Here is a 57671-nt window from a genome sequence, read left to right as displayed (position 1 = left end):
CAGCCACATCCGTCGGATGTAGTACCTCGACGTGTTCACCGTTAGCGAACGGTACCTCGAAATCCAACAGTCGTCCAGAGCTGAAAAACCGCTGCATGTCAAAATCATAGTCTTCGCAGCTTGCTGCTAATTCCCTGGTAGGAGTCTTGTAGTGGCAGAAATCGACAACACTATTGATGCACAGTGACCAACTCTCGCGAGGATCGTTCGCCAACGCTGGGTCCTCAATAAGGTCGTATACGTCGTCGGTCCCGAAAAGCAGCGTTGGCCCAAACGCTACCGCGTGGAAGTACCAATTATGACCATCCTCAATGGTTTCTTCGGAATCAAAGGCGAATTTCCCTGGCCAAATCTTGTCCAATTGCGCAAGAGTCTCCTCTGCGCTCGCAGGAGGATAATTCAAAATATTCGTTCGCGGCAGTTCATCTGAGAGTGCAAAGAGATTAGTTTTGAAGCCCATAACGAACACGATACGCAAAAAGGCGCTCCCCGAAGGGAGCGCCTTATCAAAGTTCACGCAGTGTTTAGCTTACGTTGCTACGTGCGCGGAACCTCGACCATCTCGTAGACCTCGATAACGTCGTCCACCTGGATGTCCGGGTAAGACAGCACCATACCGCACTCGTAACCGGCTGCGACCTCGGTAGCATCGTCCTTCTCTCGCTTCAGCGACTCGATAGTCGCCGAATCCGTAATGACGTTGCCGTCACGAACCAGGCGAGCCTTCGCGTTGCGGCGGACCTTGCCGGACTCGACCATACAGCCGGCGATGAGGCCAACTGCGGAGGACTTGAAGATGGCGCGAATCTCTGCACGACCAATCTCCTTCTCCTCGTAGACCGGCTTGAGCATGCCCTTCAGAGCAGCCTCAACATCCTCGATAGCACGGTAAATCACCGTGTAGTAGCGGATGTCAACGCCCTCAGCGTTGGCAACCTCTGTGGCCTTACCCTCGGAGCGAACGTTGAAGCCGATGATGACGGCGTCAGACGCAGCAGCCAGCGTGACGTTGGTCTGAGTAACAGCACCGACACCACGGTCGATGATGTTCAGTGCGACCTCGTCGTCGACCTCGATCTTGAGCAGGGCTTCTTCCAGTGCCTCGACGGTACCGGCGTTGTCGCCCTTCAGGATCAGGTTGAGGGTGTTGGTCTCCTTCAGGATCTCGTCCAGGTTCTCCAGGGAGACGCGCTTGCGACGACGTGCTTGCAGCGCATTACGACGACGTGCGTCGCGGCGGTCTGCAATCTGGCGGGCCGTACGATCCTCGTCAACAACCAGGAGGTTGTCACCAGCACCCGGTACGGAGGTCAGGCCGAGCACCTGAACCGGACGGGAAGGACCGGCCTCATCGACGTCGTTGCCGTACTCATCGACCATGCGGCGAACACGACCATATGCGTCACCGACAACGATGGAATCACCGACGCGCAACGTACCGCGCTGAACGATAACGGTTGCCACCGGACCACGGCCACGGTCAAGGTGAGCCTCAATGGCGACACCCTGAGCGTCCATATCCGGATTGGCGCGCAGATCCAGCGAAGCATCGGCAGTCAACAGCACTGCTTCGAGAAGCTGATCGATGTTGAGACCTTGCTTAGCGGAGATATCGACGAACATAGTGTCGCCGCCCCACTCTTCGTCAGTGAGACCGTATTCAGTCAGCTGACCACGAATTTTCTGCGGATCTGCAGTTTCTTTATCAATCTTGTTGACTGCAACGACAATCGGCACATCAGCGGCCTTGGCGTGGTTAATAGCCTCAACCGTCTGCGGCATGACGCCGTCATCAGCTGCAACAACCAGAATCGCGATATCGGTCGACTTGGCACCACGAGCACGCATGGCGGTAAACGCCTCGTGACCCGGGGTATCCAAGAAGGTAACCTTGCGCTTCTCACCGTCGAGCTCCACCGGCACCTGGTAGGCACCGATGTGCTGGGTAATACCACCGGACTCGTGGCCACCGACGTTGGCCTTACGAATCGTGTCCAACAGGCGCGTCTTACCGTGGTCGACGTGACCCATCACAGTTACCACTGGCGGGCGCTGCTCCAGGTCCTCATCGTCGCCCTCGTCCTCACCGAACTGGAGGTCGAAGGACTCGAGGAGCTCGCGGTCCTCATCCTCAGGCGAGACGACCTGGACCTTGTAATCCATCTCGTCGCCGAGCAGCTGCAGGGTCTCGTCGGAGACCGATGCAGTTGCCGTCACCATTTCGCCGAGGTTGAACAACGCCTGGACCAGCGATGCTGCATCGGCGTTAATCTTCTCAGCGAAGTCAGACAGGGATGCACCACGTGCGAGGCGAATGGTCGTGCCCTTACCGTTGGGCAGCTTAACGCCGCCTACCACGGATGGTGCCTGCATTGCCTCGTACTCGTTGCGCTTCTGACGCTTCGACTTACGTCCGCGACGCGGGGCGCCTCCTGGTCGCCCGAATGCACCTGCAGTTCCACCGCGACGTCCGCCGCGACCACCGCGCGGTCCGCCACCCGGGCCACCCGGGCCGCGACCACGGCCGCCGAAGCCACCGCCACCGCCACCGCGGCTTGCCTTTGCAGGCATCTGCCCCGGGTTCGGGTGCGAAGGCATCATTGCCGGAGTCGGACGATTGCCGCTCGGCTTATTACCGCGGCCCTGTCCACCCTGCGGGCGAGGGCCACCCTGGCGTGCTCCCGGTTTCGGGCCCGGACGGCCGTTTCCACCCTGCGGGCGAGGGCCACCCTGGCGTGCTCCCGGCTTCGGGCCCGGACGGCCGTTTCCACCCTGCGGACGCGGCATGTTGGACGGCCGCGGTGCCGGACGGGAGGATCCGCCGGTCGAGAATGGGTTGTTCGCCACACGCGGTGCGCGTGCGCCTGGCTTCGGCCCTGGCTTCGGGCCAGCAGGCTTCGGCGGGCGTGGCATTTCTTGTCCCGGCTTCGGCGAACGGGACGGTGCAGCTGGCTTGGCACCCGGCTTTGCCGCCGCTGGTGCAGCAGGCTTAGCGCCTGGTTTTGCAGCTGGCTTGGCACCCGACTTAGCAGCAGCCTTGGTAGTTGGGGCCTGGGCAGACGCGTCAGCACCTGCGCCAGCATTCTTCTCTTCGTAGACCTTCTTCATCTTCCTGACGACGGGTGGTTCCACCGTCGAAGAAGCGGTCTTAACAAACTCGCCCTGAGCCTTCAGCTCGGCGAGTAGTTCTTTGCTGGTGACCCCGAGCTGCTTAGCGAGCTCATGGACACGTAGCTTTCCGGACACTGCTCTCCTCACTAGTGGGGGCCGAGCAGCGCCCGATGGCGGATTTGTCCGCGCACCGAGAGCGCCTGCAGGGCTCCCTCTTATCTGTTGCCGTTCATCGCTGATGCTTCATCGTGTGCTCATCAGTGTTCAGGTCTTTCTGTTGTCATTTTTCCTGCCTCCCTGCTTAGCGACACGCACATCGTCAGCGGGGGCGAAACCCTCCGCCGCTTCGTAGTGCGTGGCGATAAACTGTTTAACCGGAAACGCATCTACCTGCGTAGATACCTTCAGTGCGCGGCCAAATGCACGGCGCTTGTCGGCGATCTCCCAAGCCTTTAGTGTTGGGGTGATCCAGGCACCTCGCCCCTGCATCCGACGATGCGGATCAGCAACGACGGCTACTGAGCCATCTGAACGGGTGGTGGCGACAATGCGTAGCAGCTCCGAGCAATTGTGGCGCTGCTTAGTTGCAATACAGGTACGTGTGGGTGCAGGCGTATGAGTTGTCGAATTCGGGTTTAGCACCCGCGAAGTCGTCATACTCCTGACGCACCCACCTTCCTGCTAAGAAATTCAGCGCGAAAATTCGCATAGGAAAATCACGCCTTGTCGTTTGGCCACCTCCCAGCATAACCCGAAAAGGCGGAAAAGTGCCAACCCCCTAGGCACTTTCCCGCCACTTTCGCAACCGCTGGGACGCTGACGTTGTGTCTACTCCGCGTCGGAGTGGATATCGATTCGCCAGCCGGTCAGACGAGCCGCCAGACGGGCATTCTGTCCCTCCTTGCCGATAGCAAGAGAGAGCTGGTAGTCGGGCACCACAACGTGTGCACGGCGCTCGTCCATGTCCAGAATCTTGACACTAACTACCTTGGCGGGCGCCAGCGAGTTACCAACGAACTTCGCCGGATCCTCGTCGTAGTCGATGATGTCAATCTTCTCGCCCTTGAGCTCATTCATAATCGAGTTCACACGCTGACCGCGGGGCCCAATGCAGGCGCCCTTAGCGTTGAGGCCCTTGACCGTGGGGCGTACAGCAACCTTGGTGCGGTGACCGGCCTCGCGCGCAATGGAAATCAATTCCACTGCCCCATCGGCAACTTCCGGAACTTCAAGTTCGAAGAGCTTACGAATGAGCTCCGGATGCGTGCGTGACAGGTGAATCGCAACACCGCGCGGTGTCTTGTTCACACCGACGACGTAGCACTTGATGCGGTCACCGTGCTTGAGTTCCTCACCTGGCAGCTGCTCAGCCGGCATCAGAATACCGTCTCGGCCGTTGGCCTCCGAACCGATGTGGACGACGACAATGCCCTTTTCATTGGCATAGACATCGCGCTGGACCACGCCGGAAATGACCTGATTAGACAGGTCTGCGTATTCGTCGAGAACCTTATCGCTCTCCGCATCCCGCAGACGCGAAAGGATGGTCTGACGAACAGCGAATGCAGCGGTACGCTCGAAGTCCTCCGGAGTGTCGTCCCATTCGGAGATGAGATTGCCCTCGTCGTCTCGCTCCTGGGCAAAGACTATGACGTCACCGGTCTCACGGTCGATTTCGACGCGCGCATACTGTGCCGGTGCGGTGGTGTTACGGTAGCTTTCACGCAATGCTCGGGCGACCAGTCCCAGCATTTCGTCGACAGGAATACCCTTTTCCTTTTCCAAGGTTCGCAGGGCAGCTAGTTCAATCTTCACTTGTTATCCTCCAGCCTGGTCAAGGCATCGTCATAGTCTAGTCCCGCAAAATCCTTCTCGGCTGCGGGCGGATTAGAGAATTCAACTTGTACCACTGCACGGGCCACATTGGTTAATTGGACACGCTGGCCAACAGCCTTCAAACGTCCCTTTGGCCCCTTAGAGGTAACGAGAATGATGGATTCTTCATCCGGCGACAGCGCACCAATGCGGGCTGCAATCGCGGAACCGTCGGCAAGCGAAATCTCCGCAATACGACCACGGTTACGACGCCAGTGCCGAGGCTGGGTCAGCGGTGCGTCAATACCAGGAGTGGAAACTTCCAAGGTGTAGCCCTGAGCGCCGAAGTCCGCTTCACCACGTGCCTCCGCGGCATCCAGAGCCGAAGATACTTCATACGTGGCCTGTTCCAGAACATCGAGGTCAGGACGCTCATCTGCGTCAACTAACACAATGACCTGTGACTTTGCGCCGGCGCGAACGACCTTGACATCTTCCACATCCAGGCCGATTTGTGCGAGCGCCGGGCTCACAAACTGTTCAATTTTCTCGGGTGCGGGTATCGCCATAGTCGTAGAGTCTACAGGTCAAGTACTAGGAATTGCGCACCTGGGCGCTTTCCACATACCGCATTGACACAAAGTGCCGCCCGCCGTGGCACCATAGTGAGGTGATTGTTGAACCTCCCTCCCCCAGTTTTGCTTCCGCATCGCATCGCACTCGTACTCTCTCGCGCCGTGGCTTCCTCGCTGCTGCCCTCGCCGTGGGATCACTTCCTGCGCTTTCCGCGTGCTCGCATCTGGTGGCACCGCGCCCCGATTACGCCATTGAGGTTCTCCATGCGCTGGCGGCGCGCGATGCACAGTCGCTTAGCGACGCCAATCCTGACCTCGCAGCGGTGCGCTCCGCGCAGGTTACCGAACTGGATAAGGAAATCACACGCGCCTGCGGCACCCACAAGGACGGTAAACCTGTCGATGAATGTGGCTCGGACGTAGCAGTCCCAGGATCCCTGGTTACCGGTTCCGACGCGAAGCTACTGCTCACGGACTCGCGAAACAATCCCGTACTGACGAATGCCCTGGATTCACGCACTGCATTGCGGGAGGAGCACACTGCGCGCCTCGCCACGGCTGTCGATGGCGGTATCGTCCTCGCTCTGCGTGTTGCGGGCGCTGAGTGGGAGGAGCTTGTCCCATTGATTCCCAGTGACAGGGATGAAATCTCGGGTGCCGAAGAACAGATGACTAAGGCACTGCAAGCCGAATACATGATGATTTACGGTGTCGGCGTAGCCGCACCACGTGTCGGAGGCGATACCACTACTGCACTTTTGGCCCGTGGCGAGCGCCACCGAATTTTGCGCGATCGTGCCCGACTAATTTTGGAGGATTCCGACGTTGAGGTGCCGGAGAGCGCACCTGGCTATATGCCGGAAGGCGCTCCTTCGCCAGATACGGCACCCGTCGATTACATGATTGCATTGGAGCGCTATTGTGCCCAGGCGTGGGAAGACGTATTGCTCGCTGCTAATAACCCTCGGATGCGTATGTTCGCGCTGCAGGCAGCTGGCGTGGCTGCCGCCGGAGCGGCAGCGCTAGGTGGCAACAACTTGGAGCCGTTGCCCGGGCTCTAAGCCTTGCGAACCAGCTCCGCGACGTGAGCTGCAATGCCGTCAGCGGCGACCTCGTCGGTCTCGTTGGTCAGGCGGTTACGCAGCTCCACCTTGCCGTCCGCGTAGCCACGGCCAAAGATGACCACAAACGGCATACCCAGCAGCTCGGCGTCCTTGAACTTCACACCGGGGCTGACCTTCGGACGGTCGTCGAAAAGCACCTCAATGCCCTGCTGGCTGAGGTCTTCCGCCAGCTGTTCAGCGGCCTCAGCTGCTTCGGCGTTCTTGCCGGCCACAGCGATGTGAACCTTGTACGGTGCCGCGGCAACTGGCCACTTGAGGCCCTTTTCATCCAACTGCTGTTCCGCGAGGACAGCGACCAGGCGGGACACGCCAATGCCGTAGGACCCCATCGTCGGACGAGCACGCTTACCGTTGACATCGAGGATGTCGATTTCAAAGGCGTTGGTGTACTTGCGGCCCAACTGGAAAATGTGACCGATCTCGATTCCGCGCTCGATCTTTAGCGTGCCATGCCCCTCCGGAGCCGGGTCGCCGTCACGCACCTCTGCGACATCGCAAATACCATCAATCTGGAAGTCGCGACCAGCGACCACATCGACGATGTGCTTGCCTTCCTCGTTGGCTCCTGTAATCCAATTTGTGCCCTCCGCCACGCGGGGGTCAGCTAGGACCTTCACACCGCGATCGGCGAGCCCCTGCGGGCCGACGTAGCCCTTGATCAGGAAGTCATTGGCTGCGAAGTCCTTGTCCTCCAGCAAGCGCGCCTCACCCGGTTCAAATGCGACTTCAAGACGCTTTTCATCGACCTCACGGTCACCGGGAACCAGGATTGCGGTGAGCTGTTCCGGCAGGGCGTTGCCCTCCTTATCGACCTTCTTCGGGTCGACGGCGACGAGAACGCACTTCAAAGTATCGGCAGCAGTGACCTCGCGTCCGAGGTCCGCACCATTGGCCCAATCAACAAGTGCTGCGATTGTGGTGCAGTTCGGAGACTCGTAAACCTTCGCCTCCGGTTGTCCCTCAATCGGCTGCGGTTCAACTGCCGGAATCTTCACGGCTTCCACATTGGCGGCGTACTCACCGTCGGTGGAGACTACGAAGGAGTCTTCGCCACTTTCGCTAACAGCCAGGAACTCCTCGGAGGCCGAACCGCCCATAGCGCCGGAGGTGGCGTGGCAGATTTCGTACTTAATGCCCAGCCGGTCAAAAATTCGCTGGTAGGCACCGCGGTGCTGCTGATAAGAATTCTCCAGCCCCTCGTCGTCCATGTCGAAGGAATAAGAGTCCTTCATCACGAACTCGCGGCCACGCAGAATACCAGCGCGCGGGCGAGCCTCGTCGCGGTACTTGGTCTGAATCTGAAACAGCGTCGTCGGGAAATCCTTGTAGGAGCTGAAAAGATCCTTGACAGCCAGCGCGAACATCTCTTCGTGCGTCGGCCCCAGCAGGTAGTCCGCGCCCTTGCGATCCTTCAGACGGAACAGCTCGGGGCCGTATTCGGTCCACCGATTCGTCGCCTCGTACGGTTCACGCGGGAGCAGTGCAGGGAATGCCAGCTCCTGTGCGCCAATGCCTTCCATCTCCTCGCGCACAACCTTCTCTACGTTGCGCAGAACCTTCAAGCCCAGTGGCAGCCAGGAGTACACACCAGGGGCAGTTCGCCGGATGTAGCCGGCACGGACGAGCAGCTTGTGGCTAGGGACCTCGGCGTCAGCTGGATCCTCGCGCAGTGTGCGCAGGAACAGCTGGGACATTCGCGTAATCATGAATGCTGATTTTACCCGTCGATCATTCTTCGCAACATGCGGGGCATTACTATGGTGCCCATGCTCGTAGTCCTACCCCCCTCTGAAACCAAAGCCACTGGTGGCAGCCATCCCGCAGTAGACTTTTCCTCGCTGAGCTTCGGCTCCCTCAACCCCATCCGCGAGCGCATTGCAGCCGATCTCGTGGCGCTAAGTGCGAACAGGGAAGCCGCGATGGAAACACTGAAGCTGGGGCCACGGCTTGCTGACGAAGTCACAGCTAATGCCGCGCTCCTAGAGTCGCCGACCATGCCGGCTCTCGAGCGTTATACCGGGGTGCTCTACGACGCACTCTCCCCCAGCGATTTGCCGGAAACCGGCCGTGCTCGACTCGCCATCGGGTCAGCGCTCTTCGGTGTCATTGGCGGGGACGACCTCATCCCCCACTACCGTCTCTCTGGTACGGTCAAGCTCCCCTTCGCGGATCAGCCTGCCGACGCGGCTCCCACAATGAAGCGCCGTTGGGGTACCGCCATCACCGAGGCTCTCAATGATGTCGACTTCCTCATCGACCTTCGTTCCGGCACCTACGCCAATTTGGGCAAAGTCAAGAGCGCGACAACGATGACCGTGCTCACCGCCGAGGGCAAAATCGTCAGCCACTTCAACAAGCACTACAAGGGCCTATTTGCCCGCGCCATCGCCCTTTCCGACACGACACCGACCTCCCCCACAGAGGCCGTCGACATCGCACGCGCCGCAGGATACGACGTCTCGCTTGACGACGACACCCTCATCTTCCGCGTCCCGGAAAACTAAATGTCGTCGTTGTAGCGCTTTCGGCCTGCCACAATGGCGGCAATCAGAGCGATAATAGCGATGAAAATGCTGTCGTATCGCGATCCTTCTCCGCCGAGGAGAAGGAGTCGGAAGATGATCATGGTTCCGAGGTAGAACACCAGGAAGGTCGCAGCGCCCATCCAGATGGCGCTACGCAGCTGATCGTCGGCAAGCAGTCGGGTAACAAGCCCTGCCTTTTGCTGCTCTGGCTCACGCTTCCTCGACTTGTTGTTGCTCAACTTGTTGTTCTTACTCATCGCCCTCATCCAGACCGGCGACTTCACCGATGACGATTACCGCGGGCGGCTTGATTCCCTCTTCGACCATTTTCTCGCCAAGCTCGCCGAGTGTGCAGCGTAGCGACCTCTGATTCGGCAGCGTGCCGTCCTGGATGACCGCAGCCGGAGTCTTCGGGCTGCGGCCGGCCTTCATCAGAGCCTCGGCAATCTTCGGCCCGTTCTTAACTCCCATAATGATGGCAATAGTGCCGTGCATCCGGCCCAGCGCATCCCAATTGACCAGCGATTTCCTGTGCCCCGGTGGGACGTGACCGGACACAACAGTGAATTCATGGTTGACGCCACGCATAGTAACTGGGATGCCAATCGTCCCCGGTACCGCCAGTGCTGAAGTAATACCCGGCACAACACGAACCGGTACCCCAGCCTTCTGTAGCTCCTGAAGCTCTTCAAAACCGCGGCCGAAGATGTACGGATCGCCACCCTTGAGCCGGACCACAAAGTAGCCCTCTCGGGCACGATGAACTAACAGTTCATTGATGCGCTCCTGAGCCATGGCGCGGCCGTAAGGAAGCTTGCCGGCATCAATAATCTCGACATCCGGCTCCAAGTCACCGAGCAGCGACAGTGGACCGAGGTGGTCTGCAACGACAACGTCGGCAAGCCGGAGCAGGCGACGCCCCTCAACGGTAATCAGACCGGGGTCGCCCGGGCCACCACCCACAAGCGCGACCTGACCAGCGAGGTCCCCAGCCCGCGACGCGCGACGGCCGGTCAGCGCCACAGGAGTAAGCGGGCTGGAAGCCCCGGTTTCATCGTCGACGAGAATACCTCGGCGGTGTCCCTCTAGAGTCACCTCACGCAGCAACGCCTCGTCACAGCAGACCATGAGAGCCTTGCCCCAGCTCATCGCCTCGGTAAAGCCGGTGCGGGTCAAAGTAATACGGCCGTCTGCAGCCCAGGCCTCAATCGCAGTTGTTACTTCCCCACCTTCACACACAGTGACATCAGCGCCAGAGTCCAACAGCCGAGGAATCACGCGCTCTGCAGCCGTGGAACCGCCAATCACCAACACACCGTAGTCTTTGAGAAGCAAACTCATAGCTAACACTTTACCCGGCGCACGAAGCGACAAAGCGACTGACGTTCCCCGGCGCACCCGCCGGATGAACATGCAGGTAACCGGCATGAATCCGCCCAGACTCGGAAACGAAGCCGTCGCGAACTGTTTCGCCTTGATATCCACGCCAACCCCAGGCTGGTTGCCACCCGGCCGCAGCAGCGACACTTGCGGTGTCATCGGTGAGGGCTGTCTTGTGAAACTCGTGACCGCGCACGCGCGTTCCTACCGGGCACAGCGCAGAATCAGTCAGCGCCACAGCCTCCCGGTACCCCAGCTTCAACCGTGCCATGTGCGCTCGCCCCGGGATGATGCCACACATACGGCGCCCACCGAGATCTTCAAGCAGCCAGAGCAGCCCCGCGCATTCGCCGTGAATCAGCGCACCATCATCGGCAGCCTGACGTAGATCGCGGCGAATGTCATCACGAATAGATAGCGCGTCGGCATGCTCTTCTGGGAATCCACCGGGCACGATGTAGCCTTCGGCTTCCGGCAGTTCGTCAACCAATGGGTCGAAATCCACGACCTCGGCTCCAGCGGCCTGCAATAGCTCACGGTGCTCTGCATAGGTAAACGAGAACGCAGGACCCGCCGCGACCGCTACACGCACGCGGCGCTGAGTAGCCAGCGGTACAACGAACTGTGCGGGGTTCCATGGTTCAGCTGGATAGGGCTGCCGGGCAAGCTGGATAATCCGGTCTATGTCGATGTAGGTCTCCACCAAGTTGGCCATCGATTCAATGACCGCTTCTAGCTGCTCACCCTGCTCGACTGCAGTGACCAGCCCCAAATGCCTGCTGGGCACCTCAATATCAGTCACTCGCGGAATAGCGCCGAGCACCTCGACCCCCATGGTCTCCACAGAACGGGTAATGATGTCCGCATGCCGCGGGCTGCCCACCTGATTAATAATCACGCCACTGACACGGACGTCAGTGCGAAGCGTGGAGAAACCGTGGACAACAGCCGCCGCCGACTGCGACATATGCCGGGCATCAATCACCAACACCACCGGAAGTCCCAACAGTGAGGCAATCTCAGCCGTCGAGCCCTCCACCGATAGCGGGTCGTCACCAATGCGGCCGTCGAAAAGCCCCATAACCCCTTCGACCACCGCAATATCGCTGTCGGCAGCTCCATGTGCGTAGAGCGGCCCAATCATCTCAGGCGCGCACATAAAGGAATCCAGATTGCGGCCGGGACGACCAGCGGCTACCCCGTGATAGCCAGGATCAATATAGTCGGGTCCGACTTTGAAAGGTGCCACCGCGTGACGGCGCGACAGTGCACGCATCAGGCCCGTGGAGATTGTCGTCTTTCCCGTGCCTGATGCTGTCGCCGCGATGACAATTCCAGGCGCTACCACTCGATGCCCTTTTGTCCCTTACGTCCGACATCCATCGGGTGCTTAATCTTGGTCATCTCCGTCACCAGATCCGCGACCTCCACGAGCTTCGGATCCGCATCGCGGCCAGTCATCACCACATGCTGGCGGCCGGGACGGTTCCTCAATGTCTCCACCACATCGTCGACATCAATCCAACCCCACTTGATTGGGTAGGTGAACTCGTCGAGCACGTAGAAGTCGTGCACCTCATTTTCCAGGCGGCGTTTAATCTCCTGCCATCCCTCGGCAGCAGCTGCCGCATGGTCCTCCTCAGTGCCCTGCTTACGCGACCAAGACCAACCTTCTCCCATCTTGTGCCATTCGACCGGGCCGCCTTCCCCCGTGTCGTCGTGAAGCTCGCCCAACCGGCGCATGACAGCTTCCTCGCCAACCTTCCACTTTGCCGACTTTACAAACTGGAAGACACCGATATTCATCCCCTGATTCCACGCGCGCATCGCCATACCGAATGCCGCGGTGGACTTGCCCTTACCTGGGCCCGTATGCACCGCAGTAATCGGAATCATGCGACGCTGCCTGGTGGTCAGTCCATCGTTGGGAATTGATTTGGGGTCAAGCTTTCCTTGTGCCATGGTCTCGATGATAGGCATGGACCACGCCCGCCACGGCTTCGGCATTGAGTTCGGAGAGATTTATGCAGGTCGCACCCAATTCCACGCTGAGTTCCTGTGCCAGCCCCAGCCGCACGCGAGAGCGCTCACAGTCGATAACCACCGTCGCCGCCAACGCTTGACGACGGATCTTTGCGGCCACAGCCCTCGCCTGCTGCAGGCCATTTTTACCCGTTGCTCGGCCGTCGGAGAGCAAGACCATGATTGCGCGCCGTGTGGGCTCCCTATGGGCTTCCCGAACTACCACTTCGTGTGCCTTCAGCAATCCTTCGGCCAATGGAGTTCGGCCACCAGTGCGGACATCTGCGAGGCGACGTACTGCGGTGTCGATAGACTTCGTCGGCGGTAAAACTAATTCGGCGTTATTTCCGCGGAAAGTAATGACAGCGACTTTATCGCGGCTTTGGTAGGCATCACGCAGCAGCGATGTGACCGCGCCGGTGACGGCTGCCAGACGGTCGCGTGCTGCCATGGAACCCGAGGTGTCCACGACAAAGACGACCAGATTGGACTCAGTTCCCTGTCGGATAGCGCCGTGAACGTCCTCTGGTTCCAGAGGGATCATCGAGTCGCCCATCCGGGCGCCACGATTGGCCGCCGCCAACACTGTCGCCGGCACGTGGAGACCATGGCCTCCCCGCTCGGCACCAATGGTGCTGCCCCGCGGGCCAATGGCCTTGGAACGCCGGCCGGAATCCCCTTGGCCGACACCGTCAACGCTGATTTTACGAACGGCGAAAGGGGGCGCCTTCAGCGGCGCGACCTCCCTTCGATCCCGCGGAATTCGACTGTTGCGGCTCCTGAGGCTCGGAGTTGGAGTCGAACTGGGAGGGCTTCTCAGGTTTGACTTCGGGCTGGTCTGAGGTCTCCGAATCCGACTCTGGCTGATTCTGGTCATCTCGGAACTGCTCCTCTGCATCCTGCAGAGCATCGTCGAGCTGTTCCTGGTCCAGTCCTGGTTCATCAAAGGGGTCACGGCGACGACGGTGCGGCAGTGCCATTTCCGCAGCTACCTTAATGTCTTCAGCAGTGATCTCAATTGGATTGCCGGGTGCCGGCTGCGCCGACTCGTCCCCGGCTACTCGCCAGGCAGCGTGAGCGCGGGCGGTACGTGCAATGACGATGTCGGCACGCATCCCGTCCACATCAAAAGCAGCGCACACTGTGGCAATTTGACCAAGAATGTTGGGGGTCAATTCGACGTCGTCAAGCAGTGCGCGCGCGCGATCGATGCGGGCGTGCAGTGCCTCGTCGTCGGCGGCGAACCGCGTGACAAAGCTCTCCGGGTCGGCGTCAAAGTCGAGGCGGCGGGCGACGATTTCCGCGCGGACAGCCGGATCCTTGGATGCGGTGACGTCGATGGCGAGACCAAAGCGGTCGAGAAGCTGGGGACGCAATTCGCCCTCTTCCGGGTTCATCGTGCCGACCAACACGAACCTGGAGGTTGCGGAGTGCGAGATGCCATCGCGTTCAACAACCACGCGACCGGTGGCTGCGGCATCGAGAACGGAGTCAACGAGATGATCCGGCAGCAGGTTGATCTCGTCGACATAGAGAATGCCACCGTCAGCCGCGCTGAGTAGTCCCGGGTTGAACTGTGCGTGTCCGGTAGTCAGGACGGTCTCCACATCGATGGAGCCTACGACTCGATCTTCCGTAGCGCCGAGTGGCAGGTTTACCAACGATCCGCTGAGAAATGGCGCCAACGCGCGGACCGTAGTGGTCTTCGCTGTGCCCTTCTCACCGCGGATGACGACACCACCAATCTCCGGGGATAGCGCGGTCAGAATCAACGCAAGCTGTAGTCGCTGCTGCCCGACGATCGCAGTAAAAGGAAAAGTGGGCTCTGTTTGTGCAGTGGTCGCTGACGTGATTTTTTCCATAAGCACAGTTCTACCCCACTGCGAACGGATGGCTCACAGCGGGGTAGAACAATGTTGGCTTAATTGAACTCTTTGAAGCTCTTCAGCGAGTTACTAGCGCTCCAACTTCAGGGCCTTCTGGGAAGCCTCCCAGACCTCCTTGAACAGAGCCGGGTCATCAGCCAGGTGCGTACCGTAGGACGGGACGAGCTCCTTCAGCTTCGGAGCCCACTTGCCCATGTGGCGACCGAAGCAGCGCTCAATCAGGCTGATCATCACGGCCGGAGCGATGGAAGCGCCCGGGGATGCACCCATCAGGCCGGCAATGGTGCCGTCCCACGAGTTGATGACCGCGGTACCGAACTCGAGGGTACCGAAGACCGGAGCCTTCATCGGCTTAATGACCTGGACGCGCTGACCAGCGACGATCAGCTCCCAGTCCTCTGGGCGAGCGTTCGGGACGTACTCACGCAGGGACTCAATACGTGCGTCGAAGTCCTTCAAAACCTCAGTAATCAGGTACTTGGTCAGCCCCATCTCCTGGACACCAACACCCATCATGGACGGCAGGTTGGCCGGACGCAGGGACTTAATCAGGTCCAGGTTGTTACCGTTCTTGAGGAACTTCATGTTCCAACCGGCGTACGGGCCAAAGAGCAGGCCGCGCTTGCCGTCGATAACACGGGTGTCCAGGTGCGGAACGGACATCGGCGGCGTGCCGACGGAAGCCTTACCGTAGACCTTGGCGTCATGCTTAGCAATGACTTCCTCGTTGGTGCAGCGCAGCCACTGACCGGAGACCGGGAAGCCACCGAAACCGCGAATCTCGTTAATACGAGCCTTCTGCAGCAGCGGCAGTGCGTCACCGCCGGCACCGACGAATACGAAGTTGGCAACCAGGGTGCGAACGTCCTTGGTGTGCAGGTTCTTCACGGTGACGATCCACTTGGAACCGTCGCGCTTCAGACCGGTGACCTCGTGTCCGTAGCGAATCTCAGTACCCATATCGGACAGTGCGGCCAGGTACTGCTTGGTCAGTGCACCGAAGTTAACGTCCGTACCATTCGGGTTACGAATAGCGGAGACCGGCTTGGAGAAGTCACGACCCTCGGACATCAGCGGAAGGTACTCAGCGAAACGGTCCGGATCCTCAATGAGCTCCTGACCGTGGAACAGTGGCTCCTTCTCAAGTGCCTCATAGCGACGACGCATGAACGCCATCTGCTCCGGACCCTGAGCGAAGGTGGTGTGATCAACTGGGTTGATGAATTCCTTCGGGTCAGTCAGGGTGCCGTTTTCAATCAGCGAGGTCCACAGCTGGCGGGAAACCTGGAACTGCTCATTAATGAGCTTAGCCTTGGTGACATCGACCTTGCCGTTCTTCTCCGGCGTGTAGTTCAGCTCACACAGAGCAGAGTGGCCGGTGCCAGCGTTGTTCCACGGGGAGGAAGACTCCTTGGCGGGCTGATCGAGACGCTCGAACAGAACCTGTGACCAGGATGGCTCGAGCTCCTTGAGCAGCACACCCAGCGTCGCACTCATTACACCTGCACCAATGAGGACGACGTCTACCTCGTCGCCACTGGAAGCAGGAAGCTTGTTATCAGCCATTTTGCTGTCAACATCCTTACTAACTTGATTAGTGATTCAAACTAGCGCTCGCTCACATGCGCGCACACAACTAAAGACGCAAAAGAGAGCTACCGTCTCAGTCCATAATCTATTGTGGCACACATTCCCACTACCCCCGGTAATCGGCGCTAGGCTTGACCCTGTGACTACCGATATTCCCGATTTCGTTACCCCCACCTTTAACCCCGATAACCTAGGCGAAGACTACAGCCAACATGTCATCGAACTCGGCCAGGACCCCGACGGTGAGGGATCCGTACACGCGGTATTGGTCCGCTACTGCCCCGACTCGTCGGCAAGCGACTTCCAAAAACGTCCGGCGGTTCTATGGATTCACGGGATGTCGGACTATTTCTTCCAGAAGCACGTAGCGGAACGGTACCACGCCGAAGGCTACGCCTTTTACGCTATTGACCTGCGTAAGTGCGGGCGCGCGCACCAACCTGGGCAGACTTGGCATGGCTGCAGCGATCTGACGAATTACTTCGAGGATCTCAACAGGGCACTCGCAGTGTTAGACCACGCCGGTCATACAACTGTCACTGTTAATGCGCACTCCACTGGTGGTCTCATTGCCGTGCTCTGGCTCGATTGGTTACGAAGCACAGGCGGCCATTGCCCGCAAGCACCCAATATTTCCGTCACGGCTGCCGTCTTGAACTCACCGTGGCTGGCTCTGCACGTTTCCCGGGCAAAGGCTCCCGTGTACTCGCTGGTGACTCGTGTTATGTCGCGGATTCGCCCCAACAGTCTTATTCCAGTGCAGTCTGCGGGCGGCTATGGAAAATCCATTAGCGCCGACCACCAGGGGCGTTGGGAGTACAACCGCACTTTCAAGCCGCTGGCTGGCCATGACAAGAACTGGCGTTGGCTCAATGCCATCATCGTCGGCCAGCAACGTGTCAGCCGCGGTATCGATACCGGCGTGCCGACGCTCGTCCTCCACTCGGACAACTACCTTCTCGGCTCCGACTACACACCGGAGCACAGCCGCGTTGACTCTGTCCTCAACACTGAGCAAATTGCCGATGCCACTGCCCACTTGGGACCGCAGGCTCGCAACGTCGCGATTCCGGGTGCTCTCCATGACGTCTACCTTTCCGCACCCGAAGCACTTGACCGCGCTTTTAATGAGACCTTTCAGTTCCTTGCCACAGTCAATCCAGGAGACAGCTCAAAATAGGAGCACAGAATAGGAACTCGGAATAAATCAGCATTCAGTACGGTTGAACCAAACTAGTTTGACCAGAATGCTAGGAGTGCTTGTGACCACTGAGAATTCGCCTGAGACTACCCCACGCCACTACGACGTCATCATTATCGGAACCGGGTCCGGCAATTCCATTCCAGCCCCAGCCTACGACAATGTCCGTATCGCTCTGGTGGAGGAAGGACGCTTCGGCGGTACTTGCCTCAACGTTGGGTGTATTCCCACCAAGATGTTCGTTCTGGCCGCTGATGCCGCCCGCAACATCCGCGAGGCCAGCCGCCTGGGTGTGCACGGCACCTTCGACTCCGTTGATCTCAAGCAAATCCAGGATCGCGTTTTTGCCCAGCGCGTCGACCAGATTGCCGACGGCGGCGAGGCATACCGCCGCGGGGACGAGACTCCCAATATCGATGTCTACGACCGGCACGCAACGTTCGTCGGCCGCCGCACTATTCGCACTGGCATCGGCGAGGAAACCGTCGACATCACAGCCGACAACATCATCATCGCTGCAGGCTCCCGCCCTCACGTTCCGGGCCTCATCGCAGACTCCGGGGTCGATTACTACACCAACGAGAACATCATGCGCGTCGACAAGCTCCCGCGCGAAATGATCGTCGTCGGCGGCGGCTACATCGCTAGCGAGTTCGCGCACGTCTTCGCCTCCTTCGGTACGAAGGTGCACATGCTGGTGCGCTCCGATGTCATGCTGCGTGGCTCAGACGCCGCTATCTCCGAGCGCTTCCACGAGGTTGCCGCCCGCGACATTGACATCCGCATGAACACCTCCATCACTGAACTCTCCCAGGAGGGCGAGATCGTCACGGCCACGCTTGACGACGGCACGGAGCTCGCAGCCGATGCCCTGCTCGTGGCAACCGGACGCATTCCCAACGGTGACCGTATGGACCTTGCAGCCGGTGGTGTGGAGATGCACGACGATGGTCGCATCAAGGTTGACCAGAACGGCCGCACCTCTGCCGAAGGTGTGTGGGCGCTGGGCGATGTCTCTAGCCCGTACCAGCTGAAGCATATTGCCAACCATGAGGCCAAGGTTGTCTTCCACAACGTGCTGAACCCGTCGGACCTGCGCGAATTTGACCACCGCTACATTCCGTCGGCAGTCTTCTCACATCCGCAGATTGGTCAGGTCGGTATGACCGAGGATGAAGCTCGCGCCTGGGCTGCGGAAAATGGCACGGAGATTACCGTGAAGGTACAGAACTACGGCGATGTCGCCTACGGCTGGGCGCTGGAGGATCGCGACGGCTTCGCTAAACTGATTGCGGACCGCTCCACCGGCCGCCTGCTGGGTGCGCATTTCATCGGCGAGCAGGCTGCCACCCTAGTGCAGCAGTGCATCCAGATGATGAGCTTCGAAATGGATGTGCGCGAAGTTGTCAAGGGCCAGCACTGGATCCACCCAGCACTGCCAGAGCTGATCGAAAACGCGATCCTGGGTCTGGAGTTCGATAACTAGCCCAGCTGTTCAATACCTGTGGCCTGGGCCAATGCGGGCCCAGCCAGGTACTTCTCAACTGCATCGGCCAACAGGTCGACCTGCCGCAGCCGTTCTCCGGAAAACGAAGTATTAGGGCTGACCTCAAAGCCGTCCCGACCGACGGCAACTGCAACTTCCATCAGCAACTCACGGCGCGCCTGATCATTTTCCAGGTAGCCGTGGCGGTGCGTGCCCATCACCATGCCACGCCGCGCCCCTTCTTCAGGCTCAGTGATAAAAGGCGCCTCGCTGCTTCGCACAACCTGTCCATTGTGGACTTCGTAAGAGCCATCCGGGTGGCTCACCAGCGTCTTCGTCCCTGCGAATTCAATGTCGGTATCGAACACGCCAAGCCCGTTCACTGTCCCGGCTACCGACTCCACCGAGTCAGTGATAGTGGTGCAGAGCATTTGGAACCCACCGCAGATGCCAATCAGCGGCAGCCCTCGGGCAGCTCGGTTCTCCAGTACGTCGTCAAGCCCACGCTCGCGCAACCACTTGAGATCGGCGACCGTCGACTTCGTCCCGGGCAACACGACCAGGTCGGCGCGAGCAACGACCGACGGATCGACCGTCCACTGCACGTGTACCCCTGGTTCACAGGCAAGCGCTTCGATATCGGTGGCGTTGGACACGCGAGGCAAGCGAATGGCGGCCACGGACAACGTTTCCGTACCCAGCGGTGCGTTCGCCGGCCCTACCGACGCACCAGCGACTGTGCCGAGCGAATCCTCCGCATCGATCCACAGCCCCGGAATAAAAGGCACTACGCCGAGTACGGGCACGCCGGTGTGCTCGCGCACCACGTCCAATCCCGGTGTCAACAGCGAAACATCGCCCCGGAACTTGTTGACGATAAAACCGGTAATCCGCGCGCGGTCTTCGGGGCTCAAAATTGCATGCGTGCCGACGAAATGTGCAAGCACCCCACCGCGGTCAATGTCACCGGCGACCACAACCGGCAGATCAGCGAGCTCTGCCAACCCCATGTTGGCGATGTCTGACTCTCGCAGATTGACCTCGGCAGGACTACCAGCGCCTTCGCACAAGACGACATCGAACTGCCCCCGCAGCTCTTCCAATGTCTCCGCGACTACCCCGCGCAACGCTTTTCGACGCGACCGGTACGTCAGAGCGCTCACATGCCCATCGGCTTTGCCCTTCACCACCACCTGACTAGTGTGGTCCGAGCCCGGCTTGAGAAGCACCGGGTTAAAGGAGACATCCGGCTCCAGCCCACAGGCGAGCGCCTGCAGAGCCTGCGCGCGCCCAATCTCGCCGCCGTCAAGCGTGACAGCGCAGTTGTTGGACATGTTCTGTGCTTTGAAGGGTGCGACCTTCACGCCGCGGCGCGCGAGCAGCCGACACATGCCGGCGACCAGAACCGACTTACCGGCATCTGAGGTGCAGCCGGCAATCAGAGCTGCAGGGGCCTGCACGGGTTAGGCCTCGGGCTTCCAACCAGTCTGGAACTGGCCTGGCACGTTCTGCTCATCCGGCAGAGTGAGGATTTCATAGCCGTCGGAGGTCACCAACACCGTGTGCTCGAACTGGGCGGTGAACTTGAAGTCATCATTCTGCACAGTCCAGCCATTCTCCCAGATGTGGTACGGCAGCTCACCGAGGTTAATCATCGGCTCGACAGTCAAAGTCATGCCCGGCTCGAAAATGGTGTCCTGGCTCGGCTCATCGTAGTGGAGAACGATCAAACCATTGTGGAACGTGGTACCGACACCGTGACCGGTGAAGTCACGAACGGTGTTGTATCCAAAACGCTTAGCGTAAGACTCGATTACGCGGCCGATGACATTAATCTCACGGCCTGGCTTAATGACCTTAATGCCGCGCATGGTGGCGTTGTAAGTGCGCTCCACCAGCTGACGGTGCTGCTCCGAGACATTGCCCGCGAGGAAAGTCGCGTTGGTGTCACCGTGGACGCCGTTCTTGTATCCGGTGACATCGACATTGACGATATCGCCGTCTTCAATAACCTGAGTATCCGGAATACCGTGGCAGACAATCTCATTAAGAGACACACAGCACGACTTCTCAAAACCGCGATACCCCAGCGTGGACGGGTAGGTGTCGTGATCCAACAGGTACTCGTGCACCACCCGGTCAATCTCATCCGTGGTCACGCCCGGAGTTACGGCCTTGCCGGCCTCCACCAACGCGTTGGCAGCAATGCGAGAGACCTCTCGCATATTTTCAATATCTTCCGGAGTCTGTACCAGCGGCTCGCCGACGCCTTCCTGAACCTCGTCCTTCCAGGCGTACTCCGGCCGTTCAATATGTGCCGGAACAGTGCGAATTGGCGTGGACTTTTGCTGAGTAAGTGGAGAACGCTGAGTCATGGAACATACTCTACCCCTACCCCCGGATTAGCCTTTCGGCCTGTGCCGGTTTCGAAGCCAGAAATGCTCTAGCCCTCGTCTCCTGAACCTTCATCCATGTTTGCGAAGAAGGCATCGGTAATCGCCACCGCATGTTCGGATCCACCACCGCCGACGATGAGCGTGGCGAAGGCCAAGTCATCTCGATAGCCAGTGAACCAAGCGTGCGAGCCGCCTCCATACTCGGCCTCACCGGTCTTGGCGTAGACTTCACCTCGACCAGCAATGGCCGAACCAGTACCAGAGGTCACCACCGCCCGCATGAGTGAGCGAACCTCGTTCAAAACCTCAGGGGGAAGTGGCTTCGATGTCTGCGACTGCCACGTTCCCGCGCTTGGCACGAGTGACGGCGTCGGAGTGCGCCCGGCCGCCACCGTCGCGGAAACCAGCGCCATGCCAAACGGGCTGGCCAAGTCATTGCCCTGTCCATAGCCCGCATCGATACGCTCGACTTCATCACTGCCGTCAGAAACGCTGCCGGTAATAGTGTCGAGGCCCGCGATGTGATAGTTGATGCCGATGCCGAAGTTCTTGGACTCCTCCTTGAACTGCCCTGGTTCCAATTTGTGAGAGATGTTGCCGAACGTGGTGTTGCAAGACCGCGCGAACGCATCGCTCAGCGAGGTATCCCCGACGCCACTTCCGTTGTAGTTGGTAACAATTCGCGGCCCGATCTCCATCGAACCTGGGCACGGCACAGTCGATCCCGCATTTAGCCCCTCGTGCTGCACACCTGCAGCGGCAGTGACAATCTTGTACGTCGATCCCGGCGGGAACTGTCCCATCAGCGCAAGGTCGCCGTCCTTATCCGCTTCCGCCGTCTGGGCTACCGCCAGAATCTTGCCCGTAGACGGCTGCACAGCCACCAGCATTGCCTTCGCATCTTGCCGCGTATCGACTGCCTTCTGCGCTGCGTCCTGCACCTTTTTACTAATCGATGCCTGCACCGCCGGGGCTACATCCGGAGACACCTCATAGAGCGTGCCGACGACTGCTCCGCCCTCGTTGGCCGCCACGATATTCCAGCCATCGGCACCGTGATCACCAGTGTCCACTAGCCTTTCCACGCGGCTCATCAAATCTGGCGCAAACCCCGGGTCGGGTCGCACCATCGCCGCTTCATCGTTAACAGAAATTCCGTCAATATCCGCGAGCTCATCCTTGACTCGCTGTGGCGTGGATTCCGGCAGGACAATCAGCGAAAAGTTACCCTTCCCACCAGCTGCCTGCTCCCCCACTGCTCGGGCGTCGAGCTTCGGACCATCTTCCGGCATTTCATTATTGATGACCGTCGCCGCCCGGTTAATCGACGACTGCACATTCTCCGCCCCATCACGGTTGAGAATTACCCGATGCACAGTCCCTGGCTCGAGCAGGGCCGCACCGTCCGAACCAACCACAGACGGTCGCGGAGCTGCGATAGTGCGCAATTCTGGGTGCTGATTACGCCCCAGCTGTGGATGAAGGGATGCTGGCGACCAGCGCAGTGCCCAATCACGCTGCCCCGACTCAGTCTTGGTCAGCGTGAAAGTGGTGTCATATCCCCAGCGTCGCTGATGCGGCAGCTGCCAATTCATGGTGACTTCGGCCGAGGACTGATTCGAGCTGGTATCGATACCCTCGATTTCATAGTCAAGCCCCTCCGGCTGAAGGCCGTCGGTGGCCGCATTCAGATCCCCCTCAGCGGAATCCGGATGATCGGTCAGCGCCGCCGCCTTAGCGACATCCCCTCCCGCCAGCGCCCCCAGGAATTCCTCTAGCACCTCGCGCCCGGTGTCAGGCCGCGGCGTACACGCGGCGGATGACAACACCAGACCCGTGATTGCCACAGCCGAGATACTGCGAAGCAGGGGCTTGCGGCGCGAAGTTTGTTCCATGTGGGCTGACGTTAGCACCGCTTTGCTTTACGACGACGCTGGCGCGCCGCAACCTGCTATCAGCGGTTCAGCACAATTGGATTGACCACGTCAGCAGCCATAACCAGAACGCCGAAGACCAGCAAAACTGCGGTAAAGGCCATAGTAATTGGCATGAGTTTGGTGTAATCGGCAGGCCCAAGCGCAGGCTTACCGAACGCCTTGCGAATCAGGTCGCGGATGCGCTCATAAATAACAACGGCGATGTGGCCACCGTCGAGTGGCGGCAACGGCACGAGGTTGAACACGGCCAGGAAATAATTGAGGTTTACCAGCAACAGGAAGAATGAAGGCCACTGGTTCATCTCCACCAATTCACCACCGGCACGCGACGCGCCGACGACACTCATTGGGCTGGCCGGGTCACGCTGAGCACCAAAGATAGAGGCGACCACGCCGGGAACCTTCTCCGGGATGGAGAGCAGCCCGTTCCAAACCGCCCCGAAAAGGCTGCCTGTGAAGCTGGCCGCACCGCCGATGGCAGTCACTGCGTTGTACTCGTGAAGGATGGTCTCTGGTCGCTGGAAGGCGATACCAATTGCTGGCTGGTCGATGTCCTGGCCGTCGTTAGTCTTGCGCTTGACGACTTCCGGGGTGACCGTGACCGTCTGGGTGCTGCCATTGCGGTCGATGGTCATTTTGATGTCGCCACCTGCAGAGCTACCGATGAGAGACACAGCCTCGGGGTAGGACGTGATCTTGGTGCCATTGATCTTCTCAATCACATCTCCGGCACGTAGCCCTGCGCGCTCTGCAGGACCGGAACCAGTGCAGGGCTCCAGCGTGCCGTCGGCACGCTGTGCCGGCGAGACGCACTGCACCGCCTGAATGCGTGGCGCCATTTCCTTACCCATGTTGGGCAAACCCCACGTCACGGCAATGAAGTAAAGAATGATGAATCCAACGATGAGGTTCATTGCCACCCCACCGAGCATCACGATAATGCGCTGCCACCACGGCTTCTTGTACATGGCGTAGGGTTCTTCGGCAGGAGCGATGGGATCCATTGCCGTCATGCCTGCGATGTCGCAGAATCCGCCAAAGGGAATTGCCTTTACTCCATACTCGGTGTCATGCCCACCTGCCGCAGCGTGATGCCGCTTGAAGGAAAACAGCGTTGGGCCGAAGCCAATGAAGTATCGACGCACTCGCATTCCACACAGGCGAGCTGCGGTGAGATGGCCCCATTCGTGAAGGGCGATTGTCACCGCGATGCCGATTGCGAAGAGTAAAACTCCAAGAAGAAATGTCACGAGTGCTCACCCTACCCCCACTTTGGGCAAACGAGCACACCGGCGAACAGTTTCCGGCCGGGCTAAGTCCCAATTTCAGCAAGTTCTAAGGTATCCTTACACCCGATACTCAAGATTGTCTGAAAATGCGCTCAGTCGCTTTCAGCAAAACCGCAGATAGACTGAAGTGCATATAGAGTGCAATTCGCCGAAAGTGTTAACAGGAGGACTTTCAAGTGAGCAACCACGAGCCAAAGGAAGAAATTTACCGCGGCGTCAGCACCCTCGACGAGCCGTCGGCGAAGTGGGGCTGGCACGGCATTAGCAAGAGCGCTATGCAGAAGGCCGGCTGGATTTCCGTAATCTTCCTGCTGGGCATGACCATTGGTAACCACAAGGGCAACGTCGAGAACTGGTGGCTGGTCGTCATCGCCGCCCTGATTGCTATTGGCCTGCTGTTGCAGTTGTTCGCCCCGCAGGGTTCTCAGGTTCGCACCGTTACCGGTCACAACAAGCCGGAAGGCCACATTGAGCCGGAGTGGGCACGCGACCAGGTAAACGGCACTGGCGTCTACGCTAACCTGACCGACTCTCAGCTGCGCTCCTGGAACCGCCTGCCGGAAGGCCAGAACCAGTAGAGTTAGCCACTTTTGCTGAAAGTCTGGCCTAACAGCTCTATAGCAACAGCTCTATAGCGCTACAGCGCACAAAAAGATCCGCACCGAATTCGGTGCGGATTTTTTGCTATTTGTCGGCTAAACCTCTTCGGCCGCCAGCTGACCACACGCTGCCGCAATCTCGTTGCCACGGGTATCGCGGACCGTGCACGGTACCCCCTGCGCCTGTACGCGGCGGACGAACTCCTCCTGCTGCTTCTTCGGGGAGGCATCCCACTTCGAACCCGGAGTTGGGTTGAGCGGAATGAGGTTGACGTGGACACGTGAGCCCAGAGCATTATGGAGCTTCTTACCCAACAGGTCTGCACGCCAATCCTGGTCGTTAATATCGCGAATCAAAGCGTACTCAATAGATACGCGACGGCCTGTCTTGTCTGCGTAGTAGCGAGCTGCATCAAGTACCTCGGCCACTGTAAAGCGATTGTTGATCGGTACCAGCTCGTCGCGAAGCTCGTCATCTGGAGTGTGCAGAGACACCGCGAGGGTGACTGACAGGTCCTCGTCGGCAAGCCGTCGGATGTTCGGCGCGAAACCGACCGTAGAGACGGTGACATTGCGCATCGAGATGCCGAATCCCTCCGGCGACGGCCGCGTGATGCGATGGACGGCGGCGAGAACGCGATTGTAGTTCGCGAGCGGCTCACCCATGCCCATGAATACGATGTTGGTCAGGCGACCGCCCTCGGCTGCCATAGTGGCAGCGGCCTCACGAACTTGGTCGACAATCTCCGCGGTGGAGAGATTACGCTGCAGACCGCCTTGACCCGTCGCACAGAATGGGCATGCCATACCGCAGCCGGCCTGTGAGGAAATACAGAGGGTCGCACGCCCCGGGTACTTCATCAGCACGGATTCCAGCAGTGTACCGTCACCTGCACGCCACAGAGTCTTACGGGTTTCGCCGTCGTCACAGGTGATGTGCCGCACGGGGGTCAACAGAGGTGGGAACAGACTGTCTTTGACCTTTTGACGGTCTACTTCCGGCAGATCAGTCATCGTCATAGGGTCAGCCTCAAGACGACCGTAATAGTGCCGGGCAATCTGATCGGCTCGGAAGGCCGGCAGGCCCAGTTCCTTGACCGCAGCCTTCCGTTCCTCAACATCGAGGTCCGCAAAATGGGTCGCGGGCATGCCGCGACGTGGAGCTTTAAGAACGATTGGAAGTGAAGATGCCATGATGGCCCCATTTTCGCATGTAATGACGGTTTTGGCCTAATGAGTGACTAGGCAACCGCAACTAAGTGGACCTTTACAAGTGGTACATACCTGCCAAAACGTGTTGAATGATAGGTATGACTAACGCTAATCAGCCGAATAACGACAGTCCGCTTTTCGACGATGCTCCGTCGTACTCTCCAAATGATTCCGTGGCTCCTGCACCAGAGCAGGACAACCTTCCAGAGCCAGTCGTTGACGCGCCCGCAGAGAAGGACTCCGCACCGGAGCCAGCGCCCGCCCCTGGCCGGCGCAAGGTGAAAAAGACTACCGCGGGCTCGATGTGGGTTGGCCTGGTCATCAGTGCAGTTTTGCTGATCGTACTGCTTGTGTTCATTCTGCAAAATCAGCAGGAGACCGCACTAAACCTGTTCGGCTGGACCTGGAACTTCCCGGTCGGTGTCGGAATGCTGTTCGCTGCTATCCTCGGCGCCCTAATTACCGCGCTAATCGGTGGCTGGCGAATGTTTGATCTGCGCCGCCAGATTCGTAAGGGCGACAACTAAAGCCCGACAATTAAACTAGGCTGAAAAGCTGCAGTATCAGCCACGTCATCGCGGCTGATGGCAGCATGCCATCCAGGCGGTCCATCAGACCGCCGTGGCCCGGCAAAATCGAGGACATATCCTTAATCCCCAGATCGCGTTTGAACTGTGACTCCATCAGATCACCAAGCGTGGCAGAGATAACCAGGGCGATCCCCAGCACAATGCCCTGCCACCACGGCCCCTGCAACATAAAGATCGCACAGAGCGCTCCAGTAATAGTGGCGAGTACGAGAGAGCCGCCGAACCCTTCCCAAGATTTTTTAGGGCTTACCTTCGGAGCCATCGGATGCTTTCCGAACATGACACCGGCGGCATAGCCTCCGACGTCGTTTGAAATAACTCCAATCATGAAGGTCACAATGACTAAACGGGGATCGACTCCCCAGGGATTGTCCATGTGCACCAGCTGCACAGCTAGCGCCGCAAAGAACGGAATCCACATCACCACGAAAACTCCGACTGCAACATCTCGCAGCCAGTTCCGTGGTGCTTCAGCCATCCCGTGCAAAAACAGACGGGTGACTAGTAAAAGCATCAGGGTAACAGTCAGCCCCATGACCAGACCGTCAATCCCCCAGTAGGCGGACAGCCACACCATCAGCTGTCCGCCGAGAATCAGAACCGGACGAGGGACCTGCCAATCGGACTCGCGGAGCCGCTCGCAGACCTCCCAGGTTGCAAGACCAACCGCTGCGGCGACCAGAACGGTCCAGGCGAGCGCCCCCAGCAGCAAGCCGATGATGACGACTGCACCAAGTGCTACGCCCACCGCAATTGCAACCGGCAGGTTACGACCTGCTGAGTTGCGTGGCTTAACAAGCCGTAGCTCGTCTAGAACACGTTCCTTATTGGACGCTGGCTTCGACGTTGGCATTGGCGCCTCAAATCCCCTCTCCCGGTTGAATATGAAGGCCTAAACCTCCATCAGTTCCGCTTCCTTGCGTTCAACCAAGGAGTCCACCTGCTCGACGTAGTTCTTGGTGACCTGGTCCAGCTCCTTTTCGCCTGCCTGCACCTCGTCCTCGCCAGCGTCGCCGTCCTTCTGAATCTTCTTCAGAGTTTCCATGCCCTTACGACGGACATTGCGAATCGCAATCTTGGCGTCTTCGCCCTTCGAACGTGAGACCTTAACCATCTCACGACGACGCTCCTCGGTCAGCTGCGGGATAGTTACGCGCAGGACCTGGCCATCATTAGTCGGGTTCACACCCAGGTCGGAGTTGCGAATCGCGTTTTCAATGTCACCCATGACGCTCAGCTCATACGGCTTAATCAGCAGCATGCGCGGCTCCGGAACCGAAATGGTAGCCATCTGGGTAATCGGAGTCGGAACACCGTAGTACTCCGCAATAACGCCATTGAACATCGCCGGGTTCGCACGACCAGTGCGAATGTGCGTCAGCTCCTCGCGGCAGTGCTCTACGGAGCTACCGTACTTTTCTTCACAGTCAAGCAGGACTTCATCAATCATTGTGTTTTTAACCTCGGGTTTCTTCTCGGGTTCTAGATAGTTCTAGAGCGCTCTGTGGAAAGAACGTATTACGAACAAATTTATCAGCTGTGGACAAGAGTACCGATTTGCTCACCGGCTACCGCGCGCGCAATGTTTCCGTCGGTAAGCAGATTAAACACGAGAATCGGCATGTTGTTGTCCATGCACAGGGAGAAGGCGGTGGCATCAGCAACACGCAGATCCCGTTCCAGAACCTCACGGTGGGTGATGTCGTCGAACAGCTCTGCGTCCGGCACCTCACGTGGGTCGGCCGAGTAGACACCGTCAACGGCCTTGGCCATTAGCAGCACCTCGCAGCCGATCTCCAGGGCGCGCTGGGCGGCGGTGGTGTCGGTGGAGAAGTACGGCATACCCATACCTGCGCCGAAGATGACCACGCGGCCCTTTTCCAGGTGGCGCTTAGCACGCAGCGGCAGGTACGGCTCTGAGACCTGTGCCATGTTGATGGCAGTCTGAACACGGCAGTCCACGCCCTCCTGCTCGAGGAAGTCCTGCAGAGCCAAGCAGTTCATGACCGTGCCCAGCATGCCCATGTAGTCAGAGCGTGCGCGGTCCATGCCGCGCTGCTGAAGCTGTGCGCCACGGAAGAAGTTACCGCCGCCGATGACGACACAGACCTCGACACCCTTTCGGGAAACTTCCGCAATCTGTCGGGCAACGTTTTGCACCACGTCCGGATCAACGCCAACCTTGCCGCCACCGAACATCTCACCACCGAGCTTGAGCATCACACGCTTGAAGCCATTGCGCTCGACAGATTCTGCCATGACCATGCACCTTTCTCACACCGTTTAAAAAGTCGCAGACGAGTCTACCCGGTCACGACAACAAGGCACACTTGACGCTCCGCATTGCCGGCGACATGACAGCAAAATGCCCCACTCGGGTTCCCGAGCGGGGCATTTAAACTAGCTCACAGCTAGAGGCTTACACACATATTACAGCGAATTAGTGCTGGCCAACCTCGAAGCGAACGAAACCGGTCAGGGTAACGCCAGCCTCGTCCATGAGCTGCTTAACGGTCTTCTTGTTGTCAGCGACAGACGGCTGCTCCAGCAGGACGACGTCCTTGTAGAAGCCGTTCAGACGACCCTCGACGATCTTGGCGATAGCCTGCTCCGGCTTGCCCTCTTCGCGGGTAATCTTTTCGTAGACAGCGCGCTCTGCCTCGACGCGGTCGGCCGGGACATCCTCGCGGGACAGGTACTGAGCCTTCAGAGCGGCGACCTGCATAGCTGCTGCGTGAGCAGCCTCTGCAGCGCCCTCTCCCTCACCGGTGTAAGCAACCAGAACACCGACAGCTGCCGGCAGATCTGCTGCACGGCGGTGCAGGTAGACAGCGATGTTGTCGCCCTCGAGAGTAGCGGCACGACGCAGCTCCAGCTTCTCACCGATCTTTGCGGAGAGCTCCTGGGTAGCGTCAGCTGCGGTCTGACCGTCGAGGTCAGCTGCTGCGAGCTCTTCCGGGGAGTTTGCCTTGACTGCTGCGGCAGCGTCGGCGACCTTGTTGGCGAAGTCGATGAACTCCTGGTTCTTGGCAACGAAGTCGGTCTCGGAGTTGACCTCGACCATGGTGTTACCAGAAACAGCAATCAGGCCCTCGGCAGCGGTGCGCTCTGCACGCTTGCCGACGTCCTTTGCGCCCTTAATACGCAGGATCTCGACAGCCTTGTCGAAATCGCCGTCGGTCTCGACGAGTGCGTCCTTACAAGCCTTCATGCCGGAGCCGGTCAGCTCACGGAGCTTCTTGACGTCAGCAGCAGTGAAATTCGCCATGCTGGGCGTTCCTCCTTGTGGTGGTTAGAACTTGTGGTGGTTAGAAAGTTCAGCTTTACTCAGCGGATGCCGTCTCAGTCGCAGTGGAGCCTTCGGCGTCCATCTCTGCAGCCTGGTCGGTGTTCTCAGCGGCGGACTCGATCGGAGCGTCGCCTGCTGCCTCGCGAGCAGCGTTGGCCTCGCGCTCAGCGCGAGCCTTTCGGCCCTCTTCAACAGCGGTGGAGATGATACGGGTCAGCACGGAAGCAGCGCGGATTGCGTCGTCGTTGCCCGGGATCGGGAAGTCAACGTCATCCGGGTCGCAGTTGGTGTCCAGGATGGCAACAACCGGAATGCCCAGCTTCTTAGCTTCGGCGACAGCGATGTGCTCCTTGTTGGTATCAACAATCCACAGTGCGGACGGAACCTTGGACATGTCGCGAATGCCGCCCAGGGTGCGCTCCAGCTTGGTGCGCTCACGGGTCAGCATCAGGATTTCCTTCTTGCCGCGACCCTCGTAGCCGTTCTCAGCAGCGTCCATTGCCTGAAGCTCCTTCAGGCGAGCCAGACGCTTGGAAACGGTGGCGAAGTTGGTCAGCATACCGCCGAGCCAGCGGTGGTTGACGTACGGCATGTCAACGCGCTCTGCCTCGTTCTGAACGGCTTCCTGAGCCTGCTTCTTGGTACCGACGAACAAGATGTTGCCACCGTGAGCGACAGTCTCCTTGACGAACTCGAAAGCCTCGTCGATGTAGGTCAGGGTCTGCTGCAGGTCGATGATGTAGATGCCATTGCGCTCGGTGAAGATGAAACGCTTCATCTTCGGGTTCCAACGACGGGTCTGGTGACCGAAGTGGACACCTGCATCGAGCAGTTCTCGCATGGATACAACAGCCATGTCATATTCAGGGAAGATCCTCACGTCCAGCCTGACTAGGGCTGCGGCTGCTTCCCTTCCTTTCTTATCCGATATAGGTGGTTACAGTTCACGCACAGGCTTTCCCTGTGCCCTAGCGCTCCCCCGCTGCCTCACACCCGACAGATATTCTTGCCGAGCACCCGTGAACCAGCCGGAATGGGTCGCGCGCGTAGTCTTTGTGCTAATGACCGCCCATTAAGGCAGACACCGCGAGCGTCATCTTATCTGATACATCGCGCAGGTCGCAATATCTGACACGCCCTGCTATCCACAGGGCAAAAAGTCATCCACAGCTACAACCGTTTGCAATGCACTGCCGCTTGTCGACGAGTGCAGCGTCCGCCACACTATCGCGCATGACGACCAAGCAGAGGCCCAGGCGCTCGCTAATGCGCACATTAGCGCTATTCGTGCTCGCTGTCGCGCTAACAACACCCCCAAGCCCACCTACAGCTACCGGCGAGCCAATATCCGCCATTGCGCATGCCCTCCCCGTCCACGGCGAAGTGCTACGCGACTATGCCCCACCGGAAAAACGCTGGCAGCCTGGGCATCGCGGAGTAGACCTGAACGCCTCCCCGGGCCAGCCAATCCGCGCCTCAGCTCCCGGTGTGGTGCATTTCGCCGGTTCGATTGCCGGAATGACTTCCGTGTCTATCATGCACGCCGATGGCATCCGCACAACCTATCAGCCCATAGATACCGCACTAGAAAAGGGAGACCACGTGGCCGCTGGCCAGGTGATTGGCCATCTTGTGGTCAATGCCAAACATCCCGAACCGGGCCTGCATTGGGGCGCGCTGCGCGGCAAGGACTATCTCAATCCGCTTGATCTGATCCAGCGGAGGCCAATCGTGCTCAAGCCTGTGCGCAATCAAACAACCCTGCGCAATTAAGCGCGCGGATGTGCCCGCTTATGTACCTCACGGAGGCGATCCGCTGAGACGTGGGTATAAATCTGCGTGGTCGCCAGACTGGAATGGCCGAGCATCTCCTGCACCACCCGCAAGTCAGCGCCACCTTCCACCATGGCCGTGGCCGCAGAGTGCCGGAGAGCATGCGGTGAAACATCAGCCCATTTATGAATAACTCGGCGCGCCTGCCGAGGATTCAACCTGCCTCCACGCACACCGAGAAAAAGCGCATGTTCGGCCTGTGCGGAAGCAGGAAAGTTTCCACGCACCTGGAGCCAACCTTTGAGTGCCGCCTCCGCTGGTGCACCGAAGGGCACGATGCGCTGCTTGTCCCCCTTACCCACTACCGAGATGATATGGCGGGAAAAGTTCACATCAGAGACGTCGGCCTTGCACAGCTCCTCTACACGCATCCCAGTGGCATACAGCAATTCCACGATGGCCAAGTCGCGAGCCGCTACTGCACTGTCCTCGGAGGAGACTTTCTCGATTGCCTCTTCAACCTTCTCCGGCGAGAGCACTTCCGGAAGATGCTGATGCTTCTTCGGCGTTGACAGCCGCAGCGACGGATCAGCGTCGAGAATTTGCCGAGCTACAAGCCAACTACAGAACTGGCGAATGGACGTCGTTAAGCGGGCCAGCGATGCCCGCGCAGCACCCTCCGCGTGCTTCGCGCCGAGGTGCGCGCGGATGACAGGGGTGGAGAGTTCACTGATGTGGTCCAGGCCAGCGAGGAGGGGCATAAGATCGGCTCGATAGGCGCGGACGGTTGCGCCGGAGAGTCTGCGGGAATAAGTCAGCTCATCGAGAAAATCCATGAGTATGGCCTCGATATTGGCGGATAACCCGAAATCCAACTCAGCCCTGTCGTCGTTATCGGTTGCGCGCTTCACGGTTCTGACCTTAGTAGATACACATCGCAAGACCTCACCAGACAGCGGAAAAAGGCAGTGACTCCGACTTTCGCCAGAGCCACTGCCCTATTGCCTCACCCATGTCACAAGCCCGTTTCCGTAACAGTTACTTAGGCTTGCCTTGCCTATATTACTGAGCGTACAAAAAATTGCAATACCTAATTCAAGATTTTTTCGAGATTCTCTGCAGAAGGCTTTACTAGTGCGTCACTAACGCTTCTGTTCCTGGCGCAACCACCCGCCCTCCACCCGATTGGTCAGCCCCTGTCCCTGCAGCTCCAGCAACAAATGTGTCGTAAGCGCCACGGCTAATCCCGCCTGCGCCGCAACTTCTCCCACCGGCGTTGGCTCCGCAGAATTCAGAGAGTCGAAGACAGCGAGCTCATTGCGAGAAAGCTTCTGCACCGCCGACTTTTCCCACAACAATTCAAGCTGAGCGTCCTCATTCACTGTGCCAACTGACCGATACAGCGACCGCACATTGTCGGCACTACACACCAGGACAGCCTCGCCACTGCGGATTAGGTCATGACAGCCAGAGGTAGTTTGCAGCGTCACCGGTCCCGGCACCGCTCCCAAGGGCTTGTTTAACCTCACTGCCCAGTGCGCTGTGTTGCGTGCCCCTGAACGCCAGCCCGCCTCGACGATTGTGGTTGCCCGCGATAGGGCCGCTACCAGCCGATTCCTAGTCAAAAACCGATGCCGCGCAGGTCGCACACCCGGTGGATACTCCGTGACCAGCGCACCCCGCTCTGCAATCCGGTCGAAGAGTTCTGCATGCGCTCGCGGATAGTCAACCCCTACACCACCGGCTCCGACCACAACCGTAGCGCCACCAGCGTCGAGCGCAGCTCGATGCGCCGCGGCATCAATCCCCAACGCACCACCACTGATGACGCTAACCCCCGCATTCGCGAACTGCCCCGCGAATTGGGCCGCCACTTGTGTCCCGTAGCTGCTGGCCATCCGCGTTCCGACAATAGCCACCGCTTCACTGAGCATCTCCCGCAAGTCACGCCCACGCACCCACAGCGCAAGTGGTGGCGCATCGGCGCGGTCACGGACTTCGAGCGTCGTAAAGCAGGACAGCAACTCCCCCGGCCACTCTGGGTGCCCCGGATAGATGAGACGCCACCCCATCGCCGCCGCCGACTCCAAATCGTGGCCGCTCTGGTCAACGTCGGCCCTTGCCTGCGTCGTATTGAGTAGACCTTCCGGCAGCCCGGCGCGAGCCTTGATCCTCTCCGCTACCTCTACCGGCCCAAACTCCGTCACGAGCCGCACAATCTGCGGATGCGTCGCCTCTACCACACGATTCAGGTAAGCCCACGCGTGAATTTCATCCATTTCTCCCCCTTGATAATGGTTCGGTTGTATTAGCTGCTCTCGCGGTCGTGCAGCTGGCAGGCGCGTTGCACATGCTCGAAGGTAAACGCGTCTGCCCCCTCGAGGTCTGCGAGCGTCCACGCGACTGCGATTACTTTGTCCACTCCCCGCTGGGTAATCTCTCCGTTCCTCAACTGGAAGTCCAATAACGCCATCGCCTCTTCGTCCAGGCCCGCATGACGACGGAGAAGCGAGCGTGGCACACTCGCGTTGGTGACGGCTGCTTCATCGGCAAGCCCCAGGGCCTGCCATCGGTGGCAGGCACGGTCACGTGCGGCCTGTACCCGATTGCGAACGGCCGCGGAAGGCTCATTGTGTGCTTTGTTTTTGATGCCCAGCTTGGCCCCGGCAGGACTGAGCGTGACGTTGAGATCCATACGATCGCGTAGCGGGCCCGATAATGCGCGACCATGCTTGGCTCGCTCGGTACTGGAACAAGTGCATTCGCTGGCGTACGCCGCCCCGCACCGACAGGGATTAGTCGCCATGACTAGTTGTGTTCTCGCCGGAAAGGTCACTCGGTGGTGCGTACGCAGGTGGACGACCACCCCGTTTTCCATCGGCATCCGCAACGCATCCAATACCGCCGGGCGCATGAGGGTAATTTCGTCCAAGAAGAGCACCCCATGGTGGGCAAGGCTAATCGCGCCGGGCTTGGGCACAGCACCGCCGCCGACTAGCGCTGCCACAGTCGCGCTGTGATGCGGTGCCACAAACGGCGGATGTTGGACAAGAGTGTCCGTAGTATCCAGTGCTCCGGCCACCGAATGCAGCGCAGTGACCTCCAACTGCTGCCACTTCTGCAATGGCGGCAGAATTGTGGGCAAGCGCTCAGCGAGCATGGACTTCCCAGTTCCCGGAGAACCCTGCATGAACAGATTGTGCCCACCGGCTGCCGCTACCTCGAGCGCGAAGCGGGCGTCAGGTTGGCCATCGACATCGGCCAGGTCTACCGAGAAGGCTTCTTCGCTGGGGTCGTCGTTAAGCGCGGTCGTCAAACCTGAGCCGGTGAGTACCCAGCCCCATAGCTGTGTGAGGTCGGCTGCGGTGCAGACTGCGATGCCGTCGACGAGCGCGGCCTCGGCGGCGTTGGCGGCGGGAACGACAACCCAACGGGCGCCGGCCTCGCGGGCGGCAAGGACCTGCGGCAGCACTCCACGCACCGGGCGAATGGAACCGTCGAGCCCAAGTTCGCCAATGAGAACCGTCGAGCCCAAGTTCGCCAATGAGAACCGTATGGCGGAGACGACCTCGGGCCTCCATGTCATCGCTGGTTGCGATAAGGATGGCGCAGACGATGGCGAGGTCAAAGCTAGTGCCGTGCTTGCGGATATGCGCCGGAGACAGACTCACCACGACCTTTGTCTTCGGCCAGGGCAGCTGCGAGTTAGCAACCGCCGTACGCACGCGATGTTTGGCTTCTCCGACGGCGGCATCGCCGAGCCCACCGATATACATTCCCGGCAAACCACGCCCAACATCGGCTTCCACCTGCACAATAGTTCCTTCAATGCCACTGAGGCTGACTGCAAGAGCTGTACCGACAGTCATCTAGCAGTCCCACATGATCGCGTCGCAGATTGCGGGAATGTATGTAACCGCTACGACTGGAGGACCGGACGAAGGGCTGGACACTGTGACTTCTGCACAGTCGATAACTATGGACTCCAACCAGTAGGTAGAACTTTCTGACAGCCACTGCGCCGCCGCCTTGCGTAAATGACGAAGCTTAGCCGCTGTGATGGCCTCTCTGCCGTCCCCAAACTGACTACTTCGCGAGCTGCGCCGCGTTTTTACTTCCACAAAATGCAGCCTGCCGTTGATGTCTTCAGCAATAAGATCGAGCTCATAGCGCCCGACCCGCTCATTCCGAGCAATAACTTCCCACCCGTAATCCTCCAACATCTCAGCAACGAAATCCTCCCCAAACGCGCCGAGCTGTCTCGTGGTCAGTTCTTCAAAGCTCTGTGTCATAGCCCCCAGTCCCCCTGGTTCCCCGTTGAATTGTGCCTTGGCGGTTCGGAAACACTCTTGCACAGCGGGCATGACAAAGGCCCTCCGATAGATGCTCGGAGGGCCCTAACTGTGGATAATTTTTCGACTGTGGATAACTGTCAGCAGCTTGCCATAACAAGCGATGACAAGCGATGACAACCGACGATAAACTACGGCAGTCGCAAGTCCGGCTTATCCAGTTCCTCGATATTGACATCCTTGAAAGTGATAACGCGCACGTAGCGGACAAACCGAGCCGGGCGATGGACATCCCACACCCACGCATCCGACATCCGCAGCTCGAAATAGACCTCGTTTTCGCTGTTGTGCGGAATCAGCTCCACAGCATTAGCAAGGTAGAACCTGCGCTCCGTCTCAACTACGTAGGAAAACTGACTAACGACATCGCGGAACTCCTTGTACAGGGATAGTTCAACGTCGGCCTCGTAGTTTTCTAGATCTTCTGCGCTCACGACCGCGACGGCTCCTTCGAGTGTTTACATGTTGCTCTTTTTGTACATGTTGGTCTATTCGGGGTGCTCAAGATACTCCGCGTGTGCCAAGCGCACATTGCGGTATGACCACCGATGCTCCGGGGTTGCGCCATGGCGTGAAATCGCTTCCATATGCGATGCCGTGCCGTAGCCCTTATGCCCCGCCAGACCATAGTCCGGATACTTCTCCGATAGGTCAACCATAATGCGGTCGCGGGTGACTTTGGCTAAGACACTCGCAGCAGCAATACATCGGCAGGTGGAATCACCACCAATCACGGGCAAATAGGGTGCGGTGAAGCCAGACACCTTGAGCGCGTCGGTAAGCACGTAGCCAGGGCGCTGCTCCAAACCGGCTACCGCGCGGCGCATTCCAGTGACATTCGCGTCCTGGATGCCGAATTGATCGATGTAGGATGCGGGGATCGTCGTCACGCAGAAAGAGATGGCGAAGCGCTGGATGAGCGGAAAGAGCCGTTCGCGTGCGGCTGGCGTGAGCTTTTTAGAATCGGTGAGCTTATCCAGCTCTGCGATGGGGCGTTCGGGAAGGCAGCAGGCAGCGATAACTATCGGGCCTGCACAGGCGCCGCGGCCAGCCTCGTCGACCCCAGCTACAGGCCCAAGGCCGCGCTTTGCCAGTGCGACCTCCATCGTGCGCGACTGCTTCAACCTCCGCAGTTTCGGCGCCGGCGGCGTGAGCAGACGGTGCTGACTAGTTGTGCTGGATATCCGGATCATCGACGCCACCGATGCGGTTAAACGGCAGGATGATTGCCTGCACCTTGCCGACGACGTTATCCAGAGGCACAGTACCCTGCAGCTCGTCACCCATGTGATAGCGAGAGTCCGCAGAGTTGGTGCGGTTGTCACCCATGACCCACAGATGCCCCTCCGGCACTGTTACCGGCCCGAAGTACGGGCCACCACACTGCTCAGAGCCAAGATTATCCACCACTGGCTTGTCTGCCGGAGTTTTAATGAAATCCTGCTCTGTCATCTTGCCGTCAACCATGATGCCGGGATCTCCTGGGCGACACTGCACAGTCTGCCCACCCGTGGCCATCACACGCTTGACCAACGCATTTTCATCCGGGGCGACAAGGCCAATCCAGGAACCAACCGTCTGCAGCGAGTTCGCCACCGGGTTAGTAGAACGCTGTGACACGTAGTTACTATTCCAGGACTCCGGGCCATTAAAGACGACAACATCGCCGGGCTTGGGATCTGAGAACTGGTAGGAAACCTTATCCACCCAAATGCGGTCACCCGTGCACCCGGCGCATCCGTTGAGCGTCGGCTGCATCGACTCGGATGGAATCACGTAGACGCGGCCGATAAAGGACTGCACACCGGCACTGATGAGCAGGGCAATCACGATAATGATTGGAATCTCGATGTACCACGGAGTGTGCTTTTCAGGCTCCTCGTCGAGTTTCCGGAAGCCTTTCAAGCCTTCAGTACGGTCTTCTTTTTGGCCGTCAGTCTGTTCGCGAGAATCGTCGTCGGTCATGGGAAAAGACTATACGCGATAGAAAAATCCCCACCGAGCTCAACACTCGATGGGGATCATTTTGCGCCAAAAGACTAGCGGCGCTCCTTGATGCGTGCAGCCTTACCGCGCAGGTTGCGCAGGTAGTACAGCTTCGCACGGCGAACGTCGCCCTTGAAGACAACGCGAATCTCGTCGATGTTCGGAGAGTGCACCGGGAAGGTACGCTCAACGCCGATACCGAAGGACATCTTGCGGACGGTGAAGGTCTCGCGCACGCCACCACCCTGACGGCGGATAACGACGCCCTTGAAGACCTGAATACGCTCGGTCTTACCTTCAACGATCTTTACGTCGACCTCGACGGTGTCACCAGCGCGGAACTCCGGAACGTCGTCGCGCAGGTATGCTGCATCAACCTTGTCAAGAATGTTCATGGAAACTTATTCCTTTACTTTTTGCATAGACAGAGGACCCTGGCGGCGCTTTCCCACAGAGGGACGCTCGGCCGGTTCATGCCCGAAACAGGTAAAGCTGCCTATAAAGACAACCTGGAAATTATTACACACCCCCTGGTCAGAAACCAAACCCTTCCATGCTCGGCGGGTCTTGCGGGGCTTCCGGGCCTTCCGGGTCTTGTGGATCTTGCGGGTTGGGAGTATCGACGTCTTCTCCCCTGCGCGCTTCCTCGACCAGCTTCCGCGATTGCTCAATCAGCTCTTGGCGATACTGGTTATATTCTTCCAGCGCTTGAGTCAGTCGCAGGCCCCGCTTGTCAAAGGTGTAGCGTCCGCGCCCGGCGAGCGGCCCATTTTCCAGGCTCACCGCCTTATTGCCCGTGCTTGACGACGTCCACAGTTCCACCCCACCCCGATCACGTGCAACATTCCAAAGACCAGCTGTTTTCATGTTGTGGTGCCGGCGGCAGAGGCAGTGGAGGTTCGGCGTTTCCGTTGCCCCGCCCTCCTCTGGGTGCTCTTTGTCGTACGGCTCAATATGGTCAATGTCGCAGAGCTCCGCGGGTACATCACACCCCGGAAAGCGACACGTTCCGTCCCGACCTTTAACGAAGGCTCTCTGACTTTCGGTTGGGGCGTAGCCCTCCGCGGTTTCGTCGGCAAGCATACGAATATGCGTGACCTTATCAATCCACGCCTGCGTAGCTAACTGCGAGATCCAGCCAACGCCGCCAAGCCAGGCGGTGCGGGGGCGCTCCTCTGTGGCAGGACAGTATAGGTTGAGTACGATTTTTGCCTCGGCGGTGCCGCGGATGAGGTGTGTCAAAGCTTCGACTCGAGTGCAGCCAGCTGAGCTGGAGATGGACTCGAGGGTGGTTTTGAATTCGAGAGCGCGGGTCTTTTCCAGCTCCATAAAAACTTCCGCGAAGTTGTCGCTCTCTTCAAAACCGATACTCTCTCCTACTATTTCGCGTTCTCCTGCAGGAAGCAGCGGATCGACATCACCCGGAAGGTTTTTGGGGCGAAGCTGAGGTTCAATTTCTTCGATAACCCGTTGCAGGAATTTATGTAGGCTGCGAACTCCCCGGAGTGCCTCGCCATGCTTTCGGGGAATGACAAAGCGGGCAATTTCTTCTTCAACAGCTGCACGCACCTCTGGGTCGTGGAGCGGCGCTGTCGCGCGAGCAATGGTGATCAAATGCGCAAAGGGCAAATGAGCTCGAGCTTTAATAAAGGCACCCAGCCGAGGCATGCGCGCTAACTGAATGCCGACCTCTACATACTCGAGCGCTTTACCGCGGGAAATACCCAACTCGGGCGCGATTTCAGCAATGTATGCATCCACATCAATCTCAAGCGACTTCGGCGTGCAACCGCAAGCTATACCCAGTTCCAAGCGGTTGCGTTGGATACCCGCCACCGCCAACTGGTTCGTGGATGACTCGTGGAAAAACTGCGGCGCTTCAGGCAGCAGAGCCGCTTGGTAAACATCGGACGGTTGTTTGGCCGGACTATCTTTTTCAGACATTGTTCCCCCAAAGCCCCAACCCCGCTCAGTGTCGATGACGAGTGAATACCACTAGCTCAACGCCAAGAAGAGAAGCTCAAGCACTTTGTTCTTGATACCCCCATTCTAGCACCCTTGTTCGATTGTGCAACCCCTTTAATAAAACTTTTTCGCTTGTATTTTCGAGTGTGTTATTGAGTGCGTTATTAAATCTCGCGAGGTGCATATTCTTGCGAAACTCCGCGCACGGCAAGACGGCACGCTAAAACCGCTCGCTACAACGTCACGCTGATACAGCACGCCAATATCGAGCGCCGCCGACGGTTGCTACAAAGCACCCGCCCCCAACTGCTAGATTGTCTCCATGCAGCAGATTCCACGCTTTGACTCCTGGATTGTTCGAGGAACAATCATCGCCCCGTGCGTTCTGGCCATTGCACAGCTTCTGTGGGTAATTGCCATTTCCGACCGACTACCGGAGCAATTAGCAACGCATTGGAGCGGTAACGACACTCCCAACGATTTCATGCCGCCAGTTCAAAGCACATTGATTATGGCGATCATCGTCATAGCATGTGCGCAGATCGGTTGGCTCGGCGCCAAGACCAGTACGCCGCTTGTCGTACGCAAGCCAATTGCAATAACCAACCTCGCTCTCTGCGGCTTCTTAATCGGCGTTGAATTTGCGATTATCATCCCGCAAATCGACACGACGGACCCTACGACCGCCCGAATCGGCTGGATCTATGCAATAGCCGGTGTCATCATCGGCCTAGTCGCTGCCCTGTTCGTGACGCGCCGCCTCAAGGACTACTCCTCGCTTACCGACGCCACGGTCACTGAGCCGACATCGCCACAGTTGCCCCATCGAGAAGGAGACCCGACTCCCATCGATGTCAGTGTGACCATCTCTAAAGGCGTCAAGGTCGCCCTCGCAGTCTGGTGCGTGGTGTCTGTAGCGCTCGCAGTATTCCTGCCAAGCCTGGGCATTATTTTTCTGCTGTGCACGCCGCTATTCCTCATCGCATATGAAACCGGCATGACACTAGACACGGACCCGAATACCGATTCCGTTACCGTTTTTTACGGCTGTGGACCGCTGAAGATGAAACACCGCATCGAGCTTCGAACCGTTAAGTACGCGGCACCGGGGAAATATAACTGGGCCGATGGTGGCGGTATTGGCCTTCGCCTCGGCAATGACGGTCGCATCAGCGTTGCGGCCCGGTCAGGCGAGGCCGTCAAGATTGAGACCTCAGGTTCCGATTACACCATCGTCGTACCTGATGGAATGGCTGCGGCTGTCGCGGGTGAGATCAACAGCCGCATCGACGCTATGCGCCAATAGGCTATGCACTAATAAATCAAGCGCTAAAAGCCTGCCCTGCGCAGCGCGTCAGCCATGGAACCGCCGCCTCCACCGCGGTTGGCTCCACCGCGCTTCTTATTCTGGGAACCACGCTTGCGGCCGCCTCCACGGCCTTCTCCGCGACCGCCGTCACGCTTTGGCTTGGCATCCGAGGCGTCGTCGTCAAGCCTGAGCGATAGACCGATGCGGTTGCGTTCGACGTCAACGTCGAGAACCTTCACCTTGACCACCTCGCCCGAGCGGACGACCTCATGTGGGTCGGAGACGAAACCGCGGGCCATGTTGGAGACGTGAACGAGGCCGTCCTGGTGGACCCCGACGTCGACGAAGGCGCCGAAGGCCGCGACGTTGGTGACGATGCCCTCGAGAATCATGCCTGGCTGAAGATCGGAGATCTTCTCCACGCCTTCCTTGAAGGTGGCGGTGACGAACTCGGGACGCGGATCGCGGCCAGGCTTGTCCAGCTCAGCCAAGATGTCCTGGACGGTGGGCAGGCCGATACCTGCGGACTCATCGACGAATTCCGCAGCACGCACCTTGGAAAGGACGCGGGAATTACCGATGAGCTCCTGGACACTAACGCCAGCCGACGCGGCGATGGCATCGACGACGCTGTAGGACTCCGGGTGCACGGCAGAGGCATCCAGCGGGTTGTCAGCGCCGTGGATGCGCAAGAAGCCAGCGCACTGCTCGAAGGCCTTGGGACCGAGACGCGGAACCTTCAGCAGTTCCTTGCGTGAGGTGAAAGCGCCGTTTTCGTCTCGGTAGGCGACGATATTGTCCGCAACAGTCGAGGACACGCCAGCAACGCGACCGAGCAGCGGCGCGGAGGCGGTATTGACCTCGACACCGACAGCATTCACCGCGTCCTCCACAACCGCGTCGAGTGAGTGCTCGAGCTTGGTCTGGGAAACATCATGTTGGTACTGGCCGACACCGATGGACTTCGGATCGATTTTGACGAGCTCGGCAAGCGGGTCCTGCAGGCGGCGGGCAATCGACACGGCACCGCGGAGAGATACATCCATGTCCGGGAACTCAGCTGCTGCCAGGGACGATGCGGAGTAGACGGAAGCACCGGCCTCAGAGACCACCACAGGGGTCGGCTTCTTGCCGCCGGCCTGAGCAATCAGGTCGGCGATTTCGCGAGCCAGGGTTTCGGTCTCGCGGGAAGCGGTGCCGTTGCCGATGGCCATGAGCTCCACTCGATGAGTGGCGCAGAGAGTGGCCAGCTGTTCCTTGGCGCCGGACCAGTCATTGCGCGGCTGGTGCGGATAAACGATGGCGGTATCGAGGACCTTGCCGGTGGAGTCGACAACGGCGCACTTCACACCATTGCGGTACCCCGGGTCCAGGCCGAGTGTGGCGCGCTGACCAGCAGGGGCAGCCAGCAACAGGTCGCGCAGATTACGGGCGAAGACATCCACGGCTTCGGCCTCGGCGCGCTCCTTCAGTCGAGTGCGGGCATCGAGGGCAGCGGACACCTCCAACTTGGTACGCCAGCCGAAGCGAACGGCCTGGTCGATCCACTTGGAGGCACCGCCGTCGGGAAGCTCGAAGGCCTCACGAATCATGTGTTCGTAGGTCTCATGCTCACCCGCATCGATATTGAGAGTCAGGATGCCCTCGGCCTCACCGCGCAGCACGGCCAGCACACGGTGGCTTGGCATGGTGTCCAGAGGTTCGTTGTGCTCGAAGTAGTCGCGGTACTTCGCGCCAACGGATTCCTTGCCCTCCACCACGGCAGCGGCGGCGGAACCGGAAGACCACACCTGCTCACGGACAGAGCCAACCAAATCAGCATCAGTAGCGAAGCGATCGACCAAAATGGCACGGGCACCGGTCAGAGCATCCTTCGCATCCTTGCCAGCTGCCTCGCCGTACTTAGTGGCCAGAGTCTCGGGGTCCGCGGCGGGGTCGGCCAGTAGCTCCTCCACCAGCGGTTCGTACCCGGCCTCACGCGCAATATCGGCCTTGGTCTTGCGCTTCTTCTTGTACGGCAGGTAGAGATCCTCCAGCCGTGCCTTGGTATCGCAGGCGAGGATGGCGGCCTTGAGGTCGTCGTTAAGCTTTCCCTGCTCTTCGATGGCCGCGAGAATCGTCTGCTTGCGCTCTTCCAGTTCGCGCAGGTAGACGACGCGTTCCTCGATGAAACGCAGCTGTGTGTCATCGAGCCCGCCGGTTACTTCCTTGCGATAGCGGGCGATGAAAGGCACGGTGTTGCCTTCGTCGAGAAGCTTGATAGCGGCGGCGACGGCACTTTCGGCAACGTCCGCACCAGTGGCGGCGAGTTCTCGGGCAATTACTGATGAAATCACCCGGGCAACTTTACTATCGTGGAAGTACCAATTGGCGAACGCCCCACAGAAGGCTCGCAGTAAACACCGAAAAAGGAGCCCCATGAAGCAGAAACTCTGTGCCGAATACCTGCGCATTTCCGATGAGGAGGCAGCGCGGTTAGTTGAGGTCGCAGCACCTGCGGCGACCAGCGACGGCGGCACGGCGGGGCTTGTTAACGACGGCGCGGAGAAGATTATCCTGCAGCACTTCGTCGACGTTCCGGACGAAGACGCCCTGGACATCGACACGGACTGGGAGTCCCTGCTGCGAACGTTGACCGGCAATCCCATCGACGGCCAGGCGCTCGGCGACCCGCTGGCGGAGGCCATCCTCGGCGCCGACCGCGTCTGCCGCAAGCCGCTGTCTGCAGTCATCCGCGCCGATCGCGTCGGCGACGTGCACCAGACGCTGGCAAGCATCGATCTTGCCGCCCGCATCACGGACAATGGTTCGCTTATCGACGAAGCCACTGCGACGCAGCGGTACCGCGAACTCGTGGCCTTCTACGAGGAGACTAAGGCAGCGCGTAGCGCCGTGCTCGTGGCCATCTCCTAAGAACTAGCAGCGCAACTGCTAAGCCAACAACTCCGGCGATGAGGCCGCCAATAACATCGGTAAGCCAGTGCGCCCCGACCCACACGCGCGACAGTGCCACAGCGCCGATAAGCGCGATGATGGCCAGATCGAGCAGCTTGCGGGCTGTGCGGCGCAATACGGGGATGGCCAGCTGCATCGCGGCCATACCGCTGGAAGTAACCGCTGCCACATGCGCAGAGGGAAACGCCGCATCATGTAGGTTGACCAGTGAGAACTCCTCACCCGGTCGGTCGCGGTCCAAAAACCACTTCATGGCATAAGTCACCGCAATCGACGAACCGAATGACGCCGGCAGTAGCAACGCCCAGGCACGGAAGCGGAACCACAGGAGTGCCGCAGCAACAAGCGTGACCGGCGCGACGTAAATCGGCCGGATAATCTCGCTCAAAGTCAGCATCAAACTATCGACGCGGCCATCCCGCACCCCATGCAGGTCACTGACCCAGCCCGCAAACGACTGATCCACGCTCCCGGCCAGCTGCGTCTGGGTGAACCACGCCAGTGCCCCTAGAACAGCTAACCAACCAATGACGTGCCGGGGTCGCGCGATTCGAACACGTGCCACTAGCAGTTCTCCTCGGTTACTTCCCCAATGACCTCTTGGATTATTTTCTGGTCACGGGCGCTGAGATCGACGTCGGCAAGCAAATCTGGACGACGTTCGGCCGTGCGAATCAGTGCCTGATCGCGCCGCCAACGGTCCACCAGCGCGTGATTGCCGCTGAGGAGAACATCCGGCACGGCCAGTCCACGCCACTCGCGCGGCTTGGTGTAGGACGGACCTTCGAGCAGCCCGTCCGAGAAGGAGTCCTCCTCGTGGCTCTTGCGGTTGCCCAACACACCCGGGATCAACCGTACGACGGACTCCGCAATCACCAGCACCGCCACTTCCCCGCCGATCAGCACATAGTCCCCAATAGAGACCTCACGCACGCGGTAACGATTAGCGGCATCATCAATAACGCGCTGGTCAATGCCCTCGTAGCGCCCGCACGCGAACACAATGTGCTCCTCGTGTGAGAACTCCTGCGCCATCTGCTGCGTAAACGGCTCGCCCGCCGGCGTCGGGACAATCAGCAGGGGCTTCGCTGAATCTTCTTCGCTTAACGACGGCACTTCCGCTGCAGCATAGGAAGATTCCTCGGCCAAACCCAATTTCTGATCATGGCGGACATTGTCCAAATGTGGCACTGCGGATGTCAGCGACTGCTCCGCTTTCAGCGCCGCCACCTCGTCGAGGGCGGGACCCCAGACATCCGGCTTCATAACCATGCCGGGGCCACCGCCGTAGGGCGAGTCATCCACGGCTTGGTGTACGCCTGGCGCCCAGTCGCGCAGGTTGTGCACTCCGACGCTTAAAATGCCCTGCTCAATTGCCTTGCCCAGCAGCGCATGACGCAGTGGCTCGAGGTACTCCGGGAAGATTGTGACTACATCGAGACGTAAGCTCACAGCTCCAACAGTCCTTCCGGCGGCGTGATGGTGACGGTAGAGTTTTCAAGGTCTACTTCCGGAACGATTTCCTCTACCAGGGGGATAAGAACCTCCCGGCCGCCGGCGTCGAGCGTGACTTCAAGGAGACGGTGAGCGGGAGCACGGACAATAGAAGTGACCTCACCGATATCGGTGCCGTTGTGGACAACGTGCAGGCCAACGAGCTCAAAGTCATAGAAGTCCTCGTCTTCGAAGACAGGCTCTGCATAAAACTTCATGCCCCGATGGCGCTCGGCCTCATTGCGTCCCGGAATCTCCTCGAAGCGAACCAGCAAACGCCCCTGGTGCGGGCGCGCCGTTTTCACAGTCAGCTGTTCCTCACGGCCGGCCTGTACACCCAACAGCGTGGTCCCGACTGCGAAACGCCCTTCCGGGTCATCCGTTGTCGCATCGACGACGACTTCCCCGCGCACACCGTGGGGCTTAATCACTCGGCCAATAAGCACCATGTCAGCTACCGACACGCGCACACTCCCTCTCTTATAAAGGCTCTGTAAAACACCCGCGTAAAGCAAAAAAGGCGCCACCCAACACTTCGTCTTGAAGTATAAGGTAGCGCCCGGATTAGCTAAGCGGCGTACTCAGCGTCCTTATTACTCGGCGTCCTCGGAAGCCTCGGACTCAGCAGCCTCAGCCTCGGCAGCCTTTGCGGCCTCCTCAGCTTCCTTAGCAGCCTTAGCTGCTTCCTTGGCCTCGCGGCGCTTAGCGGTGATGGCCTCAGCGGACGGGCCGTTGTTAGCCTCTTCCAGAGCCTTGTTGAACAGCTCGAGCTTGGTCGGCTTCGGCTCAGCAACCTTCAGAGTGCCCTCTGCACCCTCGAGGCCCTTGAACTTCTGCCAATCGCCGGTGACCTTCAGCAGAGCCAGAACCGGCTCGGTCGGCTGTGCACCGACGCCCAGCCAGTACTGAACGCGCTCGGAGTCAATCTTGATGATCGACGGCTCTTCCTTCGGGTGGTAGATGCCCAGGTTCTCAATGACCGCACCGTTGCGACGGGTACGAGCATCAGCAACGACAACGCGGTACTGAGCGGTACGAATCTTACCCAGGCGCTGCAGCTTAATCTTGACTGCCATGAGGAGTTCCTCTTTCTTCTATGTCACTGGACAATACTTATGCATCCAAGCTCACCAGTAATTACTAACAAGGTGCCTTGAACCGGTTTTGTCCTTGGGATATTTACACTGCGCGTGACCACCGGGCGGCCGTGGCCGGATCCGATGAATTCGCAGTCGTGCCTCGGCTGAGGATTCTCATTGAGACAACTTGAGGTATGTTACCAGCAGTTTTTGGAAATTAACAAAACTACGCACTCGAAACGCTGCATACCTTCTAAAGCTGAACGTCGTTGACAGTGGGGTAACGTAACATTCTATGAAAACCACCGGCACCCAGTATAGGTATGACTTGGACGGACTACGGGGCATTTCGATTGCCCTCGTAGTCCTTTTCCACGTTTACGTCGGCCGCGTTTCCGGTGGTGTGGACGTATTCCTCTTGCTCTCGGGGTTTTTCTTCTTCGGCGCGCAGTACCGCAATGCCATTAACCCCCGGCAGTCCATCAATCCATGGTGGAGTATCTGGCGCACGCTGCGTCGCCTAATCCCGACACTGGTGCTGGTCCTCTTCGCGACAACCCTGTTTGTCATTTACTTCATTCCATCGCTTCGTACCATCGACATTGCCCAGCAACTCCGCGCCAGCCTGCTCTACTACCAGAACTACGAACTAGCGCTCCAGGGCTCGGACTACGCTGCCGCAGAGAGCGAAACTTCCCCACTGCAGCACCTGTGGTCAATGTCGGTGCAGGGCCAGTTTTATCTCGGCTCAATATTGCTCATCTCCCTGCTCGCCTGGATGACGCGCTCACCCCAGATTGTCGGCGCGGTCACCTCACCGGTGGAGGCGAAGCGTACCGACGCTACTGGAGGTAAACTCCGCCGAATTCTCACTCCGTTGCTGGCAGTCATCACTCTCGGCTCACTTTCCTATGCCTTCTATATGCACTCCGAGAACCAGGGCTGGAACTACTACTCCACTGTCAGCCGACTCTGGGAACTCTGCCTCGGCGCACTACTCGGACTGATTCTTGTCCGGGGCTCCATCCCCATGCCCAAGCCTCTTCGAGTGCTGTTAGCCGGCATCGGCCTCGCACTGGTGGTCTCCACCGGTTTCATCTTCGACGGCGCCGCGCAGTTCCCAGGCCCTTGGACCCTATGGCCCCTCGGTGGTGCTGCGCTGATTATTATCGCCGGCCCTGAGGCGGGCTGGATCTCCAAGTTCCTGGCCAGCCGCCCAATGCGCGAGATAGGCCAGAGCGCCTACGCGCTCTACCTGTGGCACTGGCCTCTTCTCATCCTGGCCATAAACTACTTCAACCGCGATACTCCGGGGCTGAAGCTTGGCACCACAGTGATCGTCGTTTCCTTTATTTTGGCCAAACTCACCAACAAGTATGTCGAGCTGCCGCTGGCTCAATCGACTCGCCGACCGACCCGGACTCAGCCCGTCGTTGGCGATGCAATCCACGCAATGAAGCATCGTCGCCCGGCTCGTCGTCTAGCGGCAGTCGGCACTGTTGTCGTCATTGCGTTGGTCGGCATGTCCAGCCTTGTCAACGTGCAACAGGTGCGCGTCGATCGCGCCTCCGCCACCAGCCTAGATCCCGAGGTCTATCCAGGTGCACTCGCGCTTACCGACGGGTACGAGGTCCCCAAGGCAGCCACAAAGCCGAATACCGATTTCATCACGGACCTTTGGCCGGAACCTGCCCTCGATGGCTGCCTTGCGACAGGCGGTGAGGACGTCGGATACTTCCCACCGAATCGCCGTTGGCGCGATGAGACCCAGCCGTGTGTCTACGGTGATCCGGATGCTAGTGAATCGATTGTCATCGTCGGCGGCTCGCACATGGAACATTGGTTTGCCCCGATTGATGCCTACGGCAAAAACAACGGGTACCGAGTGGTGGTTCTTCTCCGACAAGGCTGTCCAGCGACCTTAGAACCGATCCACGGAGTCGGCGATATCTGCGTGGCCTGGACTTTCGAGGCTCTGCAGAAAATTGACGAGATTCAGCCAGAGATGGTTTTCACCACTGCAACCAGACCCTTGTTCCAGGCGGACCCACCGCAGCCCGGCGACTACACACCGGATGGTTACGTTTCGTTTTTCGCTGCTCTGCAAGAACGCGGAATTGATTTCTTCGCCATCCGCGATAACCCATGGGCGCTACGGGAGGACTTGGACCAATTCTCCCCCAGCGTATGCGAAGAAGCGGAAGAAGACTGCACTATCCACCGCAAAACTGCCCTAAATGCAGAAAATCCCGCTGAGGAGATTCTTGCGAACTTCCCCAACGGGCACAGTCTAGATTTCTCCGACATCTTCTGCGGTCCGACCACCTGCCGTAAAGCTATTGGCAATATCTACGTCTACCGCGACAGCAATCACATCACCGATGAACTAGCGGCCACTTTCAGTCCTGAAATGGACCGCCAGATTCAGAAGGCTCTGCGGGACTAGCTACTTCTAGTCCCCGCTACTTCTTGCCCTGTCCGAAGTCGAGATTGTTGAGGTCAAAGTCCTCCATACCTTCTGGCAGCTGATTACCCATCTGCTTCTGCAGCTTCTGCAGTTCAGCCATACTCGGCATACCTGGCATGCCCTGCATACCCGGCATACCGCCGCCGCGCATTGCCTTCGGCGGCGTCGGACCACGGTTAGCGCCCTTGCGCTTATTCTTTCCCTTACCCTTTCGACCACGCTTGGCCTTGCGGTTCGATGGGCGACCACCGCCCATACCAAATCGGCCGGCCATCTGCGCCATCATCTTCCGCGCCTCATTGAAGCGTTCGATGAGCTGGTTAACCTCCGAAACGGACACACCGGAACCGTTGGCGATACGACGACGTCGTGAAGCGTTCAGAATCTTCGGATTCTCACGCTCTTCCGGAGTCATACCGCGGATAATCGCCTCGATGCGGTCGAGCTGCTTTTCATCGACCATTTCCGCGGCCTTGGACATTTCCGCGCCGCCGGGGAGCATCTTGAGGATGTTGCCGATTGGGCCCATCTTGCGGACCATCATCATCTGTTCGAGGAAGTCCTCGAGAGTCAGTTCGCCGGAACCGATCTTCTGGGCGGACTTGGCAGCCTGCTCATGATCGATTTCCTTGGAAGCGACCTCAACCAACGTCTTCAGGTCACCCATGCCCAGGATGCGGCTGGCCATGCGGTCCGGATGGAAGACGTCAAAGTCCTCCAACTTCTCGCCCGTGGAGGCGAACAGAATCGGCTTACCGGTAACCTCACGGATAGACAGTGCAGCGCCACCGCGCGCATCGCCATCGAGCTTGGTCAGTACAACACCGGTGAAGTCAACGCCGTCTCGGAAGGCCTTGGCGGTCTCTACCGCGTCCTGACCAATCATGGAGTCGATGACAAACAGAACTTCATGCGGGTTGATGGCATCGCGAATGTCGCGGGCCTGCTTCATCAGAACCTCATCGATACCCAGGCGACCTGCGGTATCGATAATCACCACATCGTGGCGATGCTGGCGAGCATAAGCGAGGCCACGGAACGCGGCGTCAACTGGGTTGTCCTCGCTGGTGCCCATTTCATGGGTGGAATCGAGGCTGGTGCCCGGGAACGGCGCGAAGCACGGCACACCTGCACGCTCAGCCACGATTTCCAGCTGCTGCACCGCACCTGGGCGCTGCAGGTCACAGGCGACGAGAACTGGGGTGTGCCCCTGATCCGTGAGGTACCTGGCCAATTTACCGGCCAAAGTGGTCTTACCAGCACCCTGCAGACCAGCCAGCATGATAACCGTTGGCGGCTGCTTCGACAGATTGAGACGTCGAGTCTCGCCACCGAGGATGTTGATCAGTTCCTCATTGACGACCTCAATGATCTGATTGGCCGGGTTGACCGTCTGGCTGCCAATAATTTCGTTAGCGCGTTCCTTGATGCGCTTGATGAAGGTACGGACAACCTCGAGGGAGACATCGGCTTCCAGAAGAGCCAGCCGGATCTCGCGGGCAGTGGCGTTAATATCCGCCTCAGTCAGGCGGCCCTTCCCGCCCAGCCCCCGCAGGGCACCCGTCAAACGATCGGAAAGAGACTCAAACAAGTTTCCAGCTCCCCTTTTGCCTTGTCTTTTCTTAACTGTTCTACCGTACCCGCTGGACACTCCGTTTGGCACATATCTACAGCTTCGCCTATCGACAACAATTGCAGCCCATCCACCCTAAACACCCCGATTCAGGTGTAACCAATAGGAAGTAGAAAACAGCAATAGGATGACGCTCTTTTGCCCTCGGGAACGTTAAATTACTATTCGTTATTTTAACGTGACACTTAGACACCCCCTCCAGACAGGGTTGATGTACTGCATAAAGAACGTTTGTCCAACCTAACGACCGCCGCTTAGATAACAGCTAAATAACGTCAGTAGTTGACCTTCACCAAGGGCGCCCTTAGCGAGAACCTCCCCCGAGTCGACAGTGGCGAGTCCTATAAACACTCCAACCACAACGGGTGTACACACTCAGCGTTGTAAATATAAGTTCCCACTTTCCCTTACTGGGGTTTGGACGAGTCAACAATTTCGCTTTACCCCCTCCCCAAACTCTTACCGCCAAAGATTTTAATTAGTTATTAGAATCAAATGAGTGAACAGTGTTCCCCCTTGAGCCCATTGATTGCAGGGCTTTCCTATTGACATTGTGAGGTTTCCCAATGAAGAAGCTCTCTTCGACCATGGTGGCCGCTGCCGCTTCAGCCGGCATGCTCATCGGCGTTGGCACCGCCACCGCACAGATTCCTGACCCCGCCCCGTCGGAATGCCCCGCCGGTCAACATTTTGAAAGTGTTGACGGTACTTTCCAGTGTGTAGATGACGCCGCAAACCCGGATCCAGGAGGTTCATCGAACGATGGCATTCCACCGGGTGTTGAGGATACCCAGACCTGTCCCGACGGTTCCCCGCGTGATATGAGCAAGATCGACCCGGCAACCGGAGCTTACGGCGCTTGTGGCACTTCAGATGATTCCGGCCCAACTCCGGAGCCTGATGAAGATGCCCCAGAGAATGACGGAATTCCGCCGGGAGTCGATGACACCGCAACGTGCCCCGACGGTTCCCCGCGTGATATGAGCAAAATCGACCCGGCAACCGGAGTCTACGGCTACTGTCCAACCTCCGATGACGAAACTCCGGGCGACGATGAGAACCCAGGCGACGATGAGAATCCAGGCGATGACGCACCGGGTGATGATGAAAACCCAGGTGACGAACAGCCCGGGGACGACGAGAACCCTGGGGAGGACGAGAATCCTGGGGAGGAAAATCCAGGCGACAAGCCCGACGCCCCTAAGAATGACGGTAAGAAAACCGGGACCAAAAACACTGGTCTAGCAGTCACTGGTGTTCAGGCGACTGCCCTCGGCGGTGCCGCTCTCGCACTCCTGGTCGGTGGCTTGGCAGCTACCCGCCTCGCACGCAAGAATTCTAAGGATTCCTAGCGCAACTCTCCGCTAGATTCCTAGCACCTCAACAGTAAAGGCCTCGGAGCCCCGCGTATCCTCTACAGAAATCTACGCGGTGGCTCCGAGACCTTTATTATTTTGCCGGGGACGACGGCCGACGCTGTACTCACCGATCGATGGAAAATTCACTCATCGATGTTAGTTACTATTTGCGGCCGCCGAGCAGTGCGTCTACGAAGCTCTCTGGCTCAAACGGCGCCAGGTGGTCAGCACCTTCACCAAGGCCAACCAACTTCACCGGCACACCGAGCTCGTTTTGCACCTGGAATACAATGCCGCCCTTCGCGGTACCGTCCAGCTTGGTCAGAGCAACGCCGGTAATGTCAACGACATCCCGGAAAGTACGAGCTTGCAGTAGACCATTTTGGCCAACCGTCGCGTCCAAAACCAGGATGACTTCGTCAACCTGAGCCTTCTTCTCCACCACGCGCTTAATCTTGTCCAGTTGGTCCATCAGACCGACCTTGGTGTGCAGGCGGCCGGCGGTGTCGATGAGCACCACATCAGCGCCGGACTCGATACCGTGAGCAACTGCCTCAAATGCAATAGAAGCAGGATCCGCGCCTTCGGCGCCACGAACGGTCTCCGCGCCAACGCGTCGCCCCCAGGTTTCCAGCTGGTCGGCTGCAGCAGCACGGAAGGTATCCGCTGCACCGAGAACAACACGGTGGCCACCGGCAACCAGCACACGAGCCAGCTTGCCCGTCGTCGTAGTCTTACCCGTGCCGTTGACACCGACCACCAGAATCACTGCGGGCTTGCCCTCGTGCGGAAGTGCGCGGATGGAGCGGTCCATCTCAGGCTTGCACTCCTCAATCAACACCTCACGCAGCAGGGCGCGCGCCTGCTCTTCCGTGCTCACCTTCTGGCTGGCAATACGCTCGCGCAGCTTATCGACGACACGCTGCGTCGCAGCCGCACCGAGGTCAGCCATCACCAGGATGTCCTCGACCTCTTCCCACGCGTCCTCATCAAGGTCACCCGCGCCCAAGATGCCGAGCACCGACTGGCCAATTGCATTCTGCGATCGTGACAGACGACCGCGCAGGCGACCCAGACGCCCCTCAGCTGGGTCGATGGAGTCAATCTGCTGTTCCGGCTCTGGCGTCGGCTCCGGCGCAACTTCCGGCTCCGGCTCTGGCTCTGGCGTCGGTTCAGGCGCAGGAACTACCTCTACCTCAGGCTCCGCTTCGGGCTCTGGCTCTGGTTGTGGTTCCGACTCGGGCTCTGATTCCTCTTCCTCGGTCGTAGGTAATTCCCCGGTCGTAGGCAAATCGATCGGGATTTCCCGCATAACGCGGTCATAATCCCCCTCCATTTCGGTGGGGTTATCCGGAATTACCAGTCGACCTTCTGGTTTCAACAGTGAACCGTCTGGCTGATTGGCAGGTTTGTCAGCCTGCTTTTCTTCCGGCTCCGGGGCCTGCTTTTCAACCGGCTTTCCCGCCGGTTTCGGCATCGGTTTTTCAACCGGCTGCTTCTCACGGGTATCAGTCCCACCACCGGCCGGAGCGAAGTTAAAACCACTAGTGGCCTGGTAATTTCCAGACTTCTCCTGCTGGGTGAGTTCCTTAGTATCTTCCTTCGCAAAGGAAATGCGCTGGTTCTTCCTGCGGACATAGCCAACAACAAAAAGCAGCGCGATAATAACGACAATCGCGACGACAAGGAGTATCCACTGAGTTGGAGTCATAACTCTCATTATGCAGTATCAACGACTCTTCCTCACTTACTCCGTGCTTACTCCGCTCCTGACGACGGAGTTGCGGATGCCGGTGACATTCGCTGCGAGATTACTCGAGTCACACCATCACCTCGCATGGTCACGCCGTAGAGCACATTCGCAACGTCCATTGTTGGCTTCTGGTGCGTAATGACAATCAGCTGACTGGTCGCGCGGAGTTCCTCGAGCAGCGCAATAAGGCGACGCAGGTTAACGTCGTCAAGCGCGGCTTCCACCTCGTCGAGTACGTAGAAGGGACTTGGGCGCGCGCGGAAAATAGCGACGAGCATTGCCAGCGCCGTCAGCGACTTCTCGCCGCCGGATAGCAACGACAGCCGCTTGACCTTTTTGCCCGGTGGGCGGGCTTCAACCTCGATACCTGTCGTGAGCAGGTCGTCCGGCTCAGTGAGAACCAGTCGTCCGTCGCCACCTGGGAAAAGCGTTTGAAAGACCGCGGGGAATTCTGCCTCGACGTCCTTCCACGCGTCTGTAAAGAGCTGCAGAATCGTGGCATCGACTTCCTCGACAACATCGGTGAGGTCCTGGCGGGCCTTGAGGACATCGTCGAGCTGCGTGGATAGGAAAGAGTAGCGCTCCTCCATCGCCTTATACTCCTCCAGCGCCAACGGGTTGACGCGGCCGAGCACACGCAGATCCTTCTCCGCCTGTTTGAGCTGCTTCGTCACGGCTGCGCGGTCGAAGTTCTCATCAGGAGCAAAGTCCGCGAGCAGGTCATCGACAGACAGCCCCAACTGGTCGACGATGCGCTCTGCAGCCTCGGTCACGCGAACCTGCGCCTGCGCACGGGCGATGTCTCCCTGGTGCGCGGAATCCGTTAGCTGTGCCAGCTCACGTTGCGCCGTATTCGCCTCCGTCCGGGCCGCCGATAGTGCCTGCGACACCGTCTTCTTCTGCGCCTCGGCATCGTCGCGATCGGCCTCTGCCCGCGCCAACGACACGTTGACCTTCGCGTGCAAGTCCTCAGCCAGCTCCGCGACAACTTCTGCCAATTCGCGCTGGGCAACCTTCGCCATTTGCGCCTGCTCATGGCGGGCCTTCGCTACGCGCTCCGACGCAGCCTGGCGACGGAGCCGCTCGGCCTTACCTCGTACACTCGACAGACGCTCCTCTGCCGTGCGCAGCGACAGACGCGCCTCTGTCTCCATGGCGCGCACCGTCGTCAGCGCCTCCGAGGCACGGTCACGTTCGCTTGTCGACGGTTCCCCCTCCTCGGGGTCACGGTCAACGCGAGCCAAGCGGTCTGCGACCTCAGCCAACTCCTTCTGGAGCTTCGTTACTCGGTCTGCGGCTTCGGCACCGCGCTGCTCAGCGCGTTCGGCATCATGCACCACGCCGGACAGCTGCGCTGTGGCCCGAGTTCGGGCATCCGTGAGGACCTTCATACGACTCTGATGCTCACGCAACGCAGCACGGGCGGCCGCCGCGTCAGTGCGGCGGTCCTCTTCTTCGGCCTGTGCACCGGAGAGCACACCACCGAGGTCACTCAAACGCACCTGTGCTTCTGCTAGTTCTTCGCGAGTCTTAGCAATGTCGGCGGCGATTTCCACACCTGATGCAGTGCCACCAGCACCGCCAGCTACCCAACCGGAGCCACGCAGCACACCATCGCGGTCAACAACGCGCAGTCGAGTATCCTGCGACACCAGCTCACGGGCAACGTGTTCGTCGTCGCAGGCCACGACATCAACGAGCAGAGAGGTCAACGAACCCGAAAGCCCCGCGGGCACCGTCACATAATCGAGCAGCCAGGATGCCTGTGCGGGCAGAGTGATGTCCAAGCGCCAGGAGTCGGATGCATCCGCAGAATTGATAACGACGGCACTACCCTTGCCCGCGGCCACCAGCTCGTCGATAAGCGAATCTCCACTGCCCTCGCTGACCAGTGCCTCGGCGGCCGCGCCGAGGGCGGCAGTGAGCGCTTTTTCCCAGCCAGCGTCGACATCGATGACTTCAGAGAGAACACCGAGCTCGTGCTTTTCACGTAGCCACGCGGTGCCGTCGTTGGCAGCGGCGGTGCGGGCGGTCTCCAGTGCTTCGATACGGGCGGACAAACCTGAGACACTGCGCTCGAGGTCGCGCTCGTCAGAGCGGAGTTCTTTCAACCGTGTAGAGGCCAGCTCTGCTTCTCGGTTGGCCTGTTCATAAGCACTCTGCAGCTCGGGACCTTCGAATTCGGCCTCGGCTAGTTCCTGCGCGGCGTTTTCCACGGCTTCGGTGGCATCGGCACGGCGTTCGTCGGCCTCATTGGTTTGCTCGGCAAGGCGTGCAGCTTCGGCTTCGGCGGCTTCCAATCGGGTGCGCAGAGATTCTTCTGCGGAAATGAGGCGGACCACGCCTTCGCGACGGTCTGCGATTGCGCGAACGGCCGCGAGGTGCTCCGCCTCGGCTTCGCGGAAGGTCTCCTCGGCGTCGAAGAGCCTTTCGCGGATTTCCTCCAGTTTTTCGCGGGCCTCTGCCTCAGCCTCAGCGAGCGTGGCTTCTTCGGTGGCGGCGTCGTCGGCACGCTGCTCCAGGAAGTCAGGGTCCGGGCCTACCCACGGAGCAACGGAGTGGTCGGCCGCGCGATCGGCGGCAATGCGGGCGGTGGCCTGAATACGCTCGCCGAGTGCAGAGAGACGGAACCACAAATCTCGGGCAGCATCGGCAGCTGGGGTGATGTCCTCCAGTTCGGCTTCAAGTTCGGCAGTGCGCTCAGCGGCAATCTCGGCTCGCTCCGTGGCGGTCTCCACCTTTTCCTCGATGAGCTTGGCTTGACCAGCAATGTCATTGAGGCTGTCCTGCAAATCCACGAAATCAGCCGCGGCCAGGCGTAACTTGGCGTCGCGCAGGTCTGCCTGTACAGTCTGGGCGCGAGAGGCGGCCTCAGCCTGACGCTTCAGCGGCTTGAGCTGACGGGAAAGCTCACCTGTCAGATCCTGCAATCGGTCGAGATTGGCCTGCATCGACTGCAGTTTGCGCTGCGCTTTTTCCTTGCGACGGCGGTGCTTGAGCACGCCTGCGGCTTCTTCAATAAACGCACGACGCTCCTCCGGCCGGGACTCCAGAATCTGCGAAAGCCGGCCCTGACCGACGATGATGTGCATCTCGCGGCCAATGCCGGTGTCGCTGAGGAGCTCTTGGACATCCATGAGCCGGACGCGAGAACCGTTGATTTCGTACTCACTTGCACCGTCGCGGTACATGCGACGCGTGACAGACACTTCCTTATATTGAATGGGAAGTGCCCCATCGGAATTGTCGATAGTAAGAGTTACCTCCGCGCGCCCCAAGGGCTTTCGCCCGGAAGTTCCCGCGAAGATGACATCTTCCATTTTGCCGCCGCGGAGGGTCTTGGCGGAGTGCTCGCCCATAACCCACGCGAGGGCATCGACGACATTCGACTTACCAGATCCATTCGGGCCGACAACTGCGCAGATGCCGGGCTCGAATTTCATCGTCGTCGCCGAAGCGAAGGATTTAAAGCCCTTCAGAGTCAGCGATTTCAAATACATGGGGCAATATCTTACCCGTA

The 57671-nt window shown here is 59.1% G+C and carries 51 protein-coding genes and 1 pseudogene (1 of these 52 cut by a window edge); 11 read left to right on the top strand and 41 right to left on the bottom strand.

The features are described 5' to 3' along the window. From HMPREF1206_RS06760 to rimP, 5 genes are all read right to left on the bottom strand, one after another. Nucleotides 1–517 carry the 5' portion of a hypothetical protein gene (locus HMPREF1206_RS06760; protein WP_016422587.1) on the bottom strand. Its footprint begins 212 nt before the window's first position, so only the first 517 of its 729 coding nucleotides appear in the window; it begins with the start codon at nt 515–517; the stop codon falls past the left edge of the window. Between the two features lie 20 nt (nt 518–537). Further along, nucleotides 538–3246 carry a translation initiation factor IF-2 gene (infB, locus tag HMPREF1206_RS06755; RefSeq protein ID WP_016422586.1) on the bottom strand — a complete coding sequence of 903 codons (2709 nt, stop codon included), beginning with the start codon at nt 3244–3246 and terminating at the stop codon, nt 538–540. A gap of 129 nt (nt 3247–3375) precedes the next feature. After that, on the bottom strand, nt 3376–3768 hold the full coding sequence (locus tag HMPREF1206_RS06750) for a YlxR family protein (RefSeq protein ID WP_016422585.1): 393 nt from the start codon (nt 3766–3768) through the stop codon (nt 3376–3378). A 171-nt stretch (nt 3769–3939) separates the two neighbouring features. Then, on the bottom strand, nt 3940–4926 hold the full coding sequence (gene nusA, locus HMPREF1206_RS06745) for a transcription termination factor NusA (RefSeq protein WP_016422584.1): 987 nt from the start codon (nt 4924–4926) through the stop codon (nt 3940–3942). Then, on the bottom strand, nt 4923–5495 hold the full coding sequence (gene rimP / locus HMPREF1206_RS06740; RefSeq protein WP_016422583.1) for a ribosome maturation factor RimP: 573 nt from the start codon (nt 5493–5495) through the stop codon (nt 4923–4925). The genes nusA and rimP overlap by 4 nt, the downstream gene beginning before the upstream one ends. Nucleotides 5496–5596: 101 nt before the next feature. Between rimP and HMPREF1206_RS06735 the strand changes: the two genes are divergently transcribed. After that, on the top strand, nt 5597–6562 hold the full coding sequence (locus tag HMPREF1206_RS06735) for a DUF4439 domain-containing protein (protein WP_049189652.1): 966 nt from the start codon (nt 5597–5599) through the stop codon (nt 6560–6562). On the opposite strand, the gene HMPREF1206_RS06730 is transcribed toward HMPREF1206_RS06735, so the two are convergent. Continuing rightward, complete coding sequence (locus HMPREF1206_RS06730; protein ID WP_016422581.1) at nt 6559–8331, bottom strand: proline--tRNA ligase; 1773 nt, start codon at nt 8329–8331, stop codon at nt 6559–6561. The two genes, HMPREF1206_RS06735 and HMPREF1206_RS06730, sit on opposite strands and share 4 nt — an antisense overlap. A 60-nt stretch (nt 8332–8391) precedes the next feature. On the opposite strand from HMPREF1206_RS06730, the gene HMPREF1206_RS06725 reads away from it, so the two are divergent. Further along, nucleotides 8392–9129: a YaaA family protein gene (locus HMPREF1206_RS06725; RefSeq protein ID WP_042389272.1), complete on the top strand. Its 738-nt coding sequence runs from the start codon at nt 8392–8394 to the stop codon at nt 9127–9129. Here the strand turns inward: HMPREF1206_RS06725 and HMPREF1206_RS06720 are convergent. The 7 genes from HMPREF1206_RS06720 to mqo form a co-directional block, all read right to left on the bottom strand. Then, on the bottom strand, nt 9126–9407 hold the full coding sequence (locus HMPREF1206_RS06720; RefSeq protein ID WP_016422579.1) for a hypothetical protein: 282 nt from the start codon (nt 9405–9407) through the stop codon (nt 9126–9128). The genes HMPREF1206_RS06725 and HMPREF1206_RS06720 overlap by 4 nt on opposite strands. Beyond that, a complete protein-coding gene (cobA, locus tag HMPREF1206_RS06715; protein WP_016422578.1) occupies nt 9400–10491 on the bottom strand; it encodes a uroporphyrinogen-III C-methyltransferase in 1092 nt (363 codons plus the stop codon). The genes HMPREF1206_RS06720 and cobA overlap by 8 nt, the downstream gene beginning before the upstream one ends. A gap of 10 nt (nt 10492–10501) precedes the next feature. After that, the gene (locus tag HMPREF1206_RS06710; protein WP_016422577.1) at nt 10502–11878 is read right to left on the bottom strand and encodes a cobyrinate a,c-diamide synthase; all 1377 of its coding nucleotides are present in this window, start codon (nt 11876–11878) and stop codon (nt 10502–10504) included. Then, nucleotides 11872–12492, bottom strand: coding sequence for a cob(I)yrinic acid a,c-diamide adenosyltransferase (gene cobO / locus HMPREF1206_RS06705; RefSeq protein WP_042389270.1), 621 nt, complete (start codon nt 12490–12492; stop codon nt 11872–11874). The genes HMPREF1206_RS06710 and cobO overlap by 7 nt, the downstream gene beginning before the upstream one ends. Beyond that, nucleotides 12473–13150 (bottom strand): VWA domain-containing protein, encoded by a 678-nt coding sequence (locus HMPREF1206_RS06700; RefSeq protein WP_016422575.1) that lies wholly within the window; start codon nt 13148–13150, stop codon nt 12473–12475. The genes cobO and HMPREF1206_RS06700 overlap by 20 nt, the downstream gene beginning before the upstream one ends. Nucleotides 13151–13256: 106 nt before the next feature. Then, nucleotides 13257–14414, bottom strand: coding sequence for an ATP-binding protein (locus HMPREF1206_RS06695; protein WP_016422574.1), 1158 nt, complete (start codon nt 14412–14414; stop codon nt 13257–13259). Between the two features lie 93 nt (nt 14415–14507). Then, a complete protein-coding gene (gene mqo / locus HMPREF1206_RS06690) occupies nt 14508–16004 on the bottom strand; it encodes a malate dehydrogenase (quinone) (protein ID WP_016422573.1) in 1497 nt (498 codons plus the stop codon). 163 nt (nt 16005–16167) lie between these two features. On the opposite strand from mqo, the gene HMPREF1206_RS06685 reads away from it, so the two are divergent. Next, entirely contained in the window at nt 16168–17208 is a 1041-nt protein-coding gene (locus tag HMPREF1206_RS06685; protein ID WP_016422572.1) for an alpha/beta hydrolase, read from the top strand. 82 nt (nt 17209–17290) lie between these two features. Next, nucleotides 17291–18715: a mycothione reductase gene (gene mtr, locus HMPREF1206_RS06680; protein WP_016422571.1), complete on the top strand. Its 1425-nt coding sequence runs from the start codon at nt 17291–17293 to the stop codon at nt 18713–18715. Here the strand turns inward: mtr and HMPREF1206_RS06675 are convergent. The 4 genes from HMPREF1206_RS06675 to HMPREF1206_RS06660 form a co-directional block, all read right to left on the bottom strand. Then, a complete protein-coding gene (locus tag HMPREF1206_RS06675) occupies nt 18712–20175 on the bottom strand; it encodes a cobyric acid synthase (protein ID WP_016422570.1) in 1464 nt (487 codons plus the stop codon). The genes mtr and HMPREF1206_RS06675 overlap by 4 nt on opposite strands. 3 nt (nt 20176–20178) lie before the next feature. After that, nucleotides 20179–21090 (bottom strand): type I methionyl aminopeptidase, encoded by a 912-nt coding sequence (gene map, locus HMPREF1206_RS06670; protein ID WP_016422569.1) that lies wholly within the window; start codon nt 21088–21090, stop codon nt 20179–20181. Nucleotides 21091–21158: 68 nt separating this feature from the next. Further along, nucleotides 21159–23006: a penicillin-binding transpeptidase domain-containing protein gene (locus HMPREF1206_RS06665; protein WP_016422568.1), complete on the bottom strand. Its 1848-nt coding sequence runs from the start codon at nt 23004–23006 to the stop codon at nt 21159–21161. A gap of 59 nt (nt 23007–23065) precedes the next feature. Continuing rightward, nucleotides 23066–24298, bottom strand: a complete 1233-nt coding sequence (locus tag HMPREF1206_RS06660; protein WP_016422567.1) for an RIP metalloprotease — start codon at nt 24296–24298, stop codon at nt 23066–23068. Nucleotides 24299–24513: 215 nt separating this feature from the next. Here HMPREF1206_RS06660 and HMPREF1206_RS06655 point away from each other — a divergent pair, with 215 nt between their 5' ends. Then, a complete protein-coding gene (locus tag HMPREF1206_RS06655; protein WP_016422566.1) occupies nt 24514–24915 on the top strand; it encodes a DUF2631 domain-containing protein in 402 nt (133 codons plus the stop codon). Nucleotides 24916–25032: 117 nt separating this feature from the next. Here the strand turns inward: HMPREF1206_RS06655 and rlmN are convergent, their stop codons facing one another. After that, the gene (gene rlmN / locus HMPREF1206_RS06650; RefSeq protein WP_042388630.1) at nt 25033–26130 is read right to left on the bottom strand and encodes a 23S rRNA (adenine(2503)-C(2))-methyltransferase RlmN; all 1098 of its coding nucleotides are present in this window, start codon (nt 26128–26130) and stop codon (nt 25033–25035) included. Nucleotides 26131–26246: 116 nt separating this feature from the next. Here rlmN and HMPREF1206_RS06645 point away from each other — a divergent pair, with 116 nt between their 5' ends. Beyond that, nucleotides 26247–26675, top strand: a complete 429-nt coding sequence (locus tag HMPREF1206_RS06645) for a lipopolysaccharide assembly protein LapA domain-containing protein (RefSeq protein WP_081636716.1) — start codon at nt 26247–26249, stop codon at nt 26673–26675. A gap of 10 nt (nt 26676–26685) precedes the next feature. Here the strand turns inward: HMPREF1206_RS06645 and HMPREF1206_RS06640 are convergent, their stop codons facing one another. From HMPREF1206_RS06640 to rpsB, 5 genes are all read right to left on the bottom strand, one after another. Next, nucleotides 26686–27591, bottom strand: coding sequence for a phosphatidate cytidylyltransferase (locus HMPREF1206_RS06640; protein ID WP_016422563.1), 906 nt, complete (start codon nt 27589–27591; stop codon nt 26686–26688). Nucleotides 27592–27630: 39 nt separating this feature from the next. After that, a complete protein-coding gene (gene frr / locus HMPREF1206_RS06635; RefSeq protein WP_005509525.1) occupies nt 27631–28188 on the bottom strand; it encodes a ribosome recycling factor in 558 nt (185 codons plus the stop codon). 83 nt (nt 28189–28271) lie between these two features. Continuing rightward, a complete protein-coding gene (pyrH, locus tag HMPREF1206_RS06630) occupies nt 28272–28997 on the bottom strand; it encodes a UMP kinase (protein WP_005509726.1) in 726 nt (241 codons plus the stop codon). A gap of 181 nt (nt 28998–29178) precedes the next feature. Next, nucleotides 29179–30006 (bottom strand): translation elongation factor Ts, encoded by an 828-nt coding sequence (gene tsf / locus HMPREF1206_RS06625; RefSeq protein WP_005509403.1) that lies wholly within the window; start codon nt 30004–30006, stop codon nt 29179–29181. 55 nt (nt 30007–30061) lie between these two features. Further along, nucleotides 30062–30883, bottom strand: a complete 822-nt coding sequence (gene rpsB / locus HMPREF1206_RS06620; RefSeq protein ID WP_040360682.1) for a 30S ribosomal protein S2 — start codon at nt 30881–30883, stop codon at nt 30062–30064. 410 nt (nt 30884–31293) lie between these two features. Between rpsB and HMPREF1206_RS06615 the strand changes: the two genes are divergently transcribed. After that, nucleotides 31294–31800 carry a murein hydrolase activator EnvC gene (locus HMPREF1206_RS06615; RefSeq protein ID WP_016422561.1) on the top strand — a complete coding sequence of 169 codons (507 nt, stop codon included), beginning with the start codon at nt 31294–31296 and terminating at the stop codon, nt 31798–31800. Here HMPREF1206_RS06615 and HMPREF1206_RS06610 read toward each other — a convergent pair. The 10 genes and pseudogenes from HMPREF1206_RS06610 to HMPREF1206_RS06570 all read right to left on the bottom strand — a co-directional run bounded on the left by HMPREF1206_RS06610 (nt 31797) and on the right by HMPREF1206_RS06570 (nt 40082). Then, complete coding sequence (locus tag HMPREF1206_RS06610; RefSeq protein ID WP_369707173.1) at nt 31797–32651, bottom strand: tyrosine recombinase XerC; 855 nt, start codon at nt 32649–32651, stop codon at nt 31797–31799. The genes HMPREF1206_RS06615 and HMPREF1206_RS06610 overlap by 4 nt on opposite strands. 291 nt (nt 32652–32942) lie before the next feature. Continuing rightward, nucleotides 32943–34079: a DNA-processing protein DprA gene (dprA, locus tag HMPREF1206_RS06605; protein ID WP_016422559.1), complete on the bottom strand. Its 1137-nt coding sequence runs from the start codon at nt 34077–34079 to the stop codon at nt 32943–32945. Nucleotides 34080–34108: 29 nt separating this feature from the next. Then, nucleotides 34109–35344, bottom strand: coding sequence for a YifB family Mg chelatase-like AAA ATPase (locus HMPREF1206_RS11395; RefSeq protein WP_255348481.1), 1236 nt, complete (start codon nt 35342–35344; stop codon nt 34109–34111). Between the two features lie 76 nt (nt 35345–35420). Further along, nucleotides 35421–35576 (bottom strand): annotated as a pseudogene (locus HMPREF1206_RS11390) (magnesium chelatase domain-containing protein); the annotation flags it as partial. 93 nt (nt 35577–35669) lie between these two features. Next, nucleotides 35670–36092 carry a YraN family protein gene (locus HMPREF1206_RS06595; protein ID WP_042389263.1) on the bottom strand — a complete coding sequence of 141 codons (423 nt, stop codon included), beginning with the start codon at nt 36090–36092 and terminating at the stop codon, nt 35670–35672. Between the two features lie 191 nt (nt 36093–36283). Continuing rightward, nucleotides 36284–36586, bottom strand: coding sequence for a DUF2469 domain-containing protein (locus HMPREF1206_RS06590; RefSeq protein WP_005509529.1), 303 nt, complete (start codon nt 36584–36586; stop codon nt 36284–36286). 54 nt (nt 36587–36640) lie between these two features. Next, nucleotides 36641–37345: a ribonuclease HII gene (locus HMPREF1206_RS06585; protein WP_081636714.1), complete on the bottom strand. Its 705-nt coding sequence runs from the start codon at nt 37343–37345 to the stop codon at nt 36641–36643. Beyond that, nucleotides 37320–38117, bottom strand: coding sequence for a signal peptidase I (gene lepB, locus HMPREF1206_RS06580; protein WP_016422556.1), 798 nt, complete (start codon nt 38115–38117; stop codon nt 37320–37322). Before lepB ends, HMPREF1206_RS06585 begins: the two co-directional genes overlap by 26 nt. A gap of 74 nt (nt 38118–38191) precedes the next feature. After that, a complete protein-coding gene (gene rplS, locus HMPREF1206_RS06575) occupies nt 38192–38533 on the bottom strand; it encodes a 50S ribosomal protein L19 (protein ID WP_005509575.1) in 342 nt (113 codons plus the stop codon). 139 nt (nt 38534–38672) lie between these two features. Further along, entirely contained in the window at nt 38673–40082 is a 1410-nt protein-coding gene (locus tag HMPREF1206_RS06570; protein ID WP_016422555.1) for an HNH endonuclease signature motif containing protein, read from the bottom strand. A gap of 343 nt (nt 40083–40425) precedes the next feature. Here HMPREF1206_RS06570 and HMPREF1206_RS06565 point away from each other — a divergent pair, with 343 nt between their 5' ends. Beyond that, a complete protein-coding gene (locus HMPREF1206_RS06565; protein ID WP_016422554.1) occupies nt 40426–41409 on the top strand; it encodes a DUF1648 domain-containing protein in 984 nt (327 codons plus the stop codon). Between the two features lie 23 nt (nt 41410–41432). Here HMPREF1206_RS06565 and HMPREF1206_RS06560 read toward each other — a convergent pair whose 3' ends face one another. Then, nucleotides 41433–43748 (bottom strand): Tex family protein, encoded by a 2316-nt coding sequence (locus HMPREF1206_RS06560; protein ID WP_016422553.1) that lies wholly within the window; start codon nt 43746–43748, stop codon nt 41433–41435. Nucleotides 43749–43830: 82 nt separating this feature from the next. Between HMPREF1206_RS06560 and HMPREF1206_RS06555 the strand changes: the two genes are divergently transcribed. Further along, nucleotides 43831–44325 (top strand): DUF1877 family protein, encoded by a 495-nt coding sequence (locus HMPREF1206_RS06555; protein ID WP_016422552.1) that lies wholly within the window; start codon nt 43831–43833, stop codon nt 44323–44325. Here HMPREF1206_RS06555 and HMPREF1206_RS06550 read toward each other — a convergent pair. The 4 genes from HMPREF1206_RS06550 to rpsP all read right to left on the bottom strand — a co-directional run bounded on the left by HMPREF1206_RS06550 (nt 44285) and on the right by rpsP (nt 46937). Next, on the bottom strand, nt 44285–44932 hold the full coding sequence (locus HMPREF1206_RS06550) for a phosphatase PAP2 family protein (protein WP_016422551.1): 648 nt from the start codon (nt 44930–44932) through the stop codon (nt 44285–44287). The two genes, HMPREF1206_RS06555 and HMPREF1206_RS06550, sit on opposite strands and share 41 nt — an antisense overlap. After that, entirely contained in the window at nt 44932–45819 is an 888-nt protein-coding gene (trmD, locus tag HMPREF1206_RS06545) for a tRNA (guanosine(37)-N1)-methyltransferase TrmD (protein WP_016422550.1), read from the bottom strand. Before trmD ends, HMPREF1206_RS06550 begins: the two co-directional genes overlap by 1 nt. Then, entirely contained in the window at nt 45816–46310 is a 495-nt protein-coding gene (rimM, locus tag HMPREF1206_RS06540) for a ribosome maturation factor RimM (RefSeq protein WP_172620263.1), read from the bottom strand. Before rimM ends, trmD begins: the two co-directional genes overlap by 4 nt. 144 nt (nt 46311–46454) lie before the next feature. Continuing rightward, nucleotides 46455–46937 carry a 30S ribosomal protein S16 gene (rpsP, locus tag HMPREF1206_RS06535; protein WP_005509613.1) on the bottom strand — a complete coding sequence of 161 codons (483 nt, stop codon included), beginning with the start codon at nt 46935–46937 and terminating at the stop codon, nt 46455–46457. A gap of 298 nt (nt 46938–47235) precedes the next feature. On the opposite strand from rpsP, the gene HMPREF1206_RS06530 reads away from it, so the two are divergent. Further along, nucleotides 47236–49386 (top strand): acyltransferase family protein, encoded by a 2151-nt coding sequence (locus tag HMPREF1206_RS06530; protein WP_016422549.1) that lies wholly within the window; start codon nt 47236–47238, stop codon nt 49384–49386. 16 nt (nt 49387–49402) lie between these two features. On the opposite strand, the gene ffh is transcribed toward HMPREF1206_RS06530, so the two are convergent. Then, nucleotides 49403–50998, bottom strand: a complete 1596-nt coding sequence (ffh, locus tag HMPREF1206_RS06525) for a signal recognition particle protein (RefSeq protein WP_016422548.1) — start codon at nt 50996–50998, stop codon at nt 49403–49405. 608 nt (nt 50999–51606) lie between these two features. Here ffh and HMPREF1206_RS06520 point away from each other — a divergent pair. After that, a complete protein-coding gene (locus HMPREF1206_RS06520; RefSeq protein ID WP_016422547.1) occupies nt 51607–52392 on the top strand; it encodes a hypothetical protein in 786 nt (261 codons plus the stop codon). Nucleotides 52393–52561: 169 nt separating this feature from the next. Here the strand turns inward: HMPREF1206_RS06520 and ftsY are convergent, their stop codons facing one another. Both ftsY and smc read right to left on the bottom strand, forming a co-directional pair. Then, a complete protein-coding gene (gene ftsY / locus HMPREF1206_RS06515) occupies nt 52562–54109 on the bottom strand; it encodes a signal recognition particle-docking protein FtsY (RefSeq protein WP_016422546.1) in 1548 nt (515 codons plus the stop codon). A 47-nt stretch (nt 54110–54156) separates the two neighbouring features. Further along, nucleotides 54157–57651 (bottom strand): chromosome segregation protein SMC, encoded by a 3495-nt coding sequence (gene smc, locus HMPREF1206_RS06510; RefSeq protein ID WP_016422545.1) that lies wholly within the window; start codon nt 57649–57651, stop codon nt 54157–54159. Nucleotides 57652–57671 lie beyond the last annotated feature (20 nt).

This window comes from Corynebacterium sp. HFH0082 (assembly GCF_000411235.1).
GTDB classification, from domain to species: Bacteria; Actinomycetota; Actinomycetes; order Mycobacteriales; family Mycobacteriaceae; genus Corynebacterium; species Corynebacterium jeikeium_D.
Note: the sequence above shows the minus strand (reverse complement) of the source record. Positions and strands in the feature narration are given on the sequence as shown.

Coding starts and splice junctions, on each gene's coding strand:
- HMPREF1206_RS06750 (WP_016422585.1), bottom strand. CDS start 3,768: ATGACGACTTCGCGGGTGCTAAACCCGAATTCGACAACTCATACGCCT.
- rimP (WP_016422583.1), bottom strand. CDS start 5,495: ATGGCGATACCCGCACCCGAGAAAATTGAACAGTTTGTGAGCCCGGCG.
- HMPREF1206_RS06730 (WP_016422581.1), bottom strand. CDS start 8,331: ATGATTACGCGAATGTCCCAGCTGTTCCTGCGCACACTGCGCGAGGAT.
- HMPREF1206_RS06725 (WP_042389272.1), top strand. CDS start 8,392: ATGCTCGTAGTCCTACCCCCCTCTGAAACCAAAGCCACTGGTGGCAGC.
- HMPREF1206_RS06720 (WP_016422579.1), bottom strand. CDS start 9,407: ATGAGTAAGAACAACAAGTTGAGCAACAACAAGTCGAGGAAGCGTGAG.
- cobA (WP_016422578.1), bottom strand. CDS start 10,491: ATGAGTTTGCTTCTCAAAGACTACGGTGTGTTGGTGATTGGCGGTTCC.
- cobO (WP_042389270.1), bottom strand. CDS start 12,492: ATGGCACAAGGAAAGCTTGACCCCAAATCAATTCCCAACGATGGACTG.
- HMPREF1206_RS06695 (WP_016422574.1), bottom strand. CDS start 14,414: ATGGAAAAAATCACGTCAGCGACCACTGCACAAACAGAGCCCACTTTT.
- mqo (WP_016422573.1), bottom strand. CDS start 16,004: ATGGCTGATAACAAGCTTCCTGCTTCCAGTGGCGACGAGGTAGACGTC.
- map (WP_016422569.1), bottom strand. CDS start 21,090: ATGACTCAGCGTTCTCCACTTACTCAGCAAAAGTCCACGCCAATTCGC.
- HMPREF1206_RS06665 (WP_016422568.1), bottom strand. CDS start 23,006: ATGGAACAAACTTCGCGCCGCAAGCCCCTGCTTCGCAGTATCTCGGCT.
- rlmN (WP_042388630.1), bottom strand. CDS start 26,130: ATGGCATCTTCACTTCCAATCGTTCTTAAAGCTCCACGTCGCGGCATG.
- HMPREF1206_RS06645 (WP_081636716.1), top strand. CDS start 26,247: ATGACTAACGCTAATCAGCCGAATAACGACAGTCCGCTTTTCGACGAT.
- HMPREF1206_RS06640 (WP_016422563.1), bottom strand. CDS start 27,591: ATGCCAACGTCGAAGCCAGCGTCCAATAAGGAACGTGTTCTAGACGAG.
- frr (WP_005509525.1), bottom strand. CDS start 28,188: ATGATTGATGAAGTCCTGCTTGACTGTGAAGAAAAGTACGGTAGCTCC.
- pyrH (WP_005509726.1), bottom strand. CDS start 28,997: ATGGCAGAATCTGTCGAGCGCAATGGCTTCAAGCGTGTGATGCTCAAG.
- tsf (WP_005509403.1), bottom strand. CDS start 30,006: ATGGCGAATTTCACTGCTGCTGACGTCAAGAAGCTCCGTGAGCTGACC.
- rpsB (WP_040360682.1), bottom strand. CDS start 30,883: ATGGCTGTTGTATCCATGCGAGAACTGCTCGATGCAGGTGTCCACTTC.
- HMPREF1206_RS06615 (WP_016422561.1), top strand. CDS start 31,294: ATGCGCACATTAGCGCTATTCGTGCTCGCTGTCGCGCTAACAACACCC.
- dprA (WP_016422559.1), bottom strand. CDS start 34,079: ATGGATGAAATTCACGCGTGGGCTTACCTGAATCGTGTGGTAGAGGCG.
- HMPREF1206_RS06595 (WP_042389263.1), bottom strand. CDS start 36,092: ATGACACAGAGCTTTGAAGAACTGACCACGAGACAGCTCGGCGCGTTT.
- HMPREF1206_RS06585 (WP_081636714.1), bottom strand. CDS start 37,345: ATGATCCGGATATCCAGCACAACTAGTCAGCACCGTCTGCTCACGCCG.
- lepB (WP_016422556.1), bottom strand. CDS start 38,117: ATGACCGACGACGATTCTCGCGAACAGACTGACGGCCAAAAAGAAGAC.
- rplS (WP_005509575.1), bottom strand. CDS start 38,533: ATGAACATTCTTGACAAGGTTGATGCAGCATACCTGCGCGACGACGTT.
- HMPREF1206_RS06570 (WP_016422555.1), bottom strand. CDS start 40,082: ATGTCTGAAAAAGATAGTCCGGCCAAACAACCGTCCGATGTTTACCAA.
- HMPREF1206_RS06565 (WP_016422554.1), top strand. CDS start 40,426: ATGCAGCAGATTCCACGCTTTGACTCCTGGATTGTTCGAGGAACAATC.
- HMPREF1206_RS06555 (WP_016422552.1), top strand. CDS start 43,831: ATGAAGCAGAAACTCTGTGCCGAATACCTGCGCATTTCCGATGAGGAG.
- rimM (WP_172620263.1), bottom strand. CDS start 46,310: ATGGTGCTTATTGGCCGAGTGATTAAGCCCCACGGTGTGCGCGGGGAA.
- rpsP (WP_005509613.1), bottom strand. CDS start 46,937: ATGGCAGTCAAGATTAAGCTGCAGCGCCTGGGTAAGATTCGTACCGCT.
- HMPREF1206_RS06530 (WP_016422549.1), top strand. CDS start 47,236: ATGAAAACCACCGGCACCCAGTATAGGTATGACTTGGACGGACTACGG.
- HMPREF1206_RS06520 (WP_016422547.1), top strand. CDS start 51,607: ATGAAGAAGCTCTCTTCGACCATGGTGGCCGCTGCCGCTTCAGCCGGC.
- ftsY (WP_016422546.1), bottom strand. CDS start 54,109: ATGACTCCAACTCAGTGGATACTCCTTGTCGTCGCGATTGTCGTTATT.
- smc (WP_016422545.1), bottom strand. CDS start 57,651: ATGTATTTGAAATCGCTGACTCTGAAGGGCTTTAAATCCTTCGCTTCG.